Annotated in this window: 39 protein-coding genes and 3 pseudogenes (1 of these 42 running past the window's edge); 35 read left to right on the top strand and 7 right to left on the bottom strand. The window is 51.8% G+C overall.

Annotated features, from left to right (window positions below; translation table 11 throughout):
* From ACYVAD_RS09735 to ACYVAD_RS09595, 29 genes and pseudogenes are all read left to right on the top strand, one after another.
* A protein-coding gene (locus ACYVAD_RS09735) for a FecR domain-containing protein (protein WP_461139296.1) crosses the window boundary here: on the top strand, positions 1–584 show its 3' portion. It extends 535 nt beyond the left edge of the window; only the last 584 of its 1,119 coding nucleotides appear in the window; the start codon falls outside the window, past its left edge; the stop codon is at positions 582–584.
* Positions 585–812: 228 nt separating this feature from the next.
* Positions 813–4,415, top strand: coding sequence for a TonB-dependent receptor (locus ACYVAD_RS09730; protein WP_461139295.1), 3,603 nt, complete (start codon positions 813–815; stop codon positions 4,413–4,415).
* A gap of 19 nt (positions 4,416–4,434) precedes the next feature.
* Complete coding sequence (locus ACYVAD_RS09725) at positions 4,435–6,150, top strand: RagB/SusD family nutrient uptake outer membrane protein (protein WP_461139294.1); 1,716 nt, start codon at positions 4,435–4,437, stop codon at positions 6,148–6,150.
* Between the two features lie 111 nt (positions 6,151–6,261).
* The gene (locus ACYVAD_RS09720; RefSeq protein ID WP_461139293.1) at positions 6,262–10,803 is read left to right on the top strand and encodes a putative Ig domain-containing protein; all 4,542 of its coding nucleotides are present in this window, start codon (positions 6,262–6,264) and stop codon (positions 10,801–10,803) included.
* Between the two features lie 185 nt (positions 10,804–10,988).
* Positions 10,989–11,417 (top strand): sugar 3,4-ketoisomerase, encoded by a 429-nt coding sequence (locus ACYVAD_RS09715; protein ID WP_461139292.1) that lies wholly within the window; start codon positions 10,989–10,991, stop codon positions 11,415–11,417.
* A 230-nt stretch (positions 11,418–11,647) separates the two neighbouring features.
* Positions 11,648–13,621: a glycoside hydrolase family 127 protein gene (locus tag ACYVAD_RS09710; RefSeq protein WP_461139291.1), complete on the top strand. Its 1,974-nt coding sequence runs from the start codon at positions 11,648–11,650 to the stop codon at positions 13,619–13,621.
* A gap of 22 nt (positions 13,622–13,643) precedes the next feature.
* The gene (locus tag ACYVAD_RS09705; protein WP_461139290.1) at positions 13,644–15,494 is read left to right on the top strand and encodes a glycoside hydrolase family 97 protein; all 1,851 of its coding nucleotides are present in this window, start codon (positions 13,644–13,646) and stop codon (positions 15,492–15,494) included.
* Between the two features lie 10 nt (positions 15,495–15,504).
* Positions 15,505–16,914 carry a glycosyl hydrolase family 28 protein gene (locus ACYVAD_RS09700; protein WP_461139289.1) on the top strand — a complete coding sequence of 470 codons (1,410 nt, stop codon included), beginning with the start codon at positions 15,505–15,507 and terminating at the stop codon, positions 16,912–16,914.
* Positions 16,915–17,079: 165 nt separating this feature from the next.
* Positions 17,080–18,204: a Fic family protein gene (locus ACYVAD_RS09695; protein WP_461139288.1), complete on the top strand. Its 1,125-nt coding sequence runs from the start codon at positions 17,080–17,082 to the stop codon at positions 18,202–18,204.
* 133 nt (positions 18,205–18,337) lie between these two features.
* Positions 18,338–19,981 carry a hypothetical protein gene (locus tag ACYVAD_RS09690; protein WP_461139287.1) on the top strand — a complete coding sequence of 548 codons (1,644 nt, stop codon included), beginning with the start codon at positions 18,338–18,340 and terminating at the stop codon, positions 19,979–19,981.
* Between the two features lie 50 nt (positions 19,982–20,031).
* Positions 20,032–21,786 carry a family 43 glycosylhydrolase gene (locus ACYVAD_RS09685; RefSeq protein ID WP_461139286.1) on the top strand — a complete coding sequence of 585 codons (1,755 nt, stop codon included), beginning with the start codon at positions 20,032–20,034 and terminating at the stop codon, positions 21,784–21,786.
* Between the two features lie 43 nt (positions 21,787–21,829).
* A complete protein-coding gene (locus tag ACYVAD_RS09680; RefSeq protein ID WP_461139285.1) occupies positions 21,830–22,966 on the top strand; it encodes a glycoside hydrolase family 43 protein in 1,137 nt (378 codons plus the stop codon).
* Positions 22,967–22,978: 12 nt separating this feature from the next.
* Positions 22,979–25,402, top strand: a complete 2,424-nt coding sequence (locus ACYVAD_RS09675; RefSeq protein WP_461139284.1) for a heparinase II/III domain-containing protein — start codon at positions 22,979–22,981, stop codon at positions 25,400–25,402.
* A gap of 29 nt (positions 25,403–25,431) precedes the next feature.
* On the top strand, positions 25,432–27,342 hold the full coding sequence (locus ACYVAD_RS09670; RefSeq protein WP_461139283.1) for a glycoside hydrolase family 97 protein: 1,911 nt from the start codon (positions 25,432–25,434) through the stop codon (positions 27,340–27,342).
* A gap of 117 nt (positions 27,343–27,459) precedes the next feature.
* Positions 27,460–28,731 (top strand): glucuronyl esterase domain-containing protein, encoded by a 1,272-nt coding sequence (locus ACYVAD_RS09665; protein WP_461139282.1) that lies wholly within the window; start codon positions 27,460–27,462, stop codon positions 28,729–28,731.
* A 178-nt stretch (positions 28,732–28,909) separates the two neighbouring features.
* On the top strand, positions 28,910–30,031 hold the full coding sequence (locus tag ACYVAD_RS09660) for a dipeptidase (RefSeq protein WP_461139281.1): 1,122 nt from the start codon (positions 28,910–28,912) through the stop codon (positions 30,029–30,031).
* Between the two features lie 224 nt (positions 30,032–30,255).
* The gene (locus tag ACYVAD_RS09655) at positions 30,256–31,473 is read left to right on the top strand and encodes a glycoside hydrolase family 88 protein (protein WP_461139280.1); all 1,218 of its coding nucleotides are present in this window, start codon (positions 30,256–30,258) and stop codon (positions 31,471–31,473) included.
* Positions 31,474–31,505: 32 nt separating this feature from the next.
* Positions 31,506–31,682 carry a hypothetical protein gene (locus tag ACYVAD_RS09650; RefSeq protein ID WP_461139279.1) on the top strand — a complete coding sequence of 59 codons (177 nt, stop codon included), beginning with the start codon at positions 31,506–31,508 and terminating at the stop codon, positions 31,680–31,682.
* A gap of 18 nt (positions 31,683–31,700) precedes the next feature.
* Positions 31,701–32,582 (top strand): annotated as a pseudogene (locus ACYVAD_RS09645) (serine hydrolase domain-containing protein); the annotation flags it as partial.
* A gap of 234 nt (positions 32,583–32,816) precedes the next feature.
* Entirely contained in the window at positions 32,817–34,079 is a 1,263-nt protein-coding gene (gene fucP, locus ACYVAD_RS09640) for an L-fucose:H+ symporter permease (protein WP_461139278.1), read from the top strand.
* Positions 34,080–34,874: 795 nt separating this feature from the next.
* Entirely contained in the window at positions 34,875–35,759 is an 885-nt protein-coding gene (gene kduI, locus ACYVAD_RS09635) for a 5-dehydro-4-deoxy-D-glucuronate isomerase (protein WP_461139277.1), read from the top strand.
* Positions 35,760–35,836: 77 nt separating this feature from the next.
* Positions 35,837–36,793 (top strand): ROK family protein, encoded by a 957-nt coding sequence (locus ACYVAD_RS09630; protein WP_461139276.1) that lies wholly within the window; start codon positions 35,837–35,839, stop codon positions 36,791–36,793.
* Positions 36,794–36,812: 19 nt separating this feature from the next.
* On the top strand, positions 36,813–37,937 hold the full coding sequence (locus ACYVAD_RS09625; protein WP_461139275.1) for a DUF4861 family protein: 1,125 nt from the start codon (positions 36,813–36,815) through the stop codon (positions 37,935–37,937).
* 14 nt (positions 37,938–37,951) lie between these two features.
* On the top strand, positions 37,952–38,980 hold the full coding sequence (locus ACYVAD_RS09620; RefSeq protein WP_461139274.1) for a PfkB family carbohydrate kinase: 1,029 nt from the start codon (positions 37,952–37,954) through the stop codon (positions 38,978–38,980).
* A 5-nt stretch (positions 38,981–38,985) separates the two neighbouring features.
* Positions 38,986–39,651 carry a beta/alpha barrel domain-containing protein gene (locus ACYVAD_RS09615; RefSeq protein ID WP_461139273.1) on the top strand — a complete coding sequence of 222 codons (666 nt, stop codon included), beginning with the start codon at positions 38,986–38,988 and terminating at the stop codon, positions 39,649–39,651.
* Positions 39,648–40,955: an MFS transporter gene (locus ACYVAD_RS09610; RefSeq protein ID WP_461139272.1), complete on the top strand. Its 1,308-nt coding sequence runs from the start codon at positions 39,648–39,650 to the stop codon at positions 40,953–40,955. The genes ACYVAD_RS09615 and ACYVAD_RS09610 overlap by 4 nt, the downstream gene beginning before the upstream one ends.
* 91 nt (positions 40,956–41,046) lie before the next feature.
* A complete protein-coding gene (locus tag ACYVAD_RS09605) occupies positions 41,047–41,814 on the top strand; it encodes an SDR family NAD(P)-dependent oxidoreductase (RefSeq protein WP_461139271.1) in 768 nt (255 codons plus the stop codon).
* 6 nt (positions 41,815–41,820) lie between these two features.
* Positions 41,821–42,732, top strand: coding sequence for a nucleotidyltransferase family protein (locus ACYVAD_RS09600; RefSeq protein ID WP_461139270.1), 912 nt, complete (start codon positions 41,821–41,823; stop codon positions 42,730–42,732).
* Between the two features lie 47 nt (positions 42,733–42,779).
* Positions 42,780–43,190, top strand: a complete 411-nt coding sequence (locus tag ACYVAD_RS09595) for a galactokinase family protein (RefSeq protein WP_461139269.1) — start codon at positions 42,780–42,782, stop codon at positions 43,188–43,190.
* Here ACYVAD_RS09595 and ACYVAD_RS09590 read toward each other — a convergent pair.
* A pseudogene (locus ACYVAD_RS09590) lies at positions 43,191–44,547 on the bottom strand (Tn3 family transposase); the annotation flags it as partial.
* 233 nt (positions 44,548–44,780) lie between these two features.
* Between ACYVAD_RS09590 and ACYVAD_RS09585 the strand changes: the two are divergent.
* The gene (locus ACYVAD_RS09585; protein WP_461139268.1) at positions 44,781–45,800 is read left to right on the top strand and encodes an IS110 family RNA-guided transposase; all 1,020 of its coding nucleotides are present in this window, start codon (positions 44,781–44,783) and stop codon (positions 45,798–45,800) included.
* Here ACYVAD_RS09585 and ACYVAD_RS09580 read toward each other — a convergent pair.
* A pseudogene (locus ACYVAD_RS09580) lies at positions 45,796–47,433 on the bottom strand (DUF4158 domain-containing protein); the annotation flags it as partial. The gene ACYVAD_RS09585 and the pseudogene ACYVAD_RS09580 sit on opposite strands and share 5 nt — an antisense overlap.
* A gap of 538 nt (positions 47,434–47,971) precedes the next feature.
* Between ACYVAD_RS09580 and ACYVAD_RS09575 the strand changes: the two are divergent.
* On the top strand, positions 47,972–48,358 hold the full coding sequence (locus ACYVAD_RS09575; protein WP_461139267.1) for an OmpA family protein: 387 nt from the start codon (positions 47,972–47,974) through the stop codon (positions 48,356–48,358).
* Between the two features lie 672 nt (positions 48,359–49,030).
* On the opposite strand, the gene ACYVAD_RS09570 is transcribed toward ACYVAD_RS09575, so the two are convergent.
* The 5 genes from ACYVAD_RS09570 to ACYVAD_RS09550 form a co-directional block, all read right to left on the bottom strand.
* Positions 49,031–49,981: a pepsin/retropepsin-like aspartic protease family protein gene (locus ACYVAD_RS09570; protein WP_461139266.1), complete on the bottom strand. Its 951-nt coding sequence runs from the start codon at positions 49,979–49,981 to the stop codon at positions 49,031–49,033.
* A 154-nt stretch (positions 49,982–50,135) separates the two neighbouring features.
* Positions 50,136–51,299, bottom strand: coding sequence for an alpha/beta hydrolase-fold protein (locus ACYVAD_RS09565; protein WP_461139265.1), 1,164 nt, complete (start codon positions 51,297–51,299; stop codon positions 50,136–50,138).
* A 327-nt stretch (positions 51,300–51,626) separates the two neighbouring features.
* On the bottom strand, positions 51,627–52,628 hold the full coding sequence (locus ACYVAD_RS09560) for a bile acid:sodium symporter family protein (protein WP_461139264.1): 1,002 nt from the start codon (positions 52,626–52,628) through the stop codon (positions 51,627–51,629).
* Between the two features lie 106 nt (positions 52,629–52,734).
* On the bottom strand, positions 52,735–53,763 hold the full coding sequence (locus tag ACYVAD_RS09555) for a methionine synthase (RefSeq protein ID WP_461139263.1): 1,029 nt from the start codon (positions 53,761–53,763) through the stop codon (positions 52,735–52,737).
* 29 nt (positions 53,764–53,792) lie between these two features.
* The gene (locus ACYVAD_RS09550) at positions 53,793–54,839 is read right to left on the bottom strand and encodes a DUF1852 domain-containing protein (protein ID WP_461139262.1); all 1,047 of its coding nucleotides are present in this window, start codon (positions 54,837–54,839) and stop codon (positions 53,793–53,795) included.
* A gap of 631 nt (positions 54,840–55,470) precedes the next feature.
* On the opposite strand from ACYVAD_RS09550, the gene ACYVAD_RS09545 reads away from it, so the two are divergent.
* The 4 genes from ACYVAD_RS09545 to ACYVAD_RS09530 all read left to right on the top strand — a co-directional run bounded on the left by ACYVAD_RS09545 (position 55,471) and on the right by ACYVAD_RS09530 (position 57,385).
* Positions 55,471–55,932 (top strand): Lrp/AsnC family transcriptional regulator, encoded by a 462-nt coding sequence (locus ACYVAD_RS09545; RefSeq protein WP_461139261.1) that lies wholly within the window; start codon positions 55,471–55,473, stop codon positions 55,930–55,932.
* 89 nt (positions 55,933–56,021) lie between these two features.
* Positions 56,022–56,270 (top strand): cysteine-rich CWC family protein, encoded by a 249-nt coding sequence (locus ACYVAD_RS09540; RefSeq protein ID WP_461139260.1) that lies wholly within the window; start codon positions 56,022–56,024, stop codon positions 56,268–56,270.
* 227 nt (positions 56,271–56,497) lie between these two features.
* The gene (locus ACYVAD_RS09535; protein WP_461139259.1) at positions 56,498–56,911 is read left to right on the top strand and encodes an antitoxin Xre-like helix-turn-helix domain-containing protein; all 414 of its coding nucleotides are present in this window, start codon (positions 56,498–56,500) and stop codon (positions 56,909–56,911) included.
* A gap of 9 nt (positions 56,912–56,920) precedes the next feature.
* Positions 56,921–57,385: an RES family NAD+ phosphorylase gene (locus tag ACYVAD_RS09530; RefSeq protein WP_461139258.1), complete on the top strand. Its 465-nt coding sequence runs from the start codon at positions 56,921–56,923 to the stop codon at positions 57,383–57,385.
* Positions 57,386–57,671 lie beyond the last annotated feature (286 nt).

Genomic DNA, 57,671 nt, shown 5'->3' with positions numbered 1-57,671 from the left:
TTACAGCCGGGCAACGTGAAGTTTTCCTGGTCGGTGAGGCTTTTTTTGATGTGGTCCGCCGGCCTAAACAGCCGTTTATGGTGTATACTAATCAACTGACTACTCAGGTATTAGGCACCAGCTTTACTGTCCGCGCTTATCCTGACGATAAAGAAGCAAAAGTAATCGTTCGAACGGGTAAGGTATCGGTTTTTAAAACCCCGCCCAGCGGAAAACTCGGTAAGCTGGGGGGGGACGAACCGGCCCTCATCCTAACTCCTAATCAGCAGGCGACGTATCAAAATAGCGACCGTCAGTTGGAACGTTCGCTAGTCGCGTTACCCGAACCAATGGTCGGTTCAGCAGGGCAGTCCCAGACACTCGTTTTCGATCATACCCCAGTCGTATCGGTTTTTAAAAAACTGGAAACCGCCTACGGAATCATGATCAATTACGACGCCGACTTGCTGACCGGTTGTGAACTGACGGCGGAGTTTGGCCCAGAGTCATTGTTTGAAAAACTTGACCTGATTTGCCGGGCCACCAATTCAACGTATGAGGTGATTGATGCCCAAATCGTTATTCACAGCAAAGGATGTCGATAACGGAATTCAGGCCAGTTGCCCCAACCATTTTAACCAACAGGATGCTTATGCCCCAACCTGACCCCGCACGCTGAAAGTAGGCTATCTACTTACCTCAGGCCATCGACCTGCGTGATTTCCTCCATGTTCCCTTTTCTGAACCATTCGTTCGATCCCGGCGCATCAGCGATCCGACTGGGTAAGGGGATTTTTTGTGCCAACCCTAAACAAGTATTTTTAGCTATCTCTATGCGAATCATTACAAAACCACGAGTGATTTTCACTAAAATCATGCGAATAGCCTGTTATCAGATCTTCCTGATGAGCTGGTTTTCCAGTCTGGTTCTGGCCCTGGACGGTAAGGGCCAGGAGTTGCTGAATCGGCCCATCTCCATTACGATTGATAATCAACGGATTGAGCAGGCCATTAAACAAATTGGCAAACAGGCCTCGGTTCGGTTTATCTATAGTCCGCAGGTTATTCGTTCGGAGCGGAAAGTAAATCTGTCCGTGCAAAATCAACCGCTGTCGGCCGTCCTGAATTCGCTACTAACCCCGTTACAGGTTAGCTACGAAGTGGTTGGTTCGCAAATCATTCTGCGAAATAACAGCACCAGCCAAACCACGACCACACTACCGGAGAAAGCCGCCCTGGCAGCGTCTGCCGATCAGACCATCTCGGGAACCGTAACGGATGAAAAAAACCAGCCCCTGCCCGGTGTTACCGTAGCGATCAAAAACACGACGCGCGGTACCACCACCGATGCCGCAGGGAAATACTCTATCGCCATTCCGGACGACAAGGCTACGCTTGTATTTTCGTTTGTCGGTTATGAAAAACAGGAAATCCTGGTCGGTAAACAAACGTCCCTAAGCGTTCAGTTGAAGGGCGAAGCTCGTGGGCTGGATGAAGTTGTCGTCGTCGGCTATGGTTCCCAAAAACGGGCGACGCTAACGGGGGCCATTGCTACCATTGACAATAAAGTGTTTCAGGACCGGGGCGTTGTTGACAATCCACTATCGGCGTTGCAAGGGCAGGTGCCAGGCGTCATCGTAACGCGTACATCAGCCGCGCCAGGCCGGGCCAACTGGAACTTTGCCATTCGAGGTGCTACGTCGACTAACGGTACCGAGCCTCTGATTGTCATTGATGGAGTGCCAGTTAGTGACCAGCAGGCGCTGAATTCAATTAACCCCAACGATATTGACAACATGTCATTTCTGAAAGATGCGGCTGCGGCTATTTACGGGGCGCGGGCTGCCGGGGGCGTTGTGCTGGTGACCACTAAACGGGCGAAAGCGGGTAAGGTAATTATTCAGTATGATGGGTCCGTATCGCAGAAAGTGATCGGTCTGCAACCCCAGTTGATCGATGCTAAAACCTTTGGCCAGGGCCTGGTCGACGCGACAACGAATGACTGGTATGGTGTACCGCCGACGACTAACCTGTGGTACAAAATGGGGCAGTTGATGCTGAACCCACCCGCCAGTGGCTATCTGGATTTGACAACCTACAACGGCCAGACGGTTGCGCCCTCATCGAACCCACTGAATCCGGGTTTCGGAGATGTTAAAGACCTGACTTTCTTCGGCGGAAACTGGACGGACGTACTGTGGGGGACGGCCAGCTCTACGCAGCATAACCTGAGCGTAGCGGGCCGGACCGAGCGAGCCGGGTACCGTGTATCCGCCGGGTATTTACACGACGGGAGCCTGCTGCAGTGGGGAAATAACTCAAACAATCGCTATAACCTTCGCTTCACGCACGACTACCAGTTCTCGAACCGGTTCAAACTCGAATCCAACGTCTCGCTCGAAAAGAACGACATTATTCAGCCTACTTTGTTAGGAAACATACTGGGGCAGTACCAGCAGCCCGGCTTTCCGGTGTCGACCATCGATGGTAAACCCTATTCCTGGGGTACGCAGTACAGCCCGAACTGGCAGGCTGAACTGGGTGGCGACAACAAAGAATACAATACCCGCGTTTACACCAACTTTCGGCTGACGTATAACCTAACGAACAACCTGCGCCTGATTGGAACGGCGGGCTACAACTGGCTGTCGCAGGACACTAAAATTCAGACAAAAGTCATCAACTGGTACAACTATCTGGGGACTATTCAGGCACCCGATAATCCGACCAGAGCAAATTCGGCCTACCAGCGTCAGCTCAATAAGGATGCATATTACAACCTGAATGCCTACCTGGAATACCAGAAAACATTCCGTCAGGATCATGACGTAGCAGTGACGGTGGGTACTAACTACGAGCGGGATGAAGCTAATTTATATTGGGCCAGAACGACTAACATTGCCAACGATAATGTGCCCTCGCTAAACCTGGGTATCGGTGATAACACCACTAAAAGCGTTTTCGAATCGCAAAGCCACTACGCTATTGGTTCTTATTTTGGTCGTTTTAACTATGCTTACAAGCAGAAATACCTGCTGGAAGCCCAGGCCCGCTACGATGGTTCGTCCAAGTTCAGTGCTGAGAATCGCTGGAAACTTTTCTACGGCTTATCAGGTGGATGGCGGTTATCGCAGGAGTCGTTTATGCAGAAACTCACGTTCCTCAACGATTTGAAACTTCGCGGTTCGTATGGTACAGTAGGTAATCAGAGTGGTATTGGTCTGTACGACTACGTACAACTGCTCAACGTGGCTGCTACCCAGGGGGCTATCAGTTCCGGTTTCCCCATCATCGGTTCCAGCCCGGTGGTATACGTCGCCCCAACGAATGATCTGGTTAGTCTGAACCGCACCTGGGAGCAAGTCGAAACATCGAATGCCGGCCTTGATTTCAGTGTGCTGAACCGGAAGCTGTCGGGTAGCTTCGATTACTTTGTCAAGCATAACCGTAATATGTTGTTGAGGCAGACATACCCCGCTGTGCTGGGAGCAACTGCACCATCAGATAACATTGGCCATCTGAAAACCTGGGGCTGGGAAGCTACGTTGCAATGGCGCGATAACATTGGTTCGTTCAATTACCGGATTGGGGGTAACCTGACCGATAATCAGAACCGGTTGTTAAGTTTTGGGGGCGCCAACATTATTAATCAGGGCTTCAATGGGGCGGTAGAAGGCTATTCGCTGGGGTCTTACTTTGGCCTGGAATACGCGGGCCGGATTCAGACGGCCGAGCAACTGGCCGCTTATCGACCCCTGGCCACGGGTAACAACGTGAACATGCCCATCGGGGCTTTCAACGCCGACGGGTCAGTACGGGTGCCCGGTGTGCGTCTGGGCGATAATATGTTCCGCGACCTGAACGGCGATGGTAAACTAACCGTGCCGGGTGATTTGAAGTATCTGGGCCGGGATGACCCGCGTTACAGCTTTGCCCTTAACCTGGGCGCCGACTGGAAAGGATTCGATTTTCAGGCTGTTTTTCAGGGCGTGGGCCAGCGGACCATTTTCCGGGAGGGGAACTGGCGGGTTCCCTTCGGCTCGATCTTCCAGGGGCAGACGGATTTCTGGGTGGGCGATACCTGGACCCCAAATAATACCGGCGCTACGTACCCTGTACTGTCGGCGGGCCAGAACGGCACGACGTACAATGCCTATAATTACCAGATTTCGGACTGGTCGGTGCAGAACGGCGCTTACGTTCGCCTGAAAAACCTGGTGGTGGGTTATTCATTGCCACAGGCGATCACAAAACGGATTCGGGTGGAGCGATTCCGGATTTACTATTCGGGTAATGATTTGTGGGAAGTCTCAAAAATTAAAGACGGCTGGGACCCCGAAGTAACGCGTAGTGTGGGTCGGGCTAACAGCGATGCCATTACCAGTCGCTATCCTTTCTTCCGATTGCATACTGTCGGTGTAAACCTCACTTTCTAATATAACAAGAACTTCACGAATGAAACCGATACGAATTCTCTATACGATAACGTTGGCCTGCGTACTAACCCTGACCCAGTCGGGCTGTAACAAAGTGCTGGAACTGGATCCGCTGGATAGGCTTTCGGATGCCTCCTACTGGAAAACGCCCAATGATTTCATGCTGGCTGCCAATCAGTACTACACGTATATGCGCACCTTCAATGACGTCATTTTTGACAATCCCCATTTCGATGGCCGGTCGGACATTGTCGGCGGGCAAAACGCCTTCAGCCGGGGCACGAATACGATTCCCACGACCGATGGTAACTGGAACAATAATTACACGCGCATCCGGATTATCAATTACCTGCTGGATAAAGCGGCTACCTACCAGACTCCGGCCGATATTGCCAAGTACGTAGCCGAAGCTAAGTTTTTCCGGGCGTATGTGTATTTTGAACTGTTGCAACTCTACGGGGGAGTACCCATTATCAGTAAACTCCTAGCGCTGGATTCGCCTGAGTTGCAGGCACCCCGCAACACCCGGGACGAAGTAGCGGATTTCATTATCCAGGATTTGAATGATGCCATCGCGAACTTACCGGCTAAAGCGTCCCAGACGTCGTCTGAGTTGGGTCGGATTAACAAAGAGACGGCGCGGGCCTTTTTATCACGGGTAGCGTTGTACGAAGGTACCTGGCAGAAGTTTCGTAACAATGGGGCACGGGCCAACACGTTGCTGGACATCGCCATTGCATCGAGCGGAGCCGTTATCACCGGTGGTCAGTATAGCCTGTTTGCGCCAGCCGCCCTGGGCGATTCGGCCCAGAAGTATATGTTCATTCTGGAAAACCAGAAATCGAATCCGGCCAGCATTCAGAAGTCGGCCAACAACGAATACATTTTGGCGAATCGCTATGACCAGACACTGCGCCAGGCTCGGGTGAACATATCACGTACTGGTCCCGGTGGTCCAACCCGTACGTTTGCGAATCTGTATTTGGCCAAAGATGGGTTGCCTATCGAAAAATCACCTCTCTTCCAGGGATACGCTAAAGTAAACTCCGAGTTTCAGAACCGCGAAAATCGGATGCGGTACACGATGGGCCTGCCGGGAGCACCTTACTGGCAGGGGAATGCCAACTACCGGGTCGACTGGGTGGGTGGACCGGCGGATCTGGCCAACGCCCTGAAGCCTATTTACGGGGCGAACTTTACGTATGGTGCGCTCAAATGGGTAGCGGAGCGGCAGGTACTCGATAATGAAGAGAGTTACGACTACCCGGTTATTCGCTACGCCGAAGTATTGCTTACCTACGCCGAAGCTCTTTTTGAGCGGAACGGGACCATCAGCGACGCCGATCTCGACAAGTCGCTGAATCTGACCCGCCTGCGGATCAACAAGGCCATGCCAAAACTGAGCAACCAGTTTGTCCAGACGAATGGATTAGATATGCGGACGGAGATTCGCCGGGAACGCACGATCGAGTTTTTCTCGGAGGGCTTCCGAACCGACGACGTAAAACGCTGGCACAACGCCGTTGAACTACTGGGCAAACCGCTGCTGGGCGTTAAATGGACGGGCACGGAATACGTAACCACGTATCCACAGGGGGCATCGACACCCAAAGATGCCAATGGGGTCATTATTCTGGACGCTGTCCGTAGTTTCAGCGAGAAAAACTACCTGTTGCCTATTCCTTCACAACAGATTCAACTCAACCCTCAGCTTACGCAGAACCCAGGCTGGTAATGACAATGCCCACCGTGCTTGATTAACTACCTTGAGGCCCCCCGAATCCATTTGGTACTGAATCGGGTGGCCTTTCCCCTAATAACCAATAACTCATTTCCTAAATCTAATATGAAACTACATTTCTCCTGCATTGGCTGGGGCAGGGGTACTATTGCCCTGAGACAGCTTTCCTGGCTTGTTTTGCTGCTGCTATCCGTAGCGCAGTCCCTTCACGCGCAATCGTTTGTGCATCCGGGATTGCTGCACAGGCAGGCTGACTTCGATCGGATTAAAGCCAAGGTGGCCGCCGGCGCCCAACCCTGGAAAGCCGGCTGGGATGTGCTGGTCGCCAATGGCAACTCGTCGCTGACCCGTAACTTCACAAACCCGGTTCCGGCCACTATTTACCGGGGTTTCGACGGAACCAATCCGGAGAACTACGCGTCGCTTTTTCGGGATGCCGCAGCCGCCTATCAAACGGCGCTTCGTTGGAAAATATCGGGCGACGATGCCTATGCCGCTAAATCGATTGCTATTCTGAATGCCTGGGCAACGGGCATGAAAGTGATTAGCGGTAATGCTGACCGGTTTCTACTAGCGGGTATTCAGGGCTATCAATTGGCCAATGCTGCCGAAATCATGCGCTCCTACAGCGGTTGGGCAACGGCTGACTTCGCCAATTTTCAGAATTGGATGCTCACCGTCTGGTATCCGGTAAACCACGACTTTCTGGTCAATCACAACGGTGCCTGTATCAGCAACTACTACGCCAACTGGGATCTGTGTAACATGGCTTCCATGCTAAGTATCGGTGTCCTCTGCGACCGTCGGGATATTTACAACGAGGCCGTCGACTACTTCAAGAACGGGGCGGGCATGGGATCGATCAAAAACGTTGTGCCGTTTGTGCATGGCGATTTGGGCCAATGGCAGGAAGCCGGACGTGATCAGGGCCACACGATACTGGGTGTAACTCTGGCTGGCTCTTTTGCTGAAATGGCCTGGAATCAGGGCGACGATCTGTATGGATACGATAATAACCGGTTGCTAAAAGGCTTTGAATACATCGCTAAGTATAACCTGGGGTACGAGGTTCCTTTTACGACCTACCGGAATTGCACCGGCGTTGTGCAGACGATTGTATCGGAGGACGGCCGGGGCCAGACCCGTCCGGTCTGGGAACTGGTTTATAATCACTACGTCAATCGTAAAGGACTCAGCGCTCCTCACATAACCCGTTATGCGCAGCTTGTGCGGCCCGAAGGTGGGGGTGGCAACTTTGGGCCCAACAGTGGCGGTTACGACCAACTGGGCTTTGGTACGTTGACGGCATCACTCGAAGAGCCGGTCAGGCCAACAAATCAGACGATTACGTTCCCGCCTATTTCGGCAAAAGAATTTGGTGCCGCCGACTTTTCGCCGGGCGCAACCGCCAGTTCCAGACTCCCCGTTGTTTATTCCAGCACAAACCCGGTTGTCGCTTCAATTAATGCCGATGGTACAATTCGTGTATTGAAGCCGGGTACGACAACCATTATCGCTCAGCAAATGGGGGACAGCCAGTATAACCTGGCGCCTGTTGTGTCTCAATCGATGACGGTAAACCAGATACCGGGGGTGACCGATGGTACCTGGACCAACACGGCAGGGATCACAACAACAACTATTTCGTCTGTTGTTGGTAGCGCCGATCTGACCTGGCCAGGCCAGACGTTTGCCGTTGGCGATTTTGTGCGGCTAGGGGGAGTCGTGCCGGGTGGGTTTATCATCAACACGAACTACATCGTCGTAGCGACGAGTGGATCTACGATCCAGCTTGCACAACGGCCGGGCGGTACGCCCAACGTGGCAACCACAGCTATTACAAATGGAGCGGGTTTCCGGTACATGAAATGGCCAACGGCTTCCAACTGGAGCAACTCCGTCGTGCCGGGTGGTGTTCAGGCAAACGCAACCTTCGGTGCTACTACTTTTGGGAATATCGGGGGCGTTCAACTGGATGGTAACATCACCATCGGTACGTTGACGTATGCCGCTAACGGAACGTCGGAACTAACCCTGGCTAGTGGATTAAATGGGGGAACACTAACCTTTCAAACCTTGCCAAGTGCGGGCATGCCTCTGATCAACATGATCAACAGCGGGGCCCGGAAGCTGTTTATGGGTAACGCCAATAGTAACTCGCGGGTACCGCTGAGAATTGCCGGTGCGCAGGGACTGAAAATTACGACACCCATATACGGAAGCAGCGGTTCGTTTGCTGGTCTTCGTATTCAGAGTGCTATGGACTGGAGTGGTTTGCAAGGTAGTTTGAACCTGGCGCAGGGTACTATCGAGATACATAACCCAAATAGTGTTGCTAGCAGCGTTACCGACGCTGATAATGTGATATTGCCCGCAATCCGGCTGACGATGGGTACGGACGCGACAGCACTGCTTCTCTTCAACGGAGCTTCATATGCAAGCAAGCAGACGGTTGGTGCGCTGGATGGTACCTCAGATGCCTATATCGCATCGCGAACAAATATCGTAAATGGCGTACCAACGCTGGTTGTTGGTATTGATAATCAGGACGGAACGTTTGAAGGTACTATTGGAGCGGGACCAACGACTGCCGCAGTAGATAAAGGGCGGGTAAATCTGGAAAAATCCGGTACCGGCACACAAACTATCACAGGATCGATTAAGAACGGAACGACGACGGTCAGTAACGTTCCATACTACTCGACGGTTGCTGTAAACAATGGTAAACTGGTGCTGACGGGCGCAAACGAGTATCAGGGCACTACAGACGTCAACAGCGGAACGCTGGTTATTAACGGAACGCTGGCAAGTCCTGTATCCGTAACCGGGGGTACGCTGGCCGGAATGGGTAGCACTACGGCTGCGGTTTCGATTGGCGCCAACGGGTTCATCGCGCCCGGTAATTCGGTAGGTACGTTCACCACAACGTCGGTCCTGAGTCTGACCAATGGCGCTACGTATCAGCTGGAGTTGAACAGCAGCACTAGTACTGCCGACAAACTCGTAGCCAACGGTGTGTCGCTCAACGGAGCAAACCTGGTTGCCGCTGATCTTGGTAATGCCAGTAGCCTGCCCGTTGGTATGACCTACGTTATTATTGATAATACGTCGGGCAGTGCCGTATCGGGAACGTTTGCCGGACTTGCTGAAGGAAGCTTTGTAACAATAGGATCCATCCGCTTCCAGATAACGTATCAGGGTGGAACCGGGAACGATGTTGCGCTGACGGTTTCACAGCAGAGCCAGACGATCACCTTTGCTGCCTTGCCTGCTAAGACCGTTGGTGACGCAGACTTCAATCCGGGTGCTACGGCGAGTTCGGGTCTGTCGGTGAGTTACACCAGTTCGAATACATCGGTAGCTACGATTGTCAACGGTAACATTCGCATCGTGGGCGTCGGCTCGACAACGATCACCGCATCGCAGGCTGGCGACGCGACCTACGGAGCCGCTACTTCGGTGGCTCAGATCCTGACTGTGGGCGGAGTGAAAAGTTCACCGGTATTTGTTTACACCAATAACGCGACTCCAGCCGACGGATCGACAATCGTTGCAACGGTAGGTGTCCCTGTTTCTTTTTCAGCTAAGGCGACCGACAGCGATCCAGAAACGCTTACGCTCACTGCGACGGGTGTGCCCAATGGCGCCACTACGACACCCGCTCTGCCAGCCACCGGTAACCCCGTATCGACAGTCTTGTCCTGGACGCCCGCATCGACTGGAACATCGGTCCTGGTGTTTACCGTCAATGATCCAACGGGTAAGCAGGTATCGACATCCGTAACAATCGATGCGAAGGCTCAGGTGATTAACCGGCCACCGGTTTATAACGAGTTGCTGACCAACCAGAATGCTACTGTTGGCTCGGCCTTTACGTACGCGCTACCTGCCGGAACGTTTACGGATCCCGACAACGACCTGCTAACGTATTCGGTTACGGGCTTACCGGCTGGCTTGTCAATGAACGGCACAACCATTTCCGGGACGCCGGTTAGCGCAACGGCTTCTCCTTTCGTGGTTACCATCAAGGCGACAGATCCCGGCTCACTCTCGGCATCCGGTAGCTTCACGCTGACGGTGAACCCCGCATCGAGCGGTAGTTTTGCCATCGCAGGGGTTACAGGCGTTAGCTGCCAGACGCTCAGTGCGAATGAGCGCCGATTGACCTTCACCCCTCAGTACAGCGGTACCAACGGCCAGTCGATTACCTTCCAGGTTGTCAACGAGACCCTGCCGACGACCAGCGTATCGGCGCAGCCCGTCAGCCTGAAACTGTATACTGACAACGCGGTCATCAACCTGAAGGCTACTCAGTCGGGCGTCAATGCAACGTATGCCTACAACTGGCAGTCGGTCTGCTCTGGTGCAGGCCGGGTAGCAAGTCATACCGACAGCCCACTCACACTGACGGTGCTGGGCAACCCGGTTGTTGGCGATCAGGCTACTGTTGAAATTCGGGGAGTTGCCGGCCAGCGTATCAGCCTGACGCTCACAGACATGAGTGGCACTCCACTTTTCGAACAACGGATCGAGTTGGTTACTTCGGGTCAGCAGCAGCTCATCCCAATGAGCCGTCAGGCGGGTACCTATCTGCTTCGGGCAACGTCTGATACCGAACGCGCAACGATCAAGTTAATCAAGCCCTGATACGAATAACAGGCGCTGTTTTAAAACGTAAAGGAAGCCCCAAAGCTTCCTTTACGTTTTAAAACAAGGTGCTTAGCCAGACCCAATGCGTCTGCACCCTGGCATTGATGCTTAAGTCATGGTCGGCCTAGTTGCCAGGTTCATTATAGGTTTTAAACGACAACAGGTAATAAGCTAAATTGACAGTGGCCCGCCTAATTATTGATAGACAGAATAAATCTGACCTGACCTGGATTTCAGCTGAATGGAAACAGCCTATCGAGCGTATTTTCTGGATCAAACATGTTTGTTGCGGTAGTACACGAGGTGGCCATCATCATCAGGATGCGTGTAAAATGGTTCTGCATTGTCCTGTCGGTTCAGTAAAAATTTACGTACAGACGCTTGTGGCTGACTATAATTATACGCTAGATTCTAATAACCAATACTTGTTTCTGGATGGTCAGGATTGGCGATTGATGCATCATTTCAGCGAAGATGCTATACTATCTGTAATGGTCAATATGAGTTTCGCAACGACAGCTTACATTGATCAACCTTATAGGGCTGTTGAGTATTTGCGAGAGGAAAATTCTGAAGCAAGTGTAGCTGGATGTCTCACAATCAATCGTTGATCTCGGATAAACAGTGATGGCCAGCAGAAACTACCCTTACCGGGGCGCAACATGTAGAAAAGCTTGACGTCCCTCCGCGTTGAGGCTACCCGCGCTACTTGCTTTGCATCTGTAGTCTCCACTGCCAAACAGGCAACGATCAATGCGCTATTCGAAAGCGGAGTAAGGGTATGCGCGTCCAGGCATCGTCTATTTCAGGGTAGAGACCATAAATCAGGTTGCTTACATCAATGACACGCAGAAAACTTAACGTAATCCCAACGTCCAGCCTGTTGCGAAGTATACTTACGCTCGGTCTGGTCGGACAGTCGGTGCTGGGGCTGGCGCAGTACCCCGGTCAGGCGTCCGATAAAATGAAGGTGCCCGTTAGCCTACCCGTGAAAGCGAAAAGCTTCGATCTTCAGGATGTGCGGATCACGCATGGCCTGTTTCGGGATAATATCGAGCGCGAAGGCAAATGGCTGCTGTCGCTGCCCGTTGACCGGCTGGTGCATAGCTTTAGGGTCAATGCGGGCATGAATACGCCCAAGCCGGGTAGCATAACCAAAATGCCCAAACCCCTGGGCGGCTGGGAAGGGCTGGATATGGAACTGCGCGGCCACAGCATCGGGCATCTGCTGTCGGGTTTGTCTCTTCAATACGCATCGACCAATAACGAAGTCTTCCGTAAAAAAGGCGATAGTCTGGTAACGGCACTGGCCGATGTGCAGCGTGAACTGAACCAGGATGGCTACCTCAGCGCCTACCCACAGCACTACATCGACCGAAACATTGCCGGAACAGCCGTCTGGGCTCCCTGGTACACTCTTCATAAACTGTTTGCCGGTTTGACCGATCAGTACACGTATGCAGGCAACCAGCAGGCACTGGATATTGCGACTAAAATGGCGTCGTGGGCCAGCAAAAAACTGTCGCCCTTAACGCCTGAGCAACGCCAAAAAATGCTGCGAAATGAGTTTGGCGGTATGAACGATGCTTTTTTCAATCTGTATGCCCTGACGGGTAATCCTGAACACCTGAAACTGGCCCAGTTTTTCTACCACAAAGCGGCTCTGGAACCGCTGGAGAATGGGCAGGATAACCTCAATAAGGCCCACGCCAACACGTTCATTCCGAAACTGGTGGGCGAAGCGCGGGATTATGAACTGACCGGTAACGAGAAAGCCAAAACGGCCGCGACCTTTTTCTGGAATACGGTCGTGCAGCACCATACCTACGCGCATGGGGGTAACAGCGATAAAGAGCATTTTTTCGAGCCGGATAAAATCTCTAAACACCTGACGGGTAATACCAGCGAAACCTGTAATACCTACAACATGCTCAAGCTGACGCGGCACCTGTTTACCTGGTCGGCTGACGAAACGTACGCGGACTATTACGAACAGGCGCTGTACAACCATATTCTGGGGCAGCAGGACCCAGAGTCGGGCATGGTCTGCTACTTTACGCCCATGAAAGCGGGGGCGTATCGGCTCTATAGCACGCCCGACCAATCGTTCTGGTGCTGCGTGGGGTCGGGGTTTGAAAGCCAGTCGAAATACGGCGAAGCTATCTACTACCACGACGACAAAGGCATTTACGTCAATCTGTTTATTCCCTCGGAACTGAACTGGCGGGAGAAGGGCGTTACCCTCGTGCAAGAAACGGCCTACCCCGAAGAGGCAACCACCCGATTTACCGTCCAAACCAAAGCACCCATACAGATGCCGTTGTATCTGCGGTATCCGGGCTGGGCTAAGGCTGGCGTTACGCTGAGAGTGAATGGAAAAGCAATTTCCGTAAAACAGTCGCCCGGTAGCTACATCACCGTTGATCGCACCTGGAAGGCTGGCGACAAGATCGAGCTTACCTATCCGATGACGCTTCGGCTGGTGCCCACCAACGACGACCCTAAGGTGGCGGCTGTAGCCTACGGGCCGGTTGTGCTGGCGGGAGAAATGGGGACGGCAAACCTGAAAGGAACGGCTCCGTTCCATGACCCTGCCGACCCGTACCAGTACTACGGTTATGACTACACTATTCCTGATTCAATCGGCCACACCATCGATACGGGTGGCAAACCGGTTACGGATTGGGTGAAACCCGTTGCCGGAAAACCACTGACATTCCAAACCACAGCCGGGCTGGGCAAACACCCTGTCGAGTTGAGACCGTACTACAACCTGCACCGGCAGCGCTACGTAGTGTACTGGGATCTGAAATAAACCGTCCTACTACCCCCTAACTATGCTTTGCAGGTTCATATTCTATTGCTGTCTGATTGGCTTGTGGTCTGTGTCGCTGACCGGACTTGCCGCTCCCAGGCCAAAAACATATCAGGTTTCTTCGCCCGACCAGGGTACACGTATCGAGATAGCCGTTAATGAACAAAAGGCGCTGGTTTATCGACTGTGGTTTGCCAATGAACCAGTGCTGAACTGGTCGGCGCTGGGGTTTGAATTGAATACCGTTGCCGTTGGGGCGAATACCGTCGTCAAAAAGCAGCGCACCGATAAGCATATCGAGTCGTTTGCGTGGCCGCTGGGCGAGAATGATATCATCCAGAATAACTATATGGAACTTACGCTCGATTGTGTGTCCGGGTCGGTGACGTACCAGCTTGTGGCGCGGGTGTTCGATAGCAGCGTGGCCTTCCGGTATGTGTTGCCGAAACAGACCGGGGCAAGGCCTGGCTTGATTCGGCAGGAGCATACGACGTTTGCGCTACCCGGCAACTTCACGATCTACCAATACAACGAGGAGACTGTGTTTACACCAACCGCCGTCTCGGACCTGCAAAAAACCTGTGACTTCCCGGCTACGCTGACCAATGGCCGTTTGTTTCTGTCGATTGGCGAAGCGGCTAACGACAACTATACCAAAGCCGTGCTGGCCAAAGGTGCAACACCGACTACGCTGGCGTTGACGTTTGGGAAGGACGCGGTTCTGACGAACGACACGTTCAGATCGCCCTGGCGAACCATCAGCGTGGCGACGTCAGCCATCGGGCTGCACGCGTTCAGCGACCTGCCGTTGCGGCTTTCTCCGCCATCTGCTCAGGCTGTATCAGGCTGGATAAAACCGGGCAAACTGATTCGCTCGTCGCTGACAACGCAGGGCGGGTTGAACTGCATCGACTTCGCGGCCAGTCATGACTTTCAGTACATCCTGTTCGACGCGGGTTGGTACGGGGCGGAGTTTCGCACCACCTCCGATCCCACGCAGGTCATTCCGGCCCTTGATCTGCCAAAAGTGATTGCCTACGGGAAGTCGAAAAACATCGGCGTGATTCTGTACGTAAACCGGGTCGCGCTACGTACCCGGTTGGACGAGATTCTGCCCCTCTACAAAAAATGGGGCGTGGCGGGTCTGAAATTCGGCTTCGTAGACGGGCTGAGTCAGGAAGGGATTACGTGGCTGGACGGTGCGCTTAAAAAAGTCTATGACCACGGCTTCGTGCTGGATATTCACGACAATTATAAGCCGACGGGTCTGAGCCGAACGTACCCTAATCTGCTGACTCAGGAGGGTATCCGGGGCAACGAAAACAACCCTGACGCGTTTCACAATACAGTGTTGCCCTTTACCCGTTTTCTGGCGGGTGCCGCCGATTACACGTTCTGCTACCCGAACACCAACCGCTACTTCACCGATAACCTGTACAAAACTAAATTACAGGTCAGCAAGGGGCAGCAACTGGCTTTATCGCTGGTGTATTTCAGTCCGTTACAGTCTATTTTCTGGTACGGCAACCCGACGGATTACAACGATGAAGGCGAAATTGAATTCTTCAAACGAGTGCCGACGGTCTGGAACGAAAGCCATTATCTGGCGGGTGAAATTGGTCAGTTCATCAGCGTGGCGCGTCGGCAGGGTAACACCTGGTTCGTTGGTTCAGTGGCGGGTTTAACAGACTGGTCCGGTAAGTTACCGCTTTCGTTTCTGGCGTCCGGCAAACGGTATCAGGCAACGATTTACGAAGACGACGGGGCGGGCAGCATTCAAAAGCGGGTGGCCGATATTGGGGCCGGTGATTCGTTTCCGGTTAGCCTGAAAGCGAAAGGCGGGCAGGCCTTGATTATTGAAGAGAAAAACTAAAACACTGAGAATGATTCGCATAAAATTGGTGGCCGGACTACTGCTTTGGGTAATATCGGTGCAGCTATACGCCCAGGATCTGGTTATTCATCCCGTACCGACGGGCGTGTTGTACAGCCAGCACAACGACGATTACACCGTGCGGGTACGCAAGCCGGGCGGCCCCTGGCAGGACTTGTTCGAATATAACGTGCAGGTCGATCTGGACAAAGTACGGGATGCCTCGATGGTGTTTTTCGACTTTTCCGGGACGGTGGAAGTAGCAGTTTGTAAAAACAACGGCCTGATTCAGTCGGCCCGAATCCGGCCATTGTCGTACCAGATTCAATCGAAGCAGGAAGGCAACACGGTGTATTTCACCCTTACACAGCCCCGCAAACTGTCTATCGAATTCAACGGCGACAAACTCCAGAATCTGCACCTGTTTGCCAACGCACTCGAAACCACCAAACCCGATCCCAACGACCCGAATGTAATTTACTTCGGTCCCGGCATTCATACGCCGGGCGACAAGCCGGGGGATGTGTTCAGGATTTCGAGCGACAAAACGGTGTACATCGACGGGGGCGCCGTTATCCGGGGCAAACTCGTCTGCGACAAGGTTAAAAACGTACGAATTATCGGGCGGGGCATCATCGACCAGCCACAACGGGGTATTGAAATAACCCATTCCGAAAACGTGCTGATCGACGGCATCATCGTTAAAAACCCACAACATTATACGGTCTACGGTGGTCAGTCGACGGGGATCACGATTCGAAACCTGAAATCGTTTAGTTGCAAAGGCTGGAGCGACGGCATCGATTTGATGAGTTGCTCAAACGTAGTTGTCGACGATGCGTTCATGCGCAACTCCGATGACTGCATTGCCCTGTATGGGCACCGCTGGGATTATTACGGCGGTTCCCGCAACGTCGTGGTCAAAAATTCGACGCTATGGGCCGACGTGGCGCACCCGACCAATCTGGGCCTGCACGGAGATACCCGGTCCGTTGGCGATACGCTGGAAAATATTACCTTCAGCAATCTGGATATTCTGGAACACGACGAGGACGACCCGGACTATCAGGGTTGCCTGGCTATCAGCTGTGGAGACCTGAACCTGATTCGTAACGTGACCTATGAGAACATCCGGATCGAGGATTTCGAGGAGGGGAAGCTGCTGAGCCTCCGGGTGATTTACAACAAAAAGTATAACACCGGCCCCGGACGAACCGTTGAGAATATCACCTTCCGAAACATAACGTATTCGGGATCAATGGCTAACCCGTCGATTATTGAGGGGCTTAGTGAGCAGGGTATGGTTCGTGGAGTAATGTTCGACAACGTCCGGATCAACGGCAAACTTCTTCGAGCCAATCAATCCGACAATATCCGTATCGGTGCGTTTACGCAGTCTATTCAGTTTAAACCAGACTGACTCCGGCACTGCTTTCCTGGTCGAATCGCTTTGCTATGTCACTTACACTATGTTGTTAAATTAGACGCTCCGGTCATACAGAGAACTAGCCCATGAATTATAGGATCACGTTCTATAACTCATTTTTTTACTAGTATTGAGTTATAGAACGTGATCCTATAACTCATGACATGGATTTGGCAATTACCGAACTGGCCGAAGTTTACATTTGACCCAACCCGACTTAGTCACTTTGAGCGAGAATTCCACCGAAATGTGGGCGTGATTATTGGGTCGTTGGCTTACGTTTCTACTGATGAGATCAATGAATTGCGGGTTACGTTGCTCAGTAATGAAGCGCTGGATACCTCAAAAATTGAAGGCGAGATCTTGGACCGCGATTCCGTTCAATCATCGATTCGTAAGCAGTTGGGCCTCCAAACGGACGGTAGAAGGGCGGGGCCAAAAGAAACAGGTGCTGCGCAGATGATGGTCGATGTAGTCAGAAGTTACCAGGAGCCACTCACTGATCGACACCTGTTTTTATGGCACAAAATGATTATGAATGGCAGAACGGATTTGGAAATGATTGGCGGCTACCGTACCCATCCCGACCCGATGCAAATCGTATCAGGTCGGCTGGATAGGCCCAGAGTATTCTACGAAGCTCCTCCATCCGAGCGAATGGAAGAGGAGATGAATAAATACATAGCCTGGTTCAATCGAGCAGCCGACGAGCAAATGCCAACGGTTGTTCACGCGGGGATAGCTCACCTGTATTTTGAATTGATCCACCCCTTTGAGGACGGTAATGGGCGCATAGGCCGAACCATTGCCGAAAAGGCGCTGGCTATCGGGGCCAGACAGTCATTGATTACCGCTCTGTCCAGTACGATTGAGCGAGATAAAAAAGCATATTATCAGGCTTTAGAACGGGCCAACACCACATTGGACATTACCGAATGGCTCCTTTATTTTTCTGAAGAAATTCTGGAAGCTCAGGTCTATGTGCAGAAAATGATTGCCTTTATTGTGTATAAAGCCCGGTATTTTGACACGTATCGTACCCGGCTGAATGATCGACAGAGCAAAGTAGCATTGCGTTTGTTTCAGGAAGGACTGGCAGGGTTCAGCGGAGGTTTAAGTGCTGAAAACTACATTCGGGTCGCTAAAACATCCAGAGCCACTGCCACCCGGGATCTGGGTGAGATGGTCGAGTTGGGTGCCCTGATGAAGCAGGGAAAGTTGCGTCACACACGCTATTACCTGCCGGCCCATGCTGGTCTACCCACAGATTCGCAGCATGAATGATTGCCCGGCAGGAAGTGACCAAAGCCGTAGAATAGTCGCTTCATATTTCTGCGTGACGGCAGGGGTATGACGATACAGGTAAAGTCTATTTCCTGATAAAAGACGCTGTCAGAATCTCGTCGGGAAACGTTGTATGGATAGCCGTGCGCTTAGAATAGGTTGGTTACTAGTGGTGCTTTGCGTGGCGTTTCCGGCTTATTCACAGGTCTGGCAGTGGTCGACGCCCGTTCCAACCGTTGTTTCGCCCGAAACCAACGACCACCCGCAGGCTTTTTTATGGATTCCCGACAACTGCCGCTATGTGCGGGGCGTGGTGGTTGGTCAGCACAACATGCTCGAAGAAGGCATCTTCGAACACCCCGACTTCCGCAAAACCATGAGTCAGTTGGGCTTTGCTATCGTCTGGGTGACGCCAATGATTAACCAGACATTCAACTGGAACCCAACGGCCACAACCAAAGGTGCGGGGGTTGAATTTCAGGACATGATGAACCGTCTGGCCGACGTATCGGGCTATTCGGAATTGGCGATTGCGCCTGTCGTTCCGCTAGGGCATTCGGCGCTGGCGAGTTACCCGTGGAATTTTGCGGCCTGGAATCCTGGTCGTACGCTGGCCGCTATCTCGGTACACGGCGATGCCCCGCAAACGAACCTTACCGGTAGCGGTCGCCCGAACCCGGACTGGCAAAGCCGCACCATCGATGGGGTGCCGGGCCTGATGGTGATGGGTGAATACGAATGGTGGGAAGATCGGCTGAAACCCGCGTCTGCGTACGTTGCCAACCATCCCAAAACACCATTTAGCCTACTGGCCGATGCCGGTCGCGGGCATTTCGATTACTCCGACGCGATGGTTCGTTACCTGGCACTTTACATCCGTAAAGCCGCTCAGTATCGACTGCCCAAACAAACGAATCAAACCGACACCGTAATGCTGACGCCCATCAACCCGCAAAAAGGCTGGCTGATGGATCGCTGGCGTAAGGATAGTCTGCCCACGGCGGCACCAGCTCCGTACCAACGTTATAAAGGCGATAAGCAGGTAGCCAGTTGGTGTTTCGACCGCGAAATGGCCCAAGCCACCGAGGCCATTTACCAACAAGCGAGGGCCAAAAAGCCGCAGTATCTGGGTTTCCGACAGAACGGGCAATTCCTCAAACCAACGAAAGGTCACGCCAACTACCAACTGCCATTTTTGCCCGATGCCGATGGCATTACGTTTCACTTGAGCAGTGCTTTTACCGATACCTCCCGCGTTCGGTCTACGGCCGCACAGGCCGCACACGCCCGCCCGCCCATCCGCATCGACCGCATCTGCGGCCCGGTTCGCAAACTGAACGATACGACCTTTCAGCTTAGCTTTTACCGCATGGGGTTCAACAATCCCAAACGCTCGAACGACATCTGGCTACTGGCGTCTAACGACGGTGATGGAACGTATAAAAGTATCGTGCAGCAGGCCGATTTGCGATTTCCGATAGCGAATAAGGAAGGCAAACCACAAACCATTACGTTTCCGAACGTACCCGATCGAAAAGCAGGCACAAAAGCGCTCACGTTGACTGCCAGTTCCAGCGCGGGTTTGCCGGTTCACTATTATGTTAAGGCGGGGACAGCCATTGTGGAGAGCAACCGGCTGGTGTTTACACCCATTCCTCCGCGTAGTCGCCTGCCGATGGCCGTTACGGTGGTAGCCTGGCAGTACGGCACCAGCGTAGGCGAAAAAGTACAGTCGGCTGCACCGGTTGAGCAAACGTTTCTGATCCAATCGCGCTGATGATCCGACTGGCGCTTCTTTACTCGTTTTAAACCCCCCGATCTATTCTCATGAAATGCCTGATTAACCGGTTAATTACCGCTCTTTCATCGATACCGCTCATCATCGGTATTGTTGGTTTGCCCAGTCAGGGTGTAGCTCAGACGCGGCCCGGCGGAAACATAACGACGGTCTGTAATCCGATGAATCTGGATTACCGGTTCACGCTCGAAGGTCCGTCCCACCGGGAAGCTGCCGACCCCACGGCCATCACGTTCAAAAACGAGTATTACCTGTTTGCGTCCCGATCGGGGGGCTACTGGCACTCGACGGACCTAAGCCACTGGGATCTGATTAAAACAGATGACCTCCCTCTGGAAGATTATGCGCCAACGGCGGTCACCGTCGGCGACACGGTTTACTTCATGGCCTCGACCACGAAGCCGGGCGGGAAAATTTACAAAAGTGCCGACCCTAAAAGCGGCAAATGGACCGTAGCCAATTCGGATTTTCCATTTGCCCTGACCGACCCGGATTTGTTTCTGGACGATGATGGCCGGTTGTACCTGTACTACGGTTGCTCCAATATGCAGCCGATTTACGTGGTCGAACTGGATCGAAAAACGCTCATGCCGATGGGCAAATCGACGGGTTTGTTCGCGGGCAATCCGAAAACGTACGGCTGGGAACGGTTTGGCGATTACAATGAACGGCCCGAAAAACCCTGGCTGGAAGGGGCCTGGATGACCAAATATAAGGGTACGTATTACCTGCAATACGCCAGCCCCGGAACGGAGTTCAAGAGCTATTCGGACGGGCTGTATACATCGGATAAACCGCTGGGGCCTTTCAAACTCGCGGCCAACAACCCCTTTTCGGTCCGGCCCGAAGGCTTCATTGCGGGAGCGGGCCACAGCAGTACGTTTCAGGATCGGTACGGTAATTTCTGGCGTATCTCGACCATGTCCATCTCGGTAAAACATCGCTGGGAACGGCGATTGGGGCTTTTTCCTGCCTTTTTTGGTCCAGACGGGAGTTCCTACACCAACACCGCATTCGGGGATTTTCCATTTATTATTCCGAAAAAGAAAATCACCTCACCCGCCGAACTCTTCCCGAACTGGATGCTGCTTTCGTACGGTAAACCCGTGCAGGTGTCGTCGGAACTGCCCAATCACCCCGCCCGTCAGGGAGTCGATGAGGATATTCGGACCTACTGGAGCGCGGCCACCGGTGGCCCGGCAGAATGGATGCAGATCGACCTTCAGCAGCCGTGCCAGATCAATGCCGTACAACTCAATTTTGCCGAAGAAGGGGCTACTTTGCTGGGCCGTTCGGCCGACATCGCCTATCGCTACAAACTGGAGTATTCAGTCGATAACCGTACCTGGAAATCCCTGGCCGATAAATCGGCAAACCGGCAGGATGCACCCCACGACTACTTGGCGTTTGCCGCGCCGGTTCGGGCTCGTTACCTGCGCGTAACGAATGGGCACACACCAAGCGGTCAGTTTGCCATCTCCGACTTCCGGGTTTTTGGTAAGAGTCCGGATAAGTTACCCGCACCGGTGACTAACCTGTCGGTGGTGCGTGACAAAGCGGACCCCTGCATCGTAACGCTGACCTGGCCCAAAAGTGAGGGCGGTGTCGGGTACACCATCCGCTACGGCACCGTACCGAATCAGCTGCAGCACACCTATCAGGTTTTCGGTGTCAATTCACTGGTTATCAGAAGTCTGAACAAAGACGAAAGCTATTACTTTACCGTCGATAGCTTCAACGGACGGGGCATAACGGCGGGGGTTAAACCGCTCCACATTCCCTAAAAACCAATAGCCTCGTTTCGATACCAAATCCCCCATTCATTGTATGTTTTCATTGCCCGGTAAATACGCCTTATCCCTGTGTCTATCTATGCTGTTTTCTGGCTGGGTAAGCCTTAAAACGCCCGCCATCAACGACGTACCTAAACGCCCGGCCGTAAAAAGCAGCAAGGCCAAACCAGCTGGCAGTGTCCAGGCCGTACCGTCGGAGAAGGACATGGCCGCTTATCTGCTGGTGTATTTCAAGGACGAAGACCACAGCCTGCACATGGCGCTGAGCAACGACGGCTATGCCTATACCGACGTGAACCAGGGTAAGCCGGTGCTGGCGGGCGACACGCTGGCTGAGCAGAAGGGTATCCGCGATCCGCACATCATGCGGGGCAACGATGGGTATTTCTACATGGCCCTGACCGATCTGCACATTTACGCGAAAGAGGCCGGGTTTCGGACAACCCAATGGGAGCGGGACGGAAAGGAATACGGCTGGGGCAACAACCGGGGTATCGTTCTACTGAAATCGAAAGACCTCATCAACTGGTCGCACACGGTTCTGCGCGTGGATAAAGCATTTGAGGGCTGGAACAAAATTGGCTGCGCCTGGGCACCCGAACTGATTTACGACCCGACTAACGGGAAGATGATGATGTACTTTACCCTACGCTTCGGCAATGGCCTGAATCAACTGTATTACACGTACCTCAACCCCGAGTTTACGGCGCTGGCCACGGAACCCAAGCTCCTGTTTCAGTACCCGAAGTACAACAAATCGTACATCGACGGCGACATTACGAAAGTGGGCGACAAATACCACCTGTTCTACGTTTCCCACGACGGCAAAGCGGGGATCAAACAGGCCGTTTCCGACAAACTGACCACTGGGTACGTCTACGACGAGAAATTTTACGATCCGGAGCCGAAAGCCTGCGAAGCGCCCAACGTCTGGAAGCGCATCGGGCAGAAAAAATGGGTGCTGATGTACGATTGTTACGGCATCAGTCCGCACAATTTCGGCTTCAGCGAAACCACGGATTTTGTCCATTTTACCAACCTGGGCCACTTTAATGAAGGCGTGATGAAAACGACCAATTTCACCTCGCCCAAACACGGGGTCGTTATTCACCTGACCCGGAAAGAAGCCCAAACCCTGGCCAGTCGGTACGGCCTGGCCATGAACTTTTAAGCACTCCTACTGATGGTCCGGTACGTAGTTGACCACGCTGTAGAGCAGGCAACGCTACGCAATGAACCGACCGATAACTACGTTTCGATTATGCGACTTTTAACCTTGTTGCTGTTGGGTTTTTTCGGTACGGTAGCCGCCCTACAGGCGCAACCGATGAAACCTCACCCTTATCTGTTCTACACCCCTGAGCGGACCGGGCGGCTGAAAGAGCGGATCAAAACCGATACGTTGCTGGCCAATCGCTGGAATGCCATTCAGCAACGCTGCGATAAATGGGTAGCGGAACCGAAGGGCGGGAACATGGAACAACTCGCGCTGGCCTACACCATGACCGGCGACAAACGCTACGCCGACCGGGCCAAAACGCTGCTCAATGAACTGACGGGCCGCGCTTTCTGGGATGGGATGGACGACCGGACACCCCGCTGGAATGCGGGACTGGGCACCAGCCACAACAACTGGACGGCGTCGGTTACGTTCGATGCCATCTACAACGCCCTGACCAACGGTGAGCGCCGGGCCATTGCCGACCGCATTGTGAAACTCGGCATCGAACCGTCGATTGCCGACTGGGTATCGAAAGACAAGCGCATCCAGTCGCTCGACAACATGGGCCACAACTGGTGGGCGGCCATCGTGTTCGAAGCGGGTATTGCCTCGCTGGCTGTGATGAACGAGCAGCCGCAGGCCCGGCAGTGGGCTACCGACATCATGCAGGATAGTCGCCAGTGGTTCGCCTTTTCGGGGAGTATTCTAGAGAACAAACCCGCCAGTTTCGACCCGGCGGGTGGCTTTTACGAGAGTGTCAACTACGCCAACTATGGCGTGGGCGAGTATCTGCTGTTCCGGCTGGGGTACACCAATGCGCTGGGCGCGATCACAATGCCCTACGACAACCTGTTGCAAAAAACCGTCGACTGGTTTATCCATACGGGCTACCCACGGCCTGCCGACAAGCCTTTACTGTCGCTGAACTTCGGCGACAGCAACGACTTCGCCAATGGCGAACGCCCGGCCAAACTGATGCTAGCCCTAGGGCTGGGCAAAGACGATTACTACTGGTACATCCAGCAAACCCGGCAGAACCCGTTTCGGGAAGACCTGAACGTCAGTACGCCGATGGGCCTCTTGTACCAACCCGAAAACAAACCCGTTCCGGCAACACCGGCACTGCCCCCGTCGGCGATGTATGGCTCGATGGGCTGGGGTACGCTCCGGTCGTCGTGGAAGCCCGATGCGACGCTGCTGGGCATAAAAAGCGGCTACACCTGGAATCACGCCCACGCCGATGCGGGGTCATTTGTGCTCTACCACAAGGGTGAAAACCTGCTCATCGACGGGGGCGACGTGGGGTACGGCAATCCCGAATATAGCAGCTACTTTGTGAAGAGTCAGGCGCATAATGTGGTTATGTTCAACGGCGAAGCGCAGGACGCCCGTGATCAGTACAACGCCGTAAAAAATCCGGGTCACCTTTACAACCTGCTCGATGGCGGTTCGCTGAAGTACATGCTGGCTGATGCCACCGGACCCACGTCGCGTCACTTCCTGCGGAACTACCGTAATTTTCTCTGGATTGGCAACGTGATTCTGATTATCGACGATCTGAAAACGTACGACAGCGGTCAGTTCGATTTCCTGCTGCACTACGCCGACAAGGCCGTCAAGCGCGGCCCTGATCTGGAAATTGCGAAAGACAACGCGGCTATCCTGTTCCGGCCCCTGTACCCCGAAACCCTCCCGCTGGGCTACCCGCACGATTTTCCCGAAAAGCTCCGATACCGAACCGAATACGGCTTGCAGGACCGCACGACGAACGTCAAGATTCCGTATTACGTGTTATCTCCCCCCGAAAAAACCGACCGGACCAAGCTGGTCAACGCCATTCTGCTGCTTGACGAAACCAACCAGTCGATTCAGACCGCAACGGGTTCGTCGGGAGCCGCCGGGGCCGCCGGGCGGAGCAACCTGCCGACCATTGATAAATTTGAAGGCACCAATTACCTCGGCCTGCGCATCACACAGAACGGGCAGGTGACGGAAGTATACATCAACCTGCTGGCCGACGGTCGGCTGATGCACCGCAACGCAGCCCTGACCATCGGCGATTGGGAAACCGACGCGTACCTGTCGGCCATTACCTTTCCCGAAGGGGCCAACCGGCAGGACCCCGCCCAACTTTCTTCATTCTTCGTTGGCAACGGCAGTTATCTCCGCAAAAGCGGAAAGCCACTGCTGAGTTCGCTGTCCAAAGTGTTCCTGCACGCGGCCCGCACAGGTTCTCAACTCGATGTGCAACTTCAGGGGCAACCCCTGATCGAGGCCTCGCTGGGATTCGAGAAAGCAACCAAACTAAATGTGAACAGTAAAGCCATTTCGCCCGCCTATGATTCGGGCAAACGGCTACTCATCACCGTTGACCAGACAAAATAAGATTTTCAGCCTTCGTTTATATACACCCAATGCTTCATCGATTCGTACAATTTAGTTGGCTGCTGGCCTGGATTTTATCCGGTCAGCTTTCCCTTGCTCAAACGCCCGAAACCCGTCTGCAATCACCCGATGGCAAGCTGGAGGTTGTTTTTGAGCAGAAAGAAACTGGCCCCGGTCGCAAGCAGATGACGTACCGCGTCAGCTACGACGGTAAGCCCGTTATTCTGCCGTCGGGACTGGGCGTTCAGATCGACAACCACGTGTTCGAGCACGCCATGGCCCACAAAGTGACCACACCACCCGGTACCCAAGGGGTCAACTGGTGCGATAACCTGGTAATTAAAAACGTGGTCAGAATGGCAAAAGACACAACTTGGAAACCGGTGTACGGCGAGCGCAGCCTGATCCGGGATCACTACAACCAGCTTGAGATTCAGCTTCAGAAACCCGATGCGCCGGATTACGAATTGCACGTCATTTTCCGGGCCTACGATTCGGGCATCGCGTTTCGGTACTTCTTTCCCGAACAGACCAACGGCCTGTACTACCGCGTGATGGCCGAAAACTCGGAGTTTACCTTGCCCGCCGACACCAAAGCCTGGTACACGGCCTGGGCGCAGGGAGCCTATCAGGCATTGCCCTTATCTGGTTGGCCCGAAAACTCGGAACGCCCGCTGACCCTGTCGCTGCCCAACGGTGTGTATGCCTCGCTGGCCGAAGCGCAGCTAACCGACTACGCCATGACCAAGTTCAAACTCGCGCCCGATAAACCCAACACGGTCGTTACGTCGCTGTACGAGAGCGTCGATCTGATGTCGGACGTGGGTACGCCCTGGCGGGTGGTGATGGTGGCCAATCGGCTGGGTGCGTTGCTCGAAAACAACGACATCATGCTCAACCTGAACCCGCCCGCTACGGTCACCAATACCGACTGGATTAAGCCGGGCAAGATGATGCGCGAGTTGACGCTGACCACGCAGGGAGCCCTGTCGTGCATCGACTTTGCGGCCACTCACAACCTGCAATACATCCTCTTCGACTGGAAATGGTACGGCCCGGCGTTTACGTTTAACTCGGACGCCCGACAGGTGGTGGCCCCCATCGATATGCCCCAGGTGATAGCCTATGGGAAATCGAAAAACGTGGGGGTCATTCTGTACGTGAACTTGCAGGCGCTGTACAAACAGATGGACGAGATTTTTCCACTCTATAAAAAGTGGGGCGTTAAAGGGGTCAAGTTCGGGTTTGTGGAAGTAGGGTCGCATCGCTGGATGACCTGGCTCACCGAAGCCAAACGAAAAGCGCTGCAAAATGGCCTGATGGTCAATATTCACGACGAATACCGTCCGACTGGTACCAGCCGAACATACCCCAATGTGATGACGCAGGAAGGTATTCGGGGCAATGAGGAGTTTCCCGATGCGACGCACAACACCGTGCTGCCATTTACGCGCTACCTGGCCGGGGCGGGCGACTACACCATCTGCTACTACGACAAACGGCTCAAAAATACCCACGCGCACCAATTGGCGATGAATGTTATTTCGTATAGTCCGCTGCAATCGGTGTTCTGGTATGACAAACCGGCGCAGTACGGTGGCGAACCCGAAATCGAGTTTTTCGACAAGGTGCCTACCGTCTGGGACGATACGAAAGTGATTCACGACGCCATCGGACAGTACGTCACCATTGCCCGCCGGAGCGGAGACGACTGGTTTGTGGGCACGATCACCAACAACGACGGTCGTACGCTGTCGCTACCGCTCGATTTTCTGCCGAAGGGCAAACGCTACGTAGCGCACCTCTACACCGATGATCCGACCGTGCCGACCAGAACGCAGGTACGGGTGTCGACTCAACCCGTAAAAGCCGGGCAATCGCTGGATATGAAGCTGTTACCACGTGGGGGGCAAGCCGTCTGGCTGACACCGGCGAAGTAGGTAAGTTGCTTTATCCGTTTTCTGTCATCCCGGCCGGTCTGCTGGTAGCGCAACGAGATGACAGAAAACGGATAAAGCAACAGGTCAACTAGCGTCGTTAAATATAGCCAAAACGATATGTCAATCGGGCGTTTTTTACTGGTTAGCGGGCTTTGCTTCGTCGGGGTGGCGGGACCTACGCTGGCCCAGTCGACGCCGGCCCTGCCAGATCCATTAGTACGTAGCAATGGGCAGCGCGTGACCACTGCCCGCGAGTGGCAACGGGAGCGCCGGCCGGAACTGATCGAACTTTTTACCAGCCAGGTGTATGGTCGTTCGCCGGGAAAGCCTGCCGGTATGACGTTCCAGGTTTTTGATACGGACGCCACGGCGCTGGGCGGCAAAGCAACCCGCAAACAGGTTGCCATCTACATCAACGGAAAGCCCAACGGTCCCCGCATCGATGTGTTGCTGTACATTCCGAATCGCGCACGCGGACCCGTTCCCGCTATCGTGGGCCTGAACTTTTGGGGGAATCAAAGCATCAGTACCGACCCCGGTATTCGCGTCGCTACCAACTACCTGGAAAAAAGCAAAAACAACCCGTACGTCGATCTGGATTGCGTGACGGATAACCGGGCAACGGAAGCCTGCCGAGGCATCAACGCCCGCCAATGGCCGCTGGACAGTATTCTGGATCACGGCTACGCACTGGTGACGGCCTACCGGGAGGACATTGCATCGGACGTACCGGCTACCCGATTTTCTACGGGTGTACATACGGCCTATCCCAACTGGCAAAAACAACCTGACAACTTTGGTACGATTGCGGCCTGGGCGTGGGGGTTGAGCCGAATTATGGACTACCTGCAAACCGACCGGGCCATTGATACCCATCGGGTTGCCCTATTTGGCTGGTCGCGGCTGGGCAAAGCGGCCTTGTGGGCGGGGGCTACCGACGAGAGGTTTGCGGCTGTACTCAGTAACGAATCCGGCTCGGGGGGCGCCAAGCTGTTCCGGCGGGGGCAGGGCGAATCCATCCGGCGGCTCTGCACCGTTTTTCCGCACTGGTACAGCACCAACTTCCGGCAGTATATGGACAAGGACACCTTGCTGCCGTTCGATCAGCACGAAGTCATTGCCCTGCTGGCACCCCGACCTGTCTATATTGCCAGTGCCGAGCAGGACCAGGGAGCCGACCCGCTTGGGGAGTTCGAATCGGCGAAAGCGGCCAGTGCCGTGTATCGTTTGTTTGGTCGCGACGGGCTACCTACCGCGACGTTACCGCCCCTCAATACCACCGTGCAGGGCACCATCGGCTACCACATACGAACGGGCGGCCACGACGTGACGAACCTGGACTGGCGGTACTTTCTGCAATTTCTGGACACGCACGTCAAGAAGAAATAAGTTGTCTACTGGCTTCAGATTGCTGGTTGAGGGAACGTGAAATACATCGATACTATCGTGCGCGCTGAACGCCAACTCAGGCAACAAACAAACGCTGCATTGCGTACCAAGTACTAAAAACACGTTTATTAACTGACTACTGTCAAGTTTAAAACAAGTAGTGCCTTACCCTGAAAACATGGCTAACATCAACCAGGACACGACCAGACGAAAATTTATTGCAACCTTTAGCAGCGCAGGGGCAGTTTTACTCACCAACCCATTGATTTCCTGGGCTGGCGATGAACCCGACCAAAAAGTAAAAAATATTGTCGCAAAGACTATCGGAATTGACACCCATAATCACATGGACGTACCCTTTAATTCCGAAGAATTCAAAGGACAGAAATATGATTTAGCCAATGAAATGAAAAACTCGGGTCTTATAGCCATTTGTATGACTTTCTGTGTTGATCGGCCTACGTTGGAAAAAGAAGGCGATGCTTATGAGCGATTCATAACCAGTCTGAACGAAATGGATGAAATGCTCAAGGTTAATAAGTTGACTAGGGCATTAAATTACGCAGATTTGAAAAGAGCCAGAAAGGACAACAAACAGATTGTCATTCAGTCGGTAGAAGGCGGGCATTTTATTGAAGGAAAAATAGAGCGGATAAAAACGGCGTACGACAGAGGTGTGCGGCACTTAGGCTTGATGCACGACGCCCAAACCGCTCCTCCTATGGGTGATATTTATACCGATCCACCGCAGTATGGCGGACTTACCAAATTAGGTATTGACGTCATTAAAGAATGCAACAAACTGGGCATTCTCGTTGATCTGGCCCACTGTAGTAATGATGGCGTAACTAAGGCACTTGAACAGTCGACCAGGCCGATGCTTATTTCACACACGGGTCTGAACACCCAACTGGGTACCAATATGGGCATGGCAAAAATGATGATGCCACGACTTATCAGTAAAGAGCAGGCCAAACGTTTTGCTGACGCCGATGGCGTTATCGGTGTCTGGACTCATTTTGCCGATACGCCGTTAGATTATGCAAAAAATATCAGGGCAATGGTGGACGTGGTTGGCACCGAACACGTATCAATCGGTACAGATACCAAAATGGCTCCTCCAGGCAATGCGAATCCACGATTTGGAAAAAAAACGAATCAGACCTGGGAAGGCCAACAGGATGGCTTTTTCTATACAGTGGTTGAGTCTTTATTGAAAACAGGCTTCACGGAAAAGGAAATAGAGCAAATAGGCGGTGGTAATTATTGCCGACTATTTGATAAAGCAACCACTAATTGATCGATTGCAGGAATCCTGACTGCACAGATGTCGCGGTGGCGCCCGTTTCTATAACGCCGGTTATAAGGCTGATATAGTGGGCACACCGTGAACGTCTGAATAAAGTCACGGGAATTCGCACTAACTTTTTTTCTTTACGTAACACCCAAAAAATGATTTGGGCGAAAAAGAGTACGATTCGACTGTGTGGGTCTATTTACGAATAACCGAATCATACCCTTTTCATGTCATCTTCCAGATTCAGTATTGTCCTCGTTCTGCTTGTAGTCCTTTGCGGGTTTACGCTCAGCTGGGACCGTTTTCCCGTCGACCCGGCCCTGACGTACTGTGTGCAACAGGCGACAAAAACAGCCGCGTCGCTGCCCGCCACACAACCGAATTTGCCCCGTAACATTCTGAACGGCAAGAAGAACTGGAACTACATCAGCTATAAAGACTGGACCAGTGGGTTCTGGCCAGGTACGTTGTGGTACGTCTACGAGTACACGAAAGACCCCAAATGGAAAGCCAAAGCCGATTCCTTCTCGCGGGAGCTGGCCCCACTCGCCTACCAGAAAGCTATCGACCACGATCTGGGCTTTCAGATGTATTGCAGCTTCGGAAACGGGTTGCGGCTGACGGGTAACCCGGAATACAAAACCATTCTGCTGGCCACTGCCGATACGCTGGCTACGCTGTTCAACCCGAAAGTAGGAACGATTCTGTCGTGGCCGCGCTCGGTGCCGAACATGGAATGGCCGCAGCACAACACCATCATGGACAACATGATTAACCTGGAATTGCTGTTCTGGGCCTCGAAAAACGGGGGCGGCAAGCGCCTGTACGACATGGCCGTATCGCACGCCACAACGACCATGGAAAATCATTTCCGGCCTGACTATACGTCGTATCATGTAGTGGTGTATGACCGCGAAACGGGCAAAAAAATCAAAGGTGTTACGCACCAGGGCTACGCTGATAATTCGATGTGGGCGCGTGGGCAAAGCTGGGCTATTTACGGCTATACGATGACATACCGCGAAACCAAAGACCCTACGTTTCTGGATTTTGCCCAAAAAGTATCCGACGTATACCTGAAACGCCTGCCCAAAGATTTGATTCCGTACTGGGATTTTAGCGCGCCCGATATTCCGAACGCTCCCAGAGATGCCTCGGCGGCTGCGGTTACGGCTTCGGCCCTGCTGGAACTCTCGACCTTTGTGAACGACAAAGCCAAAGCGGCCACTTACCGCGCCAAAGCCGAGCAGATGCTGGAAAGCTTATCGTCGGCAAACTACCAGAGCCGTCAGATCAACGATGCTTTTTTGCTCCACAGCACGGGCCATAAACCCAACAACGGCGAGGTGGATGCGTCGATCAACTACGCTGATTATTACTACATCGAAGCCCTGCTACGGCTGAAAAAGCTAAAAACTGGCAAACCGGTTCTGGCAACGTTGTAACCCTGAAAAAGCCCCAACCTGACGCAGGTAACATGATTAAACGGATTGTGACAGCGTACCTGATTACGCTTCTTTCCGGTTGGGTACATGCGCAGCCCAATTACGATTTTGCGCCCCTTACCCGCCAGATTCAGCAGTGGGTAGACAAAGGGTACTACCCCGGTGCGTCGATGCTGGTGATTAAGGGCGACAAGCCGATTTACGAATAGTATTTCGGGACCCATACCCCCCAAACGCAGGTCTATATTGCGTCGGCGGGGAAGTGGCTGGCAGCGGCCACCATTGCCGCCGTTGTCGACGAAGGCAAGTTAGCCTGGAACGATAAAGTCGTTGACTGGTTGCCCGACTGGACCGACGCCAAGGGTCAGGCTACGCTCCGGCAGTTGCTTTCCCACACGGCCGGTTACCCCGATTACCAGCCCGAAGGCAATCCGGTAGATCGGTATCAGACGCTGGCAGAATCGGTTGCGCGTATAAAACCCCTGCCAGTCGATACGCTGCCCGGCACCCGATTTTTCTATGGCGGACTGGCCATGCAGGTGGCGGGCCGGATGGCCGAACTGGCCACAGGTAACGACTGGGAGACCCTGTTTCAGACAAAGATTGCCCGACCGCTGGGCATGACGGCAACCCGGTTTACCCCGGTCGACTCGGCGGGTGGACACAGCCCGATGCTGGGCGGAGGTGCGCGAAGTACACTCCACGACTATGTCTGTTTTCTGAACATGGTTTATCACCGTGGTCTCTATAAGGGTAAACAGATACTCTCGGTTGCTGCGCTGGCCGAGATGCAGGCCGATCAGGTTGGGCAAGCTAGTGTACAGTCTGATGCTTACATCCGAACGGCCTATCGGCCCCACCCTGATCTGTACGGTTTGGGCGAGTGGCGGGCAGAAGTGGATAATCGGGGGAATCCGACCCTGCTTACCAGCCCGAGTTGGGCCGGTGCCTACCCGTGGATTGATCGAACCGCGAATATGTACGGCTTTTTTCTAACGCACGTCGATGTGAACGGCCCCGCCCGAATCGATTCGTTCAACGCCTTTTACGCCAGTCCTGTTCTACCCGGACTGGTGCGGCAAGCAGTGGGTACGTCACACAAACATTGAAATGATCAGTCTTTGTACACAGCAAGCATTGGTTAAGAGCTGTGTCTATCAAAGCAAAAGGGCATGTATTTTTGAGTTGGTTTGGTAAACGTCTCTGATGCTATCGGAGACGTTTCTAGTTCGTTGGTAATTCGCAAAAACTTCCGGTGGTGATTGGGTATGAAGAAGGACCTGCTGTCTACTTCCTGATGAAGGCGAACTGTAAAGACGCTGCCAATTCCCCGAAAAACGCTTATGCAAGCAAGTTCCGTACCCACTACCGTAACACCCGCTTCGTTTACCGAGAAAAAATACCTCATTACGTTCATCTTCGTTACGTCGCTGTTTATGCTCTGGGGCATTGCCATTACGATGGGCGATGTGTTGAACCGGCATTTTCAGAACGTGCTGCATGTATCCAAGGCCGAGTCGGGACTGGTGCAGTTTTCAATTTTCGGGGCTTATGCTATCATGGGCATTCCCGCCGGGCTGTTCATGAAACGGTTCGGGTATAAAAAGGGGGTTCTGCTGGGGCTGGCCCTGTATGCTCTGGGTGCCTTTCTGTTCGTGCCTGCCGCCAACGCCGAATCGTTCGGGTTTTTCCGGATTGCCCTGTTTATTCTGGCGTGCGGACTGGCCACGCTGGAAACCGTAGCGCACCCTTTCGTAGCGGGCCTGGGCGATCAGCGCACCAGCGATCAGCGAATCAATTTTGCGCAGTCGTTTAACGGACTTGGTGCGGTAATAGGTCCACTCATCGGAGGTTATTTCATTCTGCGGGGCGGGCAGGCGCATTCCAACGATCTGGAATCGGTGAAGATGCTTTACATCATTATCGGCTCCGTCATTTTGAGCATCGCCATTGCGTTTTCGTTTGTGAAGGTTCCACCGGTTCAGGATGCGCACGCCATCGAGGTAGAAGCTGATGCATACGCCATTCCTACCACACCTGAGACTATTCAAAAATCCAGGAGTTTATGGCAATACCCACACTTTATCTGGGCCGTCATTGCCCAATTATTCAACACAGCGGCTCAGGGCGGGACGTGGGCCTTTTTTATTAACTACGGTATTGAGAAAATGGGCTTCGCGGCCGAACAGGCATCGTATTATTTTGCTTTGAGTATGGTGATGATGATGATTGGCCGGTTTGTGGGAACGTACCTGATGCAGTTTATTGCTCCGAACAAGCTACTGGCTGGCTTCGCGCTGGGCAACGTATTGATGTGTCTGATTATCGCGCAGAGTTTTGGCTGGCCGTCGTTTGTAGCCTTGCTGATGCTTAATTTCTTTTTCAGTATTATGTTCCCCACTATCTTTAGTCTAGGTCTGAAAGGCATGGGTGATAAAACGCAGCAGGCGTCGTCGTTTATCGTCATGGGGGTTGTTGGCGGTGCGCTATTCCCACCCCTGATGGGACAACTCGCCGATGCCGATGTAGCCGCAGCCTATTACCTCCCCATTATCTGCTACGTCGTGATTTTTCTGTTTGGAGCCAAATTCTACAAAATTCGGTAGTCAATAGTTTGGAGCCGAGCGAATCAAGACCTGTAGTGGCAAACGAATAAACTCATGCATCGTTTCTGATTACTACCAGCCTTCAGTTTCGCTATATGTTGGGGTTGATCTGTATTCTTGGGTTATAGTAAACCAGCGATAAAGAAGTACTCCCTCCGCCAAGTAGGAAGCTGGCAGATGTCCTGAAAGGCCCATTCTTTATTACTACCAGCGAATTAATTATCGTGAACGTAACCGAAAGCGCATAGCTACCTGCAGTCTCGTTCTGCAGAGGAGGGAATTTCTTCAATCCCTTACATTTCATTCTAAACCCAAACCGACCGCTATTAGATAAAGGATCTGTACGTCCTAAACGTGACCTTTTGCGAGTAGTTGAAACGTGGTATACAGCTTGGCGTAGATTCCTGACCACACAGTTTCTTCAGAATAAGCCAGTCAACGGGTCAGCACCATTTTTAAAGGCATAATCCCGGTCAAACCCGGGCGTTACGTCTGGGCAGTGATAGCGATCGTGTTGAACAGTCCCAGCGTGAAAAGCAAAATTAGCCGCATTGACTTTACGCTATTTTCTGGGTGAAAGCTTTTTTTGATCATTGTGTAACGGGCTGAAACAAAGTGAAATCGGTACGATAGGTCTTTCGAATCAGTCTGGTTTTTAGGAGTAGGGAACAAAATCGAATCGGGAAAGGGGTATGAGGGCTAAAAGGCAGTCTATTTATTAAAAAGAATGAACCCAAAACGGTTTTCTCTAGGCTAAAATTGGTGGGCAGACTCACGCCTTAACTTCCTCATTATATGCAAACAGAACAGGATGCCGTTGCCGTTGGCAAAGCAGAACAGCACATTACGTTCGAGAGCCGGTACGCGACGTCACCAACCGAGGTGAAGACGATGAATACCGAACAGATCCGGCAGCATTTTCTCATCGAGAATCTGTTCGTGGCTGACCAGTTCTGTTGGGTGCTTTCCTTCTTCGACCGCTACCTGACCGGGGGTGTGATGCCCGGAACGAAACCTGTAACGCTGGAAGCCCCGTCTCAATTGAAAGCGTCCTTTTTCCTGGAACGTCGGGAACTGGGCACGATTAACGTGGGTGGCCCCGGTCAGGTGATTGCCGACGGCGTTGCGTATGATCTCGATTTTAAAGAAGCCCTCTATGTTGGTCAGGGTACGCAACAGGTTCTGTTTGCTTCGATCGACGCGGCCAATCCGGCGAAATTTTACCTGAACTCGACCCCGGCGAGTCGTACCTACCCCACTCGCAAAGTAGCGAAAGCTGACGCCGACGTGATCGAACTCGGCAGTCCCGAAACGGCCAATCACCGCACAATCAACAAGTTGCTGGTCAATAGTGTGTTGCCGACCTGCCAGTTACAAATGGGGATGACCGAACTAAAGCCGGGCAGCGTCTGGAATACCATGCCCGCTCATACCCACGACCGGCGCATGGAAGTATACTTCTATTTCGAGGTGCCGAAGGGGCAAAGTGTTTGTCATTTCATGGGCCAGCCGCAGGAAACACGCCCGGTCTGGATGCAGAACGAACAGGCCGTGATTTCTCCCAACTGGTCCATACATTCCGGGGCTGGCACGTCTAATTATACCTTCATCTGGGGAATGGCCGGCGAAAACCTCGACTACGGCGATATGGATTTCTGCCCGATTACCGAACTACGGTAAGCCGGGCCACGCCCGACCTGTGCGGCCTGGTCCGCCTAGTTTTTATCCAGTCGATTGCATTGCTGATACCCAATAACTTGAACGATTTATCTGAACGCCTGTACCATTCATCCGGGCGAACCTACTGGGGTGTCGATTTAGGCGGCACCAAGATCGAGGGGGTTATTCTGTCCGCTCCCTCACCCAATGCCGTACTGACTCGCCGGCGAATCGACACCGAATCGCATTACGGCTACGACCACATCATCAGTCAGATCGTCCGGCTCATCAACTTGTTGAAAACCGAAACGGGGCTAAAACCTGATCGCATTGGTTTTTGTACGCCCGGCACGATCGATCCGGCGACTAATACCATGAAGAACTCGAATATGACCTGCATCAACGGGCAACCGTTTCGTGATGATCTGTCGAAAGCGCTTGGTGTACCCGTCGCGATTACGAACGATGCCAACTGCTTTGCGCTTTCGGAAGCTACGATGGGCGTTGTGCAGGATGTCGTTCCCAGCTACCGGACCGTTTTCGGGGTAATTTTGGGAACGGGCGTCGGGGGTGGTGTCGTCTTTCGGGGGTTGGATGGGCAGGCCGTCGTGCAGGCGGGCCGTCAGGGCATCGGTGGCGAATGGGGCCATAATATCTTGGAAGAAAACGGCTATGCCTGTTACTGTGGCAAGCGTGGCTGTAACGAACAGGTTATTTCTGGACCGGCCCTGCAACGGTTTTACCTCGAACAGTGCGGAGAAAACCGCAATCTGAAAGAAATTCTGGAACGCTACCACCAACGAATCGACCCCGTTGCCGACGCCACCGTCGAGCGGTTGCTGACGTATTTTGGCCGGGCCGTCTCGACTATCGTCAATATGCTCGACCCGGATGCCATTATCCTGGGTGGGGGCGTGGGCAATGTAGATTTGCTGTACACGGAGGGCGTTGAGCGGGCCCGAAAATATGTATTCAACGACAATCGGCTGGAAACGCTCTTTCTAAAACCCAAACTGGGCGACAGTGCCGGCGTGTTTGGGGCGGCTTTATTGTAATCGACTCTACAACAAGACCATGAACCTGTTTACTGCTTTCGTTTCCCTTTTCCTGCTTATTCATTACGTCGGGGCTCAGTCACCGATTCGGATCAACAACCCGGCTGATGTACCGCTTAATGAGCAGGTCATCGAGATTCCCTGGGCCACGGTGAAAAAAGCCTATCCCAACGTCGACACGACGAATTTGCAGGTACTGTTGACGGGAAGTCAGCAGCCGGTGGCGTACCAACTGGAACGCCGGGGTACGAAAGACGTGCAGCACCTGCTGGTTCAGGTATCCATTGGCCCCAAACAGTCGATTGGCCTGACCCTACGAGGAGGTAAACCAGCACCGGCTGTTTCTAAAACCTATGGTCGCTACGTCCCCGAACGCTTCGACGATTTCGCCTGGGAGAACGACCGGGTTGCGTTTCGAATCTACGGTGCGGCCCTGAACGGACGGTCGGACAATGCCTACGGCACTGACATCTGGGCTAAACGGACGAATCAACTGATTCTGAATAAGTGGTACAAGGACAACGATTATCACAACGATCACGGTGAGGGGCTGGATTACTACCACGTGGGGCTGACCCTCGGGGCGGGCGACATCGCTGTTTTTCTGAACGATTCGCTCCACTTCATCCATAACTACACGAGTTGGGAAGTGTTGGACAATGGCCCCCTGCGTACCACGTTCCGCGTTCGGTTCGATCCCTACACATTCAATGGAATTACGGTTCGGGAAGTACGGACGGTATCGCTGGATGCCGGATCGCAGCTTAACAAAATACAGATCCATATTGAGCAGACGTCGGGTAAAACCCTGCCGATGGTGGTTGGCATCAGCCAGCGCAAAGAGCCCAGTCCGGTCCTGCTGGATGAAAAAGCGGGCGTGCTGGGCTATTGGGAGCCTACGCACGGCAACGATGGTACGCTGGGTATCGGCTGCGTATTTCCGGTTACGCCCGTTCGGATGCTGACCAAATACGATCATTTGCTGGCCCGGCTCGATGCGCCCCCAGTCGGTGACCTGATCTACTACTCGGGTGGTGCCTGGGACAAAGCGGGCCGGATCACCTCAACCCAGGACTGGTTTACTTACCTGCGCCAGTTTGCGCAGCAGCGTAAACATACCCCCCGTATCACCGTCGGAAAATAAGCCACTTTAAAACGATGTCCCACGTTGTCTGTTTTGGCGAACTATTGCTCCGGTTTTCGCCCGCGTTGAACGGCGACTGGTTGCAAGCAGGTCAGATGCCCGTTCATGTCGGTGGTGCTGAGTTGAACGTGGCCCGCGCCCTGGCCCATTGGCATACACCAGTCGGCTACAGTTCAGTTGTTCCGACCACCGTACTGGGTGATGAATTAGTGACGTTTGTCCAGCAGCAAGGGATCGATACGACCGGAATGCTGCGGTCAGATGACCGAATCGGTACGTATTACTTACCCCAGGGAGCCGATCTCAAAAGTACCGGAGTTATCTACGACCGGGCTGAGTCGGGATTTGCCCGCCTAATGCCCAATCAAACCGACTGGGACACGCTACTGGGTGATGCCGACTGGCTGCACATAAGCGCTATCAGTCCGGCATTGACCGCCAACGCAGCCGCTGTTTGCCAAGAACTAGTAAAAACGGCTTCGGCAAAAGGAATCACCATCTCGATCGATCTGAATTACCGGGCTAAACTCTGGCAGTACGGTGTTTCCCCCCAGACGATTATGCCCAGCCTAGTTGAGTATTGCGACATCGTGATGGGAAACATCTGGGCTGCCAACGAGCTGTTGGGCATTCCGCTGGCCGATTCCATTCAGGAGGATAGTACGCAGGCCGATTACCTGGCTCATGCGCTAACAACGGCGCAGACTATTCAGGAGCGGTTTCCACGTTGCAAAGCGGTTGCCAATACGTTCCGGTTCGATATTCCACCGACTGGTCTGCGCTATTATACAACGCTCTACAGTAGGGGGCAGCAATACGTATCTAATGAACTTTATACCAGTACCGTGGTCGACCGGGTGGGCAGTGGCGATTGCTACATGGCCGGGCTGATTTACGGGTTTCGTCATCAGCTTTCCCCCCAGCAGATTGTCGGCTTTGCTACACAGGCCGCTTTCGGCAAGTTGCAGGAATCCGGTGATGCCACCCGCCAGACGGTAAAACAGATTCAGGCCCGAGCAACTGGTTCGCTTTCTTATTCCTAGACGCTATGTCTTTTTCAATTTCTCATTTACTGACCATTTTAAGGGCCGCCCCCCTGGTGCCGGTGTTCTACCATGCCGACCCCGATCGCACCCGGCAAACCATACAAGCCTGTTACGAGGGCGGGCTGCGGGTGTTTGAGTTTACCAACCGGGGGGCTGATGCGCTGGCTACCTTCACGCAGGTCGTACCATTCGTCCGGCAACAGTGCCCGGAGATGGCATTGGGCATCGGAACCATTCTGACTCCCGACGAAGCGGATGCTTTTATGGATGCCGGGGCCGATTTTGTGGTGCAACCCGTAATAACCCCGGCGGTGGGCGATCGCTGTCACGCACGAAACATCCCATGGATACCAGCGGGAACTACTCTGAACGAGTTGTACCAGGCTACAGGGCTGGGGGCGCAGTTGCTAAAGGTGTTTCCGGGGAACGTCGTCGGCCCGGATTTTATCAAGGCTATTCGTGGACCACTGCCAGGCTTAAAACTAATGGTGACAGGCGGTGTCGAACCAACAGTTGAGAGCATAAAACCCTGGCTTGAGGCAGGGGCTACGGCCCTTGGGTTGGGGTCGCAATTGTTCGCCGGCGATTCGCTACAGCCTGACCAGCTACGCCTGCGTATTACCGATTTGTTGGCTCAACTAACCCCTTGCCCCCGCACAACTGTATGAGTAAATCTGTAGGGAATTTTCGCTGGACCGTTGTGGCCCTGCTGTTTTTCGCCACAACCATCAATTACCTCGACCGGCAGGTAGTGGGACTGCTGAAGCCTACGCTGGAGAAAGAATTCAACTGGTCGGAGATCGACTATAGCCGGATTGTGCAGTTTTTCTCGGCGGCTTACGCCTTTGGCCTGCTGTTGTTCGGTCGTTTCATTGATTACATCGGTACCAAGCGGGGGTATTCGCTGGCCATTATCTTCTGGAGTCTGGCGGCTATGGCCCATGCTCTGGCGACCGGTACGGTTGGTTTTATCGTGGCCCGTGTGGGGTTAGGGCTTGGTGAAGCGGGTAATTTCCCGGCGGCTATAAAAACGGTGGCCGAGTGGTTTCCCAAGAAAGAGCGGGCGCTGGCCACGGGGATATTCAACTCCGGGGCTAATATCGGTGCGGTGATTGCCCCGATCGTTGTTCCCTGGTTACTAGGTGTTTATGGGTGGCAGACTGCCTTCATTGCTACTGGCGCCGTTGGGTTCATCTGGCTGGTTTTCTGGCATTTTAGCTATCAATCGCCTGCGCAGCAACCTCGTTTGTCGAAGGCTGAATACGACTATATTCTTAGTGACAACGAGCCGGAAACTACTGCCGGTCAAGAGTCATCGGTTGGCTGGGGACAGCTATTGATTAAACGGCAGACCTGGGCCTTCGTAGTTGGCAAGATGCTGACCGACCCGATCTGGTGGTTTTTCTTGTTCTGGCTACAGGATTATTTCGCCACGACCTTCCACCTTGACACCAAGAAGCCAAACCTGTATCTGGCCGTACTCTATACGCTGGTCAGCATCGGGAGTATCGGGGGGGGCTACCTGTCTTCAGCGCTGATCCGGCGGGGCTGGAGCGTCTGGAAAGCCCGCAAGACGGCCATGTTCATCTTTGCGCTGCTGGTGGTGCCCGTCATCGCCGTTCGCTACGAACCCGGTATCTGGGGGGCGGTGGCCCTGATCGGTCTGGCCGGGGCAGCCCATCAGGCCTGGAGTGCCAATATTTTCACGACAGCCTCGGATATGTTTCCCAAACGGGCGGTCAGTACTGTGGTGGGCATCGGTAGCATGGCTGGTTCGGTAGGCGGCATCATTTTCCCCGAAATCGTCGGGCGCATCCTGCAGCGTTACAAACAGGCAGGCGACGTGCAGAGCGGATACGGCATCATCTTTCTGATGTGTGGTTCTGCTTACCTGCTGGCCTGGCTCGTCATGCACGTACTCACACCCACTATGAAGCCGGTTCAACTGGATTCGGTATCGGCAAAAGAATAACATACGCCCAGTCTGGACCAGTCTATCTTACCGTGCTAATTAACGAACAATGTATACTACCATTCACCAAGACGTTTTTATCCCTACAACAATGCGTGTTTTAGAGCAATTTAGTCTGGCCGGCAAAACGGCTCTGGTAACCGGCAGCGATACCGGATTAGGTCAAGCTATGGCCATTGCACTGGCCGAAGCCGGAGCTGATATTGTCGGTGCGTCCAACTCCGACGCGATTCTGGGCGGAGCTACCCAACAGGCCATTACCGGGTTGGGTCGTCACTTTACGGGATACATTGTTGATCTGTCGGACCGCGACAATCTGTATCAGTTCGTTGCTGACGTCAAAGCCGCGCACACCATCGACATCCTGATCAATAATGCCGGCATGATTCTGCGCAAACCCGTCGCTGAGCACCCCGACGACTGGTGGGATAAAGTGATCTCCGTAAACCTCGACGCGCAGTTTCTGCTGACCCGTGAGTTTGGGCAGGACATGATCACGCGAGGAAGCGGAAAAATTGTGTTTACCTGTTCCTTACTAAGTTTCCAGGGGGGCATTAACGTACCCGGCTATACCGCCAGCAAAAGCGCGGTAGCTGGTCTGGTCAAGGCATTCGCCAACGAATGGGCTTCCAGAGGGGTCAACGTAAACGGTATCGCGCCCGGCTACATTGCGACCAACAACACGGAAGCCTTACGGGCAGACCCCGACCGGTCGAAAGCTATTCTCGACCGCATTCCCGCCAATCGCTGGGGCGAACCCAGCGATTTCAAAGGTTCCGTCGTTTTTCTAACCTCTGAAGCCGGCGCTTACGTCAATGGTACAATTTTAACTGTGGATGGCGGCTGGATGGCCCGATAATCTTGTATGCAGCCAACCTTACTTATCCTGGCCGCAGGCATGGGCAGCCGCTACGGGGGAATTAAACAACTCGACCAGTTCGGTCCTAATGGGGAAACCCTTATGGATTATTCCCTCTTCGACGCTTACCGCGCCGGATTCAGGAAAGTCGTTTTCATAATTCGGGAAGAGCTTCGGTCTGATTTTATGGAGCGGTTCGAAAAGAACCTTGAAGGAAAATTAGTCATTGATTATGCCATCCAGTCCCTAAACGCTTACGTTCCTGATGCCCTTGGCGAAATCAATCGATTAAAGCCCTGGGGAACCGGGCACGCCATGCTTTGTGCCAAAGAATATACCCGCACTCCCTTTGCCATAATCAACGCCGACGATTATTATGGCGTCGAATCGTTTCAGATTATTTATGATTTTCTGACTAACGACCTCGACCCTCAGCTTCATGCGTTGGTCGGCTATGCCGTTAAAAACACCCTTTCCCCGTACGGATCGGTTTCGCGGGGGGTATGCAAGACGGAGGCCGATGGTAGACTTGAATCGGTCGTAGAACGTACCCAAATCTATTCAATCTCAAACGGGACAGAATCAGAGCGTATCGTTTATGAGGAGGAAAATGGGCAAACGTTCCTGGATCCAGATACCCCCGTATCCATGAATTTCTGGGGCTTCAAGCCAGACATCTTTCCATTGGTGCAACAGCAGTTTGAAGCGTATGCGACAATGCATGCAGGAACGCCTAAAGCGGAGTTTTATATTCCTACCGTTGTCTCCCAATTACTAAATACTCATACCGGCAGTTGTCGGGTTTTTCAAAGTCCTTCCATCTGGTTTGGCGTCACCTATCCGGCTGATAAACCACTGGTACAGCATACGTTAAGCGAACTTCACCGGAAAGGCGTGTACCCACGGAATTTGTGGTAAGTAATCGTTTAGCGTCAAGTTGATTATCGATTTTACTGAGCCCGATTATGAACGAATTAGTGCACAAGCTGCGTAACACGTACCAAACCCTTTTTGAGCACCAGCCGTTGCTGATTTGTTCGCCAGGCCGCGTCAATCTAATCGGGGAGCACACGGATTATAACGAAGGGTTTGTATTGCCCGCAGCTATTGACAAGGCAATCTATCTGGCCGTGGGGCTCCGGCAGGATCAACAACTTCATTTTGTAGCCCATGACCTGGACGAAATCTATCAGGGGTCTATGCTGGACATGCGCCCTACAAACTCTTGGTCTGACTATTTGCTCGGGGTGCTCGATCAATTCCAGTTGGCCGGTTGGCCGCTGCGAGGGATAAACTGTGTTTTTGGTGGGACAATCCCCATAGGGCCTTCTTCTTCCAACGGGGCAGATTTACACGCTAAGCAACTAAGACATTAGTTACTCTTTATCAGGGCGACGTAAGGGCCGCCGATGTCCACTATCAAACCCAGTTCCATTTTCAAAGCTGTATTTCCCCAATCGGTTGATGTGTTCAAAGCGGCAGGGCGATAGATGCTCAAAATGTGTCTCATCAACTATATAGCCTTCCGATGCCAACTGCCGTAGCACTTCCTGCATATACACCGTGTTCCATAACACAACGCAATTCGCTACAATAGTAAGACTCCAGCTTGATTCCATCTGCTGCTCGTGCTGTTTGCGCCGGATCACTCCATCGGAGCCGAACCATAACCAGGCCCGAAGACCGTTCAGTTCTTCCCCTTTGTTCAACTGGCCATGAATACGGCGACGCAACGGTTTACTCTGGAGATAACGCAGAATAAAAATCGTTTTGATCAGCTGGCCATAGGCCTGTAGCACATAAGTCAGGTTGTTTTGACGGGGATAGGCCTGAAGCTTGCGGATGAATAATGAGGCTGCTACCTCACCCGATTGAACCGACCCGGCCAACCGCAGCAACTCATCCCAGTGCCTTTCAATGTAATCGGGATTGATGGTTCCCGTGAACTTCAACCCTGGGTAAGTCCAGTCCTTGCCTTTGATTTTGCATAGCCGCTGATCGGCGATATCCCGTAAGCGGGGCGAGAACAAAAGCCCCAATAGATCGAACAACGCAAAGATAATATCGGTGTAGCCAGCCGTGTCAGTGGTGTGTTCGGTAATACGTAAGTCTGTTTGATTACCAATAATTTCGTCCAGAACGACGGTGGCATCCCGCAGGGTAGCTGGTACGACCTTGGTGCCATATTGAGCGTACTGATCGGCGGTGTGGTTCTGTTGGGTAACGCCTTTGCCTGGCCCAAAGTAATTGGGCAGCGCACGGGCGTTACGGATTTTTCCGCTGACGGGGAATCGCTGACCGTCGGAGGAAGAAAACGTCCCGTCTCCCCAGTAGGAGGCTAACCACTGGCGATGTTGCTCATTGACCAGTATATTGTTAGCCGCTCGTAGCGTTTCTTCCCGCAAATAATTGGCTCCTGTCCACCAAAGGCTCTGATAGGCTAAACCCGATGAGCGGGCCATGTCGGATAAGGGGATATTGCAACCCAGCGCCAAAAGGGTTGCCAACAGGCGAGTAGGGTGATCCTCGCCACGGGCGGCATGTTCAAGACCCAGCAAGTAGTGGGTAAAACCCAACCAGTTGTCCACCTACCTCGACCAGAATATCGGTCAAGTCAACCGCAGGCATACGCCGATTGATCTCCTCTTGCAGGGCTTTGACGGCCGATGGCACTTCTTCGGCCGTTAAGCGGGTCAATACCAGATGGCCGTCTTCCAAACGTAGATCGCCACCGCCCGGCCTTTAGGTTTGTGCGTCGAGACTATTCCAAGATTGGAGTAGCTTGCTGGTAAGTAAAACGGACTGGCACATCCTACCGCCCGGCTGGGAGTCAGACCCATGGGCCGATTCAGAGGCCAGTCCGGATTGCTTGCTAAGACTCGAATAGAAATGCGGGTTAGCAGACCCATCAGAAAGGTATCGAGAAAACAGCAAGCTCTTTGTTCACCTTAAAAATAAGCTATTTAATGGAAACACATTATTTTGTGGGCATTGATGTATCAAAAGCTACGCTCGATTGGGCGGTTTTTAATGGTAAAGCGATAGTATTACAGACTCAGTCACTTAACTCTGTGGTAGCCATCAAAGCGACAATCAAAGTGCTTAAGGCACTGCCTGACTTTAATCTTCAACAATGTGTATGCTGTCTCGAACACACAGGAATTTACAATGCTCTTATTCTTGATCAACTGCTAGCTCATCAACTACCAACTTGGTTAGAAAGTAGTCTTCAAATCAAACAGGCTGGTGGATTACAGCGAGGTAAAAGTGATAGCATTGATGCTCAGCGTATCGCCGAATACGCCTATCGTTTTCGTGATCGTATGCGCTTGTGGCAACCACCCCGTTATGTGCTCCAGGAATTAGTCATACTCAGTGCTTTACGGCAACGGTTGTTGTTGGTTCGGCAACAGTTACAAGTACCTGTAAAGGAACAGGCCGCTTTTGTCTCGCCTAAACTTCAGAAGCAACTGACTAGACATTGCCAGGCATCCTTGAAGGCGGTCAATACTGATCTGGAAAAAGTCAATCAGCAAATGGATGAACTGATCCACCAAGACGAACAGCTCTGTGAACTCTTTAAGCTCATTACTTCCATTCCTGGAGTTGGACCAGCTGTTGCCACAGAAGTCATTTTGGCTACGGACGAGTTTAAGAACTTTGCTGGGCCTAAAAAGCTAGCTTGTCACGCCGGGGTTGCTCCTTTTGAACATAGTTCTGGTACTAGTGTCCGAGGTCGAAGTCGTGTTAGTCAGCATGCTCGTAAACGGCTTAAGTTCTTATTTCATCTAGCTGCCATGTCGGCTGTCCGCGTGAAAGGCGAGCTGCAAATCTATTATCAACGCAAAGTAGCTGAAGGCAAAAACAAGATGTCAGTTTTAAATGCTGTTCGGAACAAGATTATACACCGAATTTGCGCCGTAGTTCGCCGTGGGAAAGAATATGATAATTCTTATCCCCTTTCCTTTCCCTTGCATAGACCATAGAAATCGGCCCGGCGGCTTCCAATAGCTTCTGCATAGGGGCTAACAGCGTTTCCAATTCGGAGATGCGTTGGTTGAGTCGGTCGATTGGTACCGGTGGAAGATTAAGTTGCTGACATAGTTCTTCCCGGCGAAGCCCCCATTCGACCAGTGGCATCAGATAACTGTTCAGATTACCGTACTCATAGGAGGGCTCCACAAACACATCTCCCGAGCGAAGTCGGTCCCGCAACGTGGCCAGCACACTCAATTCATAACCAGCACGGTCCCATCCAGTTTCGGTGTTATAGGCGAACTTCCGCCAGACCGGTTTGATAAAGTTACTGGGTGGGGCGGGTGGTAATTTGCGTCGGCTACCCTGTTGAAGCCCAATGACCAGTTCGAGTGCTTTGTCGAAATCATCCCCCGTAAAACCCTGTTGGAAGACGATCTGCCCTAACAGGTACGGGGTGAACTGTTTGAAAAAGCCATAGCGTTTAGCCAGAAAGCTTAGTTTCGAGTGGCGAGTGGGATGTAGCAAGGCTTCAACCGCCTGCCAGGCCAGCAGGAGTTTATCGCGGGGAATGGTTTGATAGATCGCGGGCCGCACCTGATCAGCAGGCGTTCCAGCTTCATCCAGCACGACCTTTACCGCTCCACCCAAGGTTTGCAGAGCGGTGTCTTTAGCCGCAGCAACCTCCTGCTGGTACTGTTCGTACTCCCGCCGGGCTTTAGCTAGATTGTATTCCCAGAACGCATCAAACATAGCCAATACCTCATCGGTCAGAGTAAGCAGGCTTTCGCGCAGAAAAGCCACCAGGATGGGATAGCGTTTATGAGCCGGAAGACGTTCCAGATGGCGGTTAGACCGATACCGGGCAATCATACTCAGCCGTTTTTGGCGATTGGGAGCCATCAGATCACCCCTCCAGGAGGGTACACCAAATTCCCGAAGGTATTTCAGTTTATCCAGCACCGTGCGAATAGCCGCCGGATTACTACCGGTTGCCGCTTGAACTAGCCACCTATGCCTGGTAATGGTCAGATCCTTGTCCGGTGTCAGCAACCCATCCAGGCGGGCCTTCAGCTCATCGGTCAGCAGTGGACTTAGTCGACGGTACGTCTCCTGGTGAGCCAGCTCATTGATGCTGCCTACCAGCCGCTCCAGTACGACAATCGCCGGGCGCACCAAGCGTTGCTGACGCAGCTTCTGGACCGTCATGGCCAGCAACACCCGCTCTCCATCATGTTCCAAAGCCCGTTCCAGTAGCCAGGGTTCCAACCAGATCACATCCAAAGGCTCCCATCGGCGAAAACCCAGGTGTTTGATCACTAGCGTGAAGTGATCGCTACGCGTTTGTTGGCGATGGCCATAGTCTGCCAGATGGATAGATTTGGTGCGCAGTTGCCCGGCGACGAACTCTACCACGTCGAGTGGTAACTGGGTCCACCAGTTATCGGGTAAAAATCCCATTAGCCGCAGTAGGCCAATCTGTAAGGCAACGGCTAACCGGTTGGTCTCTCCGCGCAGGGGCAACACAACCAACCGGTCGGCATGAGTCAGGTAAAAATGTTGGCGAAGATCCGCTTCCAGAATAATGGCTGGCACGGATTCATAGCGGGTCCGTTCGGGAATAGACAGGAAGTCGAGCGGCATTGGAATGGGTTATCAAAAAGGGTGTCTAAAACGACCCCCGTTTTTAGCGTACAAAGGCCGATTTTTGAGCTAGAAAGGTAGCTTTGCAAAGGAACTCCTTTTTGATAACAGTCTGATTAGCAGTACAAGGCGAATTGAAACTACATTTACGTTCTTAGCGTGTAAAAATGCCCCGTTGGAAGAAGAACCCCTGTTAGAGGCCGGTCACTACTATGATCTGCGGGTCGATTATTTTAACGACATCGAGTGGGGCGAAATTTACCTCTACTGGAAGCCACCACCAAAGCCCAACTCTGCCTTGAATCCGTTCGCCGAGAGCGGCGAGCCCATCCCCGCCGATTATTTTTTTCTAAAAACCCCACCTGGTAGGGTCGTTCCTAAACCGATTAGCCCAGCCGTTACCAAGCGATCCGTTGTGGTGTCAACGTTGCTTAAACCGGTACGTTCCCCAAAACAGAGAATCGTTACCTCGAAACAGATCCTGGCGCCCCCACCACTCAAAAAAACAACGGCTCCAGCTCCGGTAACCGCCGACTCCATGCTCATCCGCCGCGTGGATGCCGAACCGCAACTGACGATCAGTTCCGGCATTGCCTTGATTTTACGGACGGTGCAGTTTGAACAAAGCAGCTATGTATTGCTGGCGGGGGCATCGATGGAATTAAACCAGTTGGCTCAAGCCCCGAACGCCAATCCGCACTGGCACGTCCATATTGCCGGCCACACCGACAATGTGGGGGATTCCCGGCTGAATCAGACTTTATCCGAGCAGCGGGCAAAAGTAGTGGCCAGTTACCTGATCCGGCGAGGGATCGCTGATGAACGGATCACCACCGAAGGGTTTGGCAGTAAGCTGCCCCTTGGCGACAACACGACGGAAAGCGAACGGGGCAAAAACCGTCGCGTAGCAATTACCATTCGTTGAGTTAGATTTGCTCGTCTAGTGAAGGATACCAATCGGACTCAATTCTTCCGAACTTGGATTGAGTCCAGCCCTTTTTTAGTGGAAGAAGCAGTTCGTTTAGCGATAAGACTTGATTCACTAAACGCCCGGAATGAGCACATGGAGATTTTCCTCAGTCTCGGGCGGGAGCGTTTTACGAGACCAGTAAGGTAGTTGAGAGGTTGTGCCTTCAAAGAATAAATCGATTCTATACGCCCCAATAACGTAGAGTAAACACCCTTTGCTGCTCAAAGAACGAAGACGACACAGAAATACATGCCCCGGTTGTAAAAACCTGAGTTCTTGGATGGGCTGATATCCTTCAGACCTATCTGGTAACCAAGCTGAGCTTCCAGCCGGGATGTTTCACCGATGAAAACACTTAGGCCCAGCTTGCTGCCATAGTCTAGCGAGTTGACCGTTTTTTGATACGGCCATCACCCAACGTTGCGAGGGCGTGAAAGACACCAGTCGCTGGTGTTGGGTGATGAACTCAGCATGTGTCTGCTTGGCGTCTCCGGTCGACAGGGACAGCCCAACCTATTATTATGTACGTTGCTTGCGACAAGCTGACCGACCGTTAGAGACAGTGACAGTTAAGCAAGAACGGCTTATGCACGCGAGTTAGCTTTGCGCTCGGTATGGAATGGTTGCTCAACGTGATGGCTTTACGTAGAGTATCTGGCCACCAAAATCTACCACGGCATGATTATCAATCAAAAAATCGGCCGCCAGCACACCCCCCGATTCTGCGGATGGGCTGGCTGGCCGCTTTTCAGCCGCATAGGCGTAGGTGTCTTCCACATTGGCCGATTTCACCGTCAGCGGCACCCGACCAACCTGGATGGTGGCAGGGTGAGTGATTGCGTATAGCTGCCCGGTTGTTCCTGTAGGGCCGCCGTAGGTTTCGCCAGTACTGGTAAATGCAAGACCGGCTCGTTTGGCAAACTCGATGTCGAAGGTATTTTGTGCTACTGTACAGACAACCATTGGCTGCGTAACGCCATTGACGGTTACCGAGACGTAATACCGACCATCCTGATCTGACCGTCTCATCGGCAGAGCAACGTACCCTGATTTCAGTAGGGCCTTGCCGCGCGCCTGTGACGACGCATGTGTCGGGTTGATGTAGATCACACTCGCCGAGTAACTGATGATAACGCGATTTTCCGTCAGCCAGCGTAGGCCCAGCATCCCATGATTATAATCAGTGGGCGTTTCGAAAATAGATATGGGTGCCTTTGAGAAATGAGCGTCGCCAACGTCCAGTGTCGTAACAAATGCCTTGTCGCGTCCTAAATTGCTTACGTTTCCTTCCGAGGTGATTCCGTAGCTATCGACGTGAACGCGGTCTGTAATTTTGGCTTCATCGGCAGCCCGGTGGGAGATTTGCATGTAAAATCCCGCGTTGGAATGAACGTCGAAGGTAACGGGAAGCCCATTGATCGCCCCCTTCACATTGGGCCGGTTGCCGGAGTTCTGGACGATACGAAACGGAACGGTGTGCTCTTCGGTCTGCTTCGCTGATGATTGAGCGGTTGCCGGGTAGGCCATGCACATACTGGCGAAAACAGCGAAAAGACTCGTGCTGTGATAATTTCTCAATATCTGATCAGGTTTACGTGTAAACTGGAAACGCGTTAGCTTTTCGGATCAGCAAAATTAGCGATTAATGAGATGGATAAAGCTTAAACAATCGAGTACTTGGTCTGCTACTGATTCCTGTGTTTAGTAAAGGAGTAGCAGACCAGGTACTCGCTTACTTACCGGAGCTGTTTTCTAGCTCCCTGATTCGATATACATACTTCTCTTTGTTGGAGACTTTGTAAGCTTTCTTCAGGTAGAGCAAACCTGTATCCTTATCACCTTGCTTGACGATAATGTTAGCCATCATCTCCAATGGTTTATCATCGTTGGGGCTACGAGAAATGAGTTGAGCAACTAACCATTTAGCTTTCTCCAATTCATTTTTACTCTGGTAATACTGAGTAAACTGATAGTAAATAAAGCTGGGCAAGGCTATATCCGCCCCGTAGGATTGCCTAATTTGAGCTTGCTGCTGTTGCAAAGCGGAGATTGGGTCAACTTTTTGGGAAACCAAAATGTCCATCGCTGAGCGTTCCGAGAAGTGCCAATCATGGAAAACAAAGACTAATCCAGCAGGAATACCGGCTAGCGGCGTTGTCATATGATTAAATTGATTGAACTCGTCGAAGCGCCAGACAAAATTCGTAAGCTTTTTTCGCTGCAAAAGACTATCAGCCATTAGGGCCCCCACGCGAAACATCTCATCTTGTATACCCTCGTTGCCCACGCAGAAATAGTATTTCTGCTTTATGGCTGATGTGTTGGTGGTGTACTGCGCTAGTCTAGTCAATACGCGCTTCTGGTAAAAACTGTACTCTTTATCACCGGTGGGATAGTTCAAGGCGCCACTGATGCTAATCACGGATCGAAATAAATGGGGCAAAACCATCATTGCGTTGGTGACAAACTGTCCGCCTAGTGAGTGACCAATAAAGGTGAAGTGGTCATCAATTGAGTACGTCTGTTTGAGATGACGAACTAAGTCGTTTTCAATAAAGTGAAGAAATTTTTTGGACAACGAATCGTTTCGTTCGACGCTAAGTTCTTGACTTCTGTCCTTTTGCACAATACCGACGAAGATGGCATTAGGGATATCGTTGGTGCCCATCAGCCGATCAAGAGTAGTCGAGGTGTAATCAAATAGTGATACATCTTGAGCGTCAAGTAGGACAACAACCGGATAGGTTAAGTTTATTTTTCCGTAGTCTACAGGCAGTTGAATGTAGAGTTGATGGTCTGTATCTTCACTAGTTGCACGCAACACTACCGTTTTCTTCTGACTTAAGCTTTGTTGTTGAGCCTGGGCCCTCCCGCAAAAGGCCGCCACCAGAATCATAACTATACAAAGTATTTTATTCGTCTGCATATAAACCATGACGTTTAACTACTACAAAAGAACAGGTACCTTGCAATGCAAGGTAAACATTTGTGAAGAGTGGTGTAATACTGTGTTAGGTGGCTGTCGGGTATTAAATACTAGTTCGTCAATACAAACAAGATAGTAAAATCTATCATAGATTTGACAAGAAGCAACAAGACATCTGGATGGGCAACTAGGCAGGAAAATAACGCTTCATCTTACTTAGAGGAGCGTTTAATGAAACACGACTCTCTCCTGGCTCAAAACAAGATATCGAATTACGAACTCAATGCCTGCTCTCTCCTAACTTTCTACCCTATCCTGAGAGGACATACTTTTTGCTAATACGCTGGCTACAATAAGTTGCAAAGCGTGGTAGATCATAATTGGCAACAGGACTACGCCAGCCGCACTGGCTGAGAAGAGCACTTTGGCCATCACACTTCCCTGCACCAGCGATTTTTTGGAGCCACAGAACAGCGCCGTAATGCGATCCTCGCGGCTGAAATGGAGCAGGCGACTGACCAACTGCACAAAGCTATACACCACAAAGAACAGCGATAGCATACCCACAGCCAGTACAATCAGGTCGGACGCGGAGTAATTCTGAAATAGGTTCAGCTCAAACGATTCGCAAAAAGCGGTGTAGACAATCAACAGGATAGTAAGCTGGTCGAAGTAGCGCAAGGCTGTTTTATGGCGTTCGGCAAACCAGCCTAACCGCTTGTTCAACAGCATCCCCAACACAACAGGTACAATGACTTGTATGGCCAATTTTAGTACGATGGCTTGCAGATCAAATTGTCCATTGCTAGCACTCAGCAGAATGCTCATCCAAATAGGGGTAATGAACACACCAATCAGGCTCGAAATACTAGCGTTGAAGATGGCCGCCGGGATGTTACCGTTGGCAATCGATATCATCACGACCGACGAGGACACCGTTGACGGTAAGGCAGCTACGTAGAAAATTCCCGTCCAGAGCAACATCGTTTCGGGGGAAACCAACAAGGCCCGAGCTCCCAACACAATTGCCGGAAACACCACAAACGTGGTCAAGTGAATCAATAGATGGAGCCGATAATTGCGCAACCCCACCCGCAATTTATCTAGGTTGAGTCGCAAGCCGTAGAAGAAAAAGATCAAGAAAACGCCATAGTTGGTCAGTTCCGATACCGAGAACGGACCCGTCTGAATACCCGGCTCAGGCCAGAGGCGGGCCAAGCCAATCATAGCCAGTAGCGCTAAAATAAACCAATCGAGTCCGACACGAGCCAGTAGAGCGGGTAGCGACGTTTTTGCCATGCGTTAATTTTGGGTAGGTTTACTTGGTTGCAGCCCTCCATTTGAATAAATAAAACGATTTGATTAAGCACCAAAAAAGTATACCAGTTTCAACTTAATATCGGAGCTAAACCGCAAATTCTTTGCGTATAATGTCAGCGCCTGCGCTTAACGCATTTAACTTACCTCTTGCCACGTTTCGGGATAAAGGAGCCATACCACAGTTGGTAGACGGGTAAAGATTGTCAATGTCTACGAACTCAAGCGCTTTACGTAGTGTATCAGCTACTTCTTCGGGTGTTTCAATGGCGTTGCTTGCTACATCAATAGCACCAACCATTACTTTTTTACCACGAATGAGTTCAATCAACTCAAATGGTACATGTGAGTTATGACATTCTAAGGACACAATATCAACGCTCGATTTTTGAATATTGGGGAAAACTTCTTCGTATTGACGCCATTCAGACCCCAATGTCTTTTTCCAATCAGTATTGGCTTGTATTCCATAACCGTAGCAAATATGTACCGCCGTCTCGCAGTGTAAACCTTCTTTGGCTCTTTCTAACGCGGCCATTCCCCAGTCGTTTACTTCCTCAAAGAAAACATTAAAGGCAGGTTCGTCAAACTGGATAATGTCTACCCCCGCATCTTGCAGTTCTCTGGCTTCTTCGTTAAGTACTTTGGCGAATTCCCACGCCAATTTTTCCCGGCTTTGGTAATGGGCATCGTACAACGTATCTACCATTGTCATCGGTCCTGGCAATGCCCATTTTATAGGTTTATTCGTTTGTTTTCGCAAAAATTTAGCATCGTCAATAAAAACTGATTGTTGACGGGCAACCTCATCGACAACCACTGGGACACTCGCATCATAACGGTTACGAATTCTTACCGTTTTACGGTTTTTAAAATCTACACCAGTTAAATGTTCGATAAATGTGGTTACGAAATGTTGGCGGGTTTGTTCACCATCACAAATAATATCTAACCCCGCTAATTGTTGTTCCTGCAACGAGATACGTAAAGCATCCTGTTTGCCTTCCAGTAACTGATCGCCTTCTAATTTCCAGGGAGACCAAAGTTTTTCTGGTGGTGCAAGCCAGGCAGGTTTAGGCAAACTTCCAACAATTGAGGTGGGCAATAACTTCTTCATAATAAACTAATTTCAATTTGTTGTACCAGTTAAAGAGCAAAATTGGCCGACCACCGTTCTAAGAAACCTTTGTGCGGTTTAATGAAATGCTCTTCTGCAAATTTTCCCTGCTCATTGGCCAACCGGCTGCGCTCTTCCCGGTTGTATACAATTTTTGTTAACGAATGGTCCTGATTTGTCAAACTAGGCTTATGGTACACGCCTGCAACAGAATTGGCATTATAAATTTCAGGTCTGTAAATCTTTTGGAACGTTTCCATTGTACTGATGGTACTGATTAACTCAAGATTTGTATAATCAGCCAGTAAGTCACCAAAGAAATAAAAAGCCAAAGGTGCAACGCTATTAGGTGGCATAAAATAACGAACCTGCAAGCCCATTTTTTTGAAGTATTGCTCGGTTAGAGAAGAGTCGCTGGGCTGGTATTCAAAACCTATTATCGGATGATGATTTCCTGTACGATGATACGTTTTATTCTCGGCTACACTCAAACATATCACTGGTGGTTTCGCAAAGTGTTTTTTGTAGCTTTCTGAATTTACAAAATGCTTAAATATATTGCCGTGTAATACACCAAAGTTATCAGGAATACTAAAATGATCTTTGCCCTTGTTATGCTCTAAAAGCAATACACTAAAGTCATAATCGCGCACGTAAGAAGAAAAGTTATTGCCAACAATACCGTCAATACGTTGGCCTGTTTTGTGGTCGACAATATAAGTTTTTAAAATCTCAATCGATGGGAATGTTGTGCCACTACCGTCAATAGAAATATCAATAGAAATAATTTCCAATTCAACCGAATAGCGATCTTGATCAGGGTTATCCCAGTTGGCCAGGGCATTAAACCGATTAGTAATCATACTAATGGTATTGCACAAATTTTCCTGACGACTTGCTCCTCTTGCTAGGTTAGCAAAGTTGGTTGTTGTGCGCGTATTATCGGACGGTATATAATTTTCATCGAAATAAATACTCTTCAGTCTATATGTAAAGTCATTTTTAGTGGTATCAGGGGTATCTTCTATATAGCTCTTTTCGTCTATTCTTGACTCTTCTACTACAGTCGCTTTCATATGGTTACAGGTAGTTATTTTAGCTGGCAAATTTCAAAGTAAAAGATTAATTTATGTTTGCATAAACAAAAATTAGATAATATATCTTTTAAAGATGCTTATAGAAGATGATTAGTCTATTATTGATTGTAAAAACTGAAGGAATAGATAATTTCTCTTTAGAACGTGTTTGGGAATGGAGAAAAGTTGAGAGTTGCTCCAGCTTTGTGTCGAATAAGGAACAATTGTATGATTTCTTAACGGTCTACTGCTGCGGTACTGACTCACCTAGACGTATCAATGTGCGGGCGTAAACGGACCTTCATCGTTGCTATTCGGGGCCGACTCTGGCTTTCAGATGTGCGTATGGCAAATCCAGCCGATGGTCTGCTCACTGAATATAGATGCCCATTGCCATTGGTTAAATCAGAAAAGGCAGGCGGTATCGTCCGCCTTTCTATTTTACAGTACGCTTTGGGTTCTAATTTGCTCGCGGGCTTACTGAGAGGACTTAAATTCTTCAGAAAGCTGTTTTTCAAGATGTTATTTCCATATGAATGCATTCAGTTTGGATAAAAAACCTTATTTTACACAAATAGTAGATAATCCATCTCCTGAATATTCGCATTGAATAGCAAAAGAACAATAGTCTATGGAACGATTGGATGAGGTTGATATAGCGTTGCTTCGGCTGCTTGGCGATAACGCTAAACTAACCATCAAGGAGTTGGCCGAACGTGTTAACCTGACTTACACACCCGTTTTTGAGCGGGTTAAACGACTGGAGTCGAGTGGGTACGTTAAAAAATACATTGCCCTGCTCGATGCCGAGAAGCTCAATTATGGACTTATCGTATTTTGCAACATCAAGCTCAAGCAGCATGACAAAAGCATCGGTTACGAATTTGTGGCTGATATACAGAAGCTGAGTGAGGTTGTTGAGTGTTATAATATCTCTGGGGATTATGACTTCTTGCTAAAAGTGTACGTCAGAGATATGAAACACTATCAGGACTTTGTATTCAACAAGCTGGGCTCAGTAACCAGTATTGGCAGCACACACAGCACTTTTGTCATGAGCGAAACCAAAAACACATATAACATCAATGTTTAGCTAGTAACAGGCTTGACTAGTGATAGGCTCCTAAAGAGCCGGCTAAGTAACTTACAATCTGGGTTAGACCCTTCAAGCAAACAAGTCGGATGGAAGAACAAGATTGTCCGAAACATGCGTCGGTTAACTGCCCGCGCTGTCAGCAAAGCTTCGAGTGTCGGGTGGGCAGTATCAATTTGTGCCAATGCCAGAGTGTTACGCTATCCGATGCGCAACGTCAATACATCGAATCGCAGTACACTGGCTGCTTATGTGCCAACTGTTTGCAGGTGTTGCGCACGGCGTATAATCGACTCGAATATGATAAAGCCATTTCGAAAATTCTCTATGGACACTGAATCAGTGTATTACACGGGAATAGCTTAACAATAGTTGTGTAAAGTCAAGTATGATATTATCTTATCAAACGCCCGATTCGTGAGATGGAAATCGGCTAGTCAAATGGGTAGAATCAGTAATATTGACGGCACAGTCGACAGCTTATTGCATGACTACCCCTGCCAAGTAATTACCCTTGACAAGATGACATGTTTCACTTACATTTGTGACATAAGTCCCCCAGCAAATGGCCACCCCAACTCAACAACCCACCAGCTTGACCCGATCCTCGCCCTTTAGCGTGATCAATTCCTCACGACAGGGAGTACTGCGGGCACAAGTTGATGAGGTCGCCGCCCTGGTTGGATTGACAGATCGGGAGATGGCCTACGCCCTCAACATGACCCCCCGCAACTTACATCGACTCAAGGATGAGCAACGCATCAGTGTGGATGCTTCTGAACGACTGCTGTTACTCAAGAACCTGTTGATGCACGCGCTGGACACTTTTGAGGGACGGAAAACCAGTGCTTTACACTGGCTACGAACCCCTATTCGAGAACTGGCTACTCAATCACCGCTGCAACTGCTAGATACGGTAACAGGCTTTGGCTTGGCGGATGACGTCTTGGGGCGGCTGGACTACGGTTTACCAGCGTAGGCCTCAAGTATGCGCATTCTCTACCGCATCATTCGGGACAAGTATCGGCATACGCCATTGTCCACCGAAGGAAGCCGGCTGTTTGGGGGACGTTGGAATCCCAAAGGTGTCGGTGTCTTGTACGCTACCTCAACCCCAGAACTAGGCCTAGTTGAGACGTTGGCACACGCGCCCTCGATCCGCTATGAGGACTTGCCCACTTATTGGGTATTCTCGGTGGACGTGCCGGATGACATTCGCTACATAAGCCGGGAGGCACTACCTGAGTACTGGCAGGACGAAACCTACGAACGTACGCAGGGCTGGCTCAAAGACTGGCTAGCGGCCCCTGACCAGCTGGGCGTCGCTATTCCATCGGTGCTGGTTCCCTTGTCGTACAATGTGCTGTTACATCCAGCCCATCCGTTATTCAGTGAAATTAAGGTGGTCGGTCAAGAGGTTCAGCCAGTGGACCATCGGCTTTGGCGTTCTTAGCTTATGAGGGATGTCGCTAACAAATCATAGGTTGGCAGGCTCCTGCATGTCCCCAAGGCCTGCCCTGTGCTTTGACTACAGCCTAGTGATCCGCCACCAGCTAGCCGTTTTGGAGACACTATCGGGGCGTCAACTCTCTATCAAAAGCTCTCAGGCAAGGTTGGTTGTCCCATGGGATGGGCCGTGCTAGTCAGAACGATCTATTACGCTTCATAAAACGGGTGTTTAAAAAGACGCTTTATCCTGTCCACTTCCGAACTGTCAATGTCCAAAAATGGACAGGCAC

This window comes from Spirosoma pomorum (assembly GCF_054776615.1).
This window is presented reverse-complemented; position numbering and strand designations above follow the sequence as displayed.

Excerpts from the sequence above, each read along its gene's own strand:
- ACYVAD_RS09565 (WP_461139265.1), bottom strand. The coding sequence starts at position 51,299 with ATGATTCTGGTGGCGGCCTTTTGCGGGAGGGCCCAGGCTCAACAACAA.
- fucP (WP_461139278.1), top strand. The coding sequence starts at position 32,817 with ATGCAAGCAAGTTCCGTACCCACTACCGTAACACCCGCTTCGTTTACC.
- ACYVAD_RS09695 (WP_461139288.1), top strand. The coding sequence starts at position 17,080 with ATGACATGGATTTGGCAATTACCGAACTGGCCGAAGTTTACATTTGAC.
- ACYVAD_RS09685 (WP_461139286.1), top strand. The coding sequence starts at position 20,032 with ATGAAATGCCTGATTAACCGGTTAATTACCGCTCTTTCATCGATACCG.
- ACYVAD_RS09725 (WP_461139294.1), top strand. The coding sequence starts at position 4,435 with ATGAAACCGATACGAATTCTCTATACGATAACGTTGGCCTGCGTACTA.
- ACYVAD_RS09530 (WP_461139258.1), top strand. The coding sequence starts at position 56,921 with ATGCGCATTCTCTACCGCATCATTCGGGACAAGTATCGGCATACGCCA.
- ACYVAD_RS09675 (WP_461139284.1), top strand. The coding sequence starts at position 22,979 with ATGGTCCGGTACGTAGTTGACCACGCTGTAGAGCAGGCAACGCTACGC.
- ACYVAD_RS09600 (WP_461139270.1), top strand. The coding sequence starts at position 41,821 with ATGCAGCCAACCTTACTTATCCTGGCCGCAGGCATGGGCAGCCGCTAC.
- ACYVAD_RS09680 (WP_461139285.1), top strand. The coding sequence starts at position 21,830 with ATGTTTTCATTGCCCGGTAAATACGCCTTATCCCTGTGTCTATCTATG.
- ACYVAD_RS09670 (WP_461139283.1), top strand. The coding sequence starts at position 25,432 with ATGCTTCATCGATTCGTACAATTTAGTTGGCTGCTGGCCTGGATTTTA.
- ACYVAD_RS09615 (WP_461139273.1), top strand. The coding sequence starts at position 38,986 with ATGTCTTTTTCAATTTCTCATTTACTGACCATTTTAAGGGCCGCCCCC.
- ACYVAD_RS09550 (WP_461139262.1), bottom strand. The coding sequence starts at position 54,839 with ATGAAAGCGACTGTAGTAGAAGAGTCAAGAATAGACGAAAAGAGCTAT.
- ACYVAD_RS09690 (WP_461139287.1), top strand. The coding sequence starts at position 18,338 with ATGGATAGCCGTGCGCTTAGAATAGGTTGGTTACTAGTGGTGCTTTGC.
- ACYVAD_RS09650 (WP_461139279.1), top strand. The coding sequence starts at position 31,506 with ATGATTAAACGGATTGTGACAGCGTACCTGATTACGCTTCTTTCCGGT.
- ACYVAD_RS09625 (WP_461139275.1), top strand. The coding sequence starts at position 36,813 with ATGAACCTGTTTACTGCTTTCGTTTCCCTTTTCCTGCTTATTCATTAC.
- ACYVAD_RS09710 (WP_461139291.1), top strand. The coding sequence starts at position 11,648 with ATGACACGCAGAAAACTTAACGTAATCCCAACGTCCAGCCTGTTGCGA.
- ACYVAD_RS09730 (WP_461139295.1), top strand. The coding sequence starts at position 813 with ATGCGAATCATTACAAAACCACGAGTGATTTTCACTAAAATCATGCGA.
- kduI (WP_461139277.1), top strand. The coding sequence starts at position 34,875 with ATGCAAACAGAACAGGATGCCGTTGCCGTTGGCAAAGCAGAACAGCAC.
- ACYVAD_RS09665 (WP_461139282.1), top strand. The coding sequence starts at position 27,460 with ATGTCAATCGGGCGTTTTTTACTGGTTAGCGGGCTTTGCTTCGTCGGG.
- ACYVAD_RS09545 (WP_461139261.1), top strand. The coding sequence starts at position 55,471 with ATGGAACGATTGGATGAGGTTGATATAGCGTTGCTTCGGCTGCTTGGC.
- ACYVAD_RS09720 (WP_461139293.1), top strand. The coding sequence starts at position 6,262 with ATGAAACTACATTTCTCCTGCATTGGCTGGGGCAGGGGTACTATTGCC.
- ACYVAD_RS09575 (WP_461139267.1), top strand. The coding sequence starts at position 47,972 with ATGCTCATCCGCCGCGTGGATGCCGAACCGCAACTGACGATCAGTTCC.
- ACYVAD_RS09610 (WP_461139272.1), top strand. The coding sequence starts at position 39,648 with ATGAGTAAATCTGTAGGGAATTTTCGCTGGACCGTTGTGGCCCTGCTG.
- ACYVAD_RS09560 (WP_461139264.1), bottom strand. The coding sequence starts at position 52,628 with ATGGCAAAAACGTCGCTACCCGCTCTACTGGCTCGTGTCGGACTCGAT.
- ACYVAD_RS09660 (WP_461139281.1), top strand. The coding sequence starts at position 28,910 with ATGGCTAACATCAACCAGGACACGACCAGACGAAAATTTATTGCAACC.
- ACYVAD_RS09605 (WP_461139271.1), top strand. The coding sequence starts at position 41,047 with ATGCGTGTTTTAGAGCAATTTAGTCTGGCCGGCAAAACGGCTCTGGTA.
- ACYVAD_RS09555 (WP_461139263.1), bottom strand. The coding sequence starts at position 53,763 with ATGAAGAAGTTATTGCCCACCTCAATTGTTGGAAGTTTGCCTAAACCT.
- ACYVAD_RS09700 (WP_461139289.1), top strand. The coding sequence starts at position 15,505 with ATGATTCGCATAAAATTGGTGGCCGGACTACTGCTTTGGGTAATATCG.
- ACYVAD_RS09595 (WP_461139269.1), top strand. The coding sequence starts at position 42,780 with ATGAACGAATTAGTGCACAAGCTGCGTAACACGTACCAAACCCTTTTT.
- ACYVAD_RS09705 (WP_461139290.1), top strand. The coding sequence starts at position 13,644 with ATGCTTTGCAGGTTCATATTCTATTGCTGTCTGATTGGCTTGTGGTCT.
- ACYVAD_RS09585 (WP_461139268.1), top strand. The coding sequence starts at position 44,781 with ATGGAAACACATTATTTTGTGGGCATTGATGTATCAAAAGCTACGCTC.
- ACYVAD_RS09655 (WP_461139280.1), top strand. The coding sequence starts at position 30,256 with ATGTCATCTTCCAGATTCAGTATTGTCCTCGTTCTGCTTGTAGTCCTT.
- ACYVAD_RS09540 (WP_461139260.1), top strand. The coding sequence starts at position 56,022 with ATGGAAGAACAAGATTGTCCGAAACATGCGTCGGTTAACTGCCCGCGC.
- ACYVAD_RS09620 (WP_461139274.1), top strand. The coding sequence starts at position 37,952 with ATGTCCCACGTTGTCTGTTTTGGCGAACTATTGCTCCGGTTTTCGCCC.
- ACYVAD_RS09535 (WP_461139259.1), top strand. The coding sequence starts at position 56,498 with ATGGCCACCCCAACTCAACAACCCACCAGCTTGACCCGATCCTCGCCC.